General features: G+C 70.2%; 47 protein-coding genes and 1 tRNA gene (2 of these 48 running past the window's edge). 21 read left to right on the top strand and 27 right to left on the bottom strand.

What is annotated here, in order from left to right; all coding sequences use genetic code 11:
• Window positions 1-73, top strand: partial view of a hypothetical protein gene (locus ACZ49J_RS24150; RefSeq protein ID WP_467452593.1) — the final stretch only. Its footprint begins 482 nt before the window's first position; 73 of the gene's 555 nt are visible here — the last part of the coding sequence; its start codon lies off the left edge, out of view; its stop codon occupies window positions 71-73.
• A gap of 48 nt (window positions 74-121) precedes the next feature.
• On the opposite strand, the gene ACZ49J_RS24145 is transcribed toward ACZ49J_RS24150, so the two are convergent.
• The 3 genes from ACZ49J_RS24145 to ACZ49J_RS24135 all read right to left on the bottom strand — a co-directional run bounded on the left by ACZ49J_RS24145 (window position 122) and on the right by ACZ49J_RS24135 (window position 4,234).
• Entirely contained in the window at window positions 122-1,987 is a 1,866-nt protein-coding gene (locus ACZ49J_RS24145; protein WP_467452594.1) for an endo alpha-1,4 polygalactosaminidase, read from the bottom strand.
• A 197-nt stretch (window positions 1,988-2,184) separates the two neighbouring features.
• Complete coding sequence (locus ACZ49J_RS24140) at window positions 2,185-2,487, bottom strand: hypothetical protein (RefSeq protein ID WP_467452595.1); 303 nt, start codon at window positions 2,485-2,487, stop codon at window positions 2,185-2,187.
• A 31-nt stretch (window positions 2,488-2,518) separates the two neighbouring features.
• On the bottom strand, window positions 2,519-4,234 hold the full coding sequence (locus tag ACZ49J_RS24135) for a sodium:solute symporter family protein (RefSeq protein ID WP_467452596.1): 1,716 nt from the start codon (window positions 4,232-4,234) through the stop codon (window positions 2,519-2,521).
• A 147-nt stretch (window positions 4,235-4,381) separates the two neighbouring features.
• Between ACZ49J_RS24135 and galT the strand changes: the two genes are divergently transcribed.
• From galT to galK, 3 genes are read left to right on the top strand one after another with little or no spacing between them, the layout of a single operon-like run.
• Complete coding sequence (gene galT / locus ACZ49J_RS24130; RefSeq protein WP_467452597.1) at window positions 4,382-5,443, top strand: galactose-1-phosphate uridylyltransferase; 1,062 nt, start codon at window positions 4,382-4,384, stop codon at window positions 5,441-5,443.
• Window positions 5,440-6,402, top strand: coding sequence for a UDP-glucose 4-epimerase GalE (gene galE / locus ACZ49J_RS24125; RefSeq protein WP_467452598.1), 963 nt, complete (start codon window positions 5,440-5,442; stop codon window positions 6,400-6,402). The genes galT and galE overlap by 4 nt, the downstream gene beginning before the upstream one ends.
• A gap of 54 nt (window positions 6,403-6,456) precedes the next feature.
• Window positions 6,457-7,635 carry a galactokinase gene (galK, locus tag ACZ49J_RS24120; RefSeq protein WP_467452599.1) on the top strand — a complete coding sequence of 393 codons (1,179 nt, stop codon included), beginning with the start codon at window positions 6,457-6,459 and terminating at the stop codon, window positions 7,633-7,635.
• 42 nt (window positions 7,636-7,677) lie between these two features.
• Here galK and ACZ49J_RS24115 read toward each other — a convergent pair whose 3' ends face one another.
• Window positions 7,678-8,133, bottom strand: coding sequence for a GNAT family N-acetyltransferase (locus tag ACZ49J_RS24115; protein WP_467452765.1), 456 nt, complete (start codon window positions 8,131-8,133; stop codon window positions 7,678-7,680).
• Between the two features lie 252 nt (window positions 8,134-8,385).
• Here ACZ49J_RS24115 and ACZ49J_RS24110 point away from each other — a divergent pair, with 252 nt between their 5' ends.
• Complete coding sequence (locus tag ACZ49J_RS24110) at window positions 8,386-9,156, top strand: LuxR C-terminal-related transcriptional regulator (protein ID WP_467452600.1); 771 nt, start codon at window positions 8,386-8,388, stop codon at window positions 9,154-9,156.
• Here ACZ49J_RS24110 and tamR read toward each other — a convergent pair.
• Window positions 9,115-9,612 (bottom strand): MarR family transcriptional regulator TamR, encoded by a 498-nt coding sequence (tamR, locus tag ACZ49J_RS24105; protein WP_030844890.1) that lies wholly within the window; start codon window positions 9,610-9,612, stop codon window positions 9,115-9,117. The two genes, ACZ49J_RS24110 and tamR, sit on opposite strands and share 42 nt — an antisense overlap.
• Window positions 9,613-9,767: 155 nt before the next feature.
• Between tamR and ACZ49J_RS24100 the strand changes: the two genes are divergently transcribed.
• Complete coding sequence (locus ACZ49J_RS24100; protein WP_467452601.1) at window positions 9,768-10,580, top strand: trans-aconitate 2-methyltransferase; 813 nt, start codon at window positions 9,768-9,770, stop codon at window positions 10,578-10,580.
• Window positions 10,581-10,676: 96 nt separating this feature from the next.
• Here ACZ49J_RS24100 and ACZ49J_RS24095 read toward each other — a convergent pair whose 3' ends face one another.
• A complete protein-coding gene (locus tag ACZ49J_RS24095) occupies window positions 10,677-11,342 on the bottom strand; it encodes a TetR family transcriptional regulator (protein WP_467452602.1) in 666 nt (221 codons plus the stop codon).
• 7 nt (window positions 11,343-11,349) lie between these two features.
• The gene (locus ACZ49J_RS24090; RefSeq protein WP_467452604.1) at window positions 11,350-12,381 is read right to left on the bottom strand and encodes an acyl-CoA desaturase; all 1,032 of its coding nucleotides are present in this window, start codon (window positions 12,379-12,381) and stop codon (window positions 11,350-11,352) included.
• A gap of 315 nt (window positions 12,382-12,696) precedes the next feature.
• Here ACZ49J_RS24090 and ppc point away from each other — a divergent pair, with 315 nt between their 5' ends.
• Window positions 12,697-15,429 carry a phosphoenolpyruvate carboxylase gene (ppc, locus tag ACZ49J_RS24085; protein ID WP_467452605.1) on the top strand — a complete coding sequence of 911 codons (2,733 nt, stop codon included), beginning with the start codon at window positions 12,697-12,699 and terminating at the stop codon, window positions 15,427-15,429.
• Between the two features lie 61 nt (window positions 15,430-15,490).
• On the opposite strand, the gene ACZ49J_RS24080 is transcribed toward ppc, so the two are convergent.
• The 8 genes from ACZ49J_RS24080 to ACZ49J_RS24045 form a co-directional block, all read right to left on the bottom strand.
• Complete coding sequence (locus ACZ49J_RS24080) at window positions 15,491-16,198, bottom strand: LPXTG cell wall anchor domain-containing protein (protein WP_467452606.1); 708 nt, start codon at window positions 16,196-16,198, stop codon at window positions 15,491-15,493.
• A 199-nt stretch (window positions 16,199-16,397) separates the two neighbouring features.
• On the bottom strand, window positions 16,398-16,895 hold the full coding sequence (locus tag ACZ49J_RS24075; RefSeq protein WP_467452607.1) for a hypothetical protein: 498 nt from the start codon (window positions 16,893-16,895) through the stop codon (window positions 16,398-16,400).
• Window positions 16,896-17,001: 106 nt separating this feature from the next.
• Complete coding sequence (gene pth, locus ACZ49J_RS24070; protein WP_467452608.1) at window positions 17,002-17,604, bottom strand: aminoacyl-tRNA hydrolase; 603 nt, start codon at window positions 17,602-17,604, stop codon at window positions 17,002-17,004.
• A 96-nt stretch (window positions 17,605-17,700) separates the two neighbouring features.
• Window positions 17,701-18,294 (bottom strand): 50S ribosomal protein L25/general stress protein Ctc, encoded by a 594-nt coding sequence (locus ACZ49J_RS24065; protein ID WP_467452609.1) that lies wholly within the window; start codon window positions 18,292-18,294, stop codon window positions 17,701-17,703.
• 194 nt (window positions 18,295-18,488) lie between these two features.
• Window positions 18,489-19,463 carry a ribose-phosphate diphosphokinase gene (locus ACZ49J_RS24060; protein WP_467452610.1) on the bottom strand — a complete coding sequence of 325 codons (975 nt, stop codon included), beginning with the start codon at window positions 19,461-19,463 and terminating at the stop codon, window positions 18,489-18,491.
• A gap of 109 nt (window positions 19,464-19,572) precedes the next feature.
• Complete coding sequence (gene glmU / locus ACZ49J_RS24055; RefSeq protein ID WP_467452611.1) at window positions 19,573-21,021, bottom strand: bifunctional UDP-N-acetylglucosamine diphosphorylase/glucosamine-1-phosphate N-acetyltransferase GlmU; 1,449 nt, start codon at window positions 21,019-21,021, stop codon at window positions 19,573-19,575.
• Window positions 21,022-21,141: 120 nt separating this feature from the next.
• A tRNA-Gln gene (locus ACZ49J_RS24050) sits at window positions 21,142-21,216 on the bottom strand.
• Between the two features lie 14 nt (window positions 21,217-21,230).
• Complete coding sequence (locus ACZ49J_RS24045; RefSeq protein ID WP_467452613.1) at window positions 21,231-22,091, bottom strand: helix-turn-helix domain-containing protein; 861 nt, start codon at window positions 22,089-22,091, stop codon at window positions 21,231-21,233.
• 167 nt (window positions 22,092-22,258) lie between these two features.
• Here ACZ49J_RS24045 and ACZ49J_RS24040 point away from each other — a divergent pair, with 167 nt between their 5' ends.
• A complete protein-coding gene (locus ACZ49J_RS24040) occupies window positions 22,259-23,599 on the top strand; it encodes a sensor histidine kinase (protein ID WP_467452614.1) in 1,341 nt (446 codons plus the stop codon).
• A 158-nt stretch (window positions 23,600-23,757) separates the two neighbouring features.
• On the opposite strand, the gene ACZ49J_RS24035 is transcribed toward ACZ49J_RS24040, so the two are convergent.
• Complete coding sequence (locus tag ACZ49J_RS24035) at window positions 23,758-24,252, bottom strand: SUKH-3 domain-containing protein (RefSeq protein WP_467452615.1); 495 nt, start codon at window positions 24,250-24,252, stop codon at window positions 23,758-23,760.
• A gap of 68 nt (window positions 24,253-24,320) precedes the next feature.
• Window positions 24,321-24,821, bottom strand: coding sequence for a YwqJ-related putative deaminase (locus ACZ49J_RS24030; RefSeq protein WP_467452616.1), 501 nt, complete (start codon window positions 24,819-24,821; stop codon window positions 24,321-24,323).
• Between the two features lie 259 nt (window positions 24,822-25,080).
• Here ACZ49J_RS24030 and ACZ49J_RS24025 point away from each other — a divergent pair, with 259 nt between their 5' ends.
• Complete coding sequence (locus ACZ49J_RS24025) at window positions 25,081-26,106, top strand: SMI1/KNR4 family protein (RefSeq protein ID WP_467452617.1); 1,026 nt, start codon at window positions 25,081-25,083, stop codon at window positions 26,104-26,106.
• Window positions 26,107-26,112: 6 nt separating this feature from the next.
• The gene (locus ACZ49J_RS24020; RefSeq protein WP_467452618.1) at window positions 26,113-28,959 is read left to right on the top strand and encodes an SUKH-4 family immunity protein; all 2,847 of its coding nucleotides are present in this window, start codon (window positions 26,113-26,115) and stop codon (window positions 28,957-28,959) included.
• 39 nt (window positions 28,960-28,998) lie between these two features.
• Here the strand turns inward: ACZ49J_RS24020 and ACZ49J_RS24015 are convergent, their stop codons facing one another.
• On the bottom strand, window positions 28,999-30,210 hold the full coding sequence (locus tag ACZ49J_RS24015; protein WP_467452766.1) for an RNA-guided endonuclease InsQ/TnpB family protein: 1,212 nt from the start codon (window positions 30,208-30,210) through the stop codon (window positions 28,999-29,001).
• A gap of 441 nt (window positions 30,211-30,651) precedes the next feature.
• Between ACZ49J_RS24015 and ACZ49J_RS24010 the strand changes: the two genes are divergently transcribed.
• Complete coding sequence (locus ACZ49J_RS24010) at window positions 30,652-31,536, top strand: cellulose-binding protein (protein ID WP_467452619.1); 885 nt, start codon at window positions 30,652-30,654, stop codon at window positions 31,534-31,536.
• 60 nt (window positions 31,537-31,596) lie between these two features.
• On the opposite strand, the gene ACZ49J_RS24005 is transcribed toward ACZ49J_RS24010, so the two are convergent.
• The 3 genes from ACZ49J_RS24005 to ACZ49J_RS23995 form a co-directional block, all read right to left on the bottom strand.
• Window positions 31,597-32,187, bottom strand: coding sequence for a hypothetical protein (locus ACZ49J_RS24005; protein ID WP_467452620.1), 591 nt, complete (start codon window positions 32,185-32,187; stop codon window positions 31,597-31,599).
• 227 nt (window positions 32,188-32,414) lie between these two features.
• A complete protein-coding gene (locus tag ACZ49J_RS24000; RefSeq protein ID WP_467452768.1) occupies window positions 32,415-33,992 on the bottom strand; it encodes a sodium/solute symporter in 1,578 nt (525 codons plus the stop codon).
• Window positions 33,993-34,087: 95 nt separating this feature from the next.
• Window positions 34,088-34,672 (bottom strand): DUF485 domain-containing protein, encoded by a 585-nt coding sequence (locus ACZ49J_RS23995; protein WP_467452621.1) that lies wholly within the window; start codon window positions 34,670-34,672, stop codon window positions 34,088-34,090.
• Window positions 34,673-35,868: 1,196 nt separating this feature from the next.
• On the opposite strand from ACZ49J_RS23995, the gene ACZ49J_RS23990 reads away from it, so the two are divergent.
• On the top strand, window positions 35,869-36,258 hold the full coding sequence (locus tag ACZ49J_RS23990; protein ID WP_467452622.1) for a hypothetical protein: 390 nt from the start codon (window positions 35,869-35,871) through the stop codon (window positions 36,256-36,258).
• 64 nt (window positions 36,259-36,322) lie between these two features.
• The gene (locus tag ACZ49J_RS23985; protein ID WP_467452623.1) at window positions 36,323-36,622 is read left to right on the top strand and encodes a hypothetical protein; all 300 of its coding nucleotides are present in this window, start codon (window positions 36,323-36,325) and stop codon (window positions 36,620-36,622) included.
• Here ACZ49J_RS23985 and ACZ49J_RS23980 read toward each other — a convergent pair.
• A complete protein-coding gene (locus ACZ49J_RS23980; RefSeq protein WP_467452624.1) occupies window positions 36,619-36,843 on the bottom strand; it encodes a DUF397 domain-containing protein in 225 nt (74 codons plus the stop codon). The genes ACZ49J_RS23985 and ACZ49J_RS23980 overlap by 4 nt on opposite strands.
• Entirely contained in the window at window positions 36,815-37,654 is an 840-nt protein-coding gene (locus ACZ49J_RS23975; protein ID WP_467452625.1) for a helix-turn-helix domain-containing protein, read from the bottom strand. The genes ACZ49J_RS23980 and ACZ49J_RS23975 overlap by 29 nt, the downstream gene beginning before the upstream one ends.
• A 415-nt stretch (window positions 37,655-38,069) precedes the next feature.
• On the opposite strand from ACZ49J_RS23975, the gene ACZ49J_RS23970 reads away from it, so the two are divergent.
• Window positions 38,070-38,537, top strand: a complete 468-nt coding sequence (locus ACZ49J_RS23970) for an excalibur calcium-binding domain-containing protein (protein ID WP_467452626.1) — start codon at window positions 38,070-38,072, stop codon at window positions 38,535-38,537.
• Window positions 38,538-38,898: 361 nt separating this feature from the next.
• Complete coding sequence (locus tag ACZ49J_RS23965) at window positions 38,899-43,233, top strand: nSTAND1 domain-containing NTPase (RefSeq protein ID WP_467452627.1); 4,335 nt, start codon at window positions 38,899-38,901, stop codon at window positions 43,231-43,233.
• Window positions 43,234-43,323: 90 nt separating this feature from the next.
• On the opposite strand, the gene ACZ49J_RS23960 is transcribed toward ACZ49J_RS23965, so the two are convergent.
• The 3 genes from ACZ49J_RS23960 to ACZ49J_RS23950 form a co-directional block, all read right to left on the bottom strand.
• Window positions 43,324-43,506: a hypothetical protein gene (locus tag ACZ49J_RS23960; RefSeq protein ID WP_467452769.1), complete on the bottom strand. Its 183-nt coding sequence runs from the start codon at window positions 43,504-43,506 to the stop codon at window positions 43,324-43,326.
• Between the two features lie 85 nt (window positions 43,507-43,591).
• Window positions 43,592-44,080 (bottom strand): hypothetical protein, encoded by a 489-nt coding sequence (locus ACZ49J_RS23955; RefSeq protein ID WP_467452628.1) that lies wholly within the window; start codon window positions 44,078-44,080, stop codon window positions 43,592-43,594.
• Between the two features lie 26 nt (window positions 44,081-44,106).
• Entirely contained in the window at window positions 44,107-45,612 is a 1,506-nt protein-coding gene (locus tag ACZ49J_RS23950; protein ID WP_467452630.1) for an MFS transporter, read from the bottom strand.
• A gap of 466 nt (window positions 45,613-46,078) precedes the next feature.
• Here ACZ49J_RS23950 and ACZ49J_RS23945 point away from each other — a divergent pair, with 466 nt between their 5' ends.
• From ACZ49J_RS23945 to ACZ49J_RS23925, 5 genes are all read left to right on the top strand, one after another.
• A complete protein-coding gene (locus ACZ49J_RS23945) occupies window positions 46,079-46,867 on the top strand; it encodes an ABC transporter ATP-binding protein (RefSeq protein WP_467452631.1) in 789 nt (262 codons plus the stop codon).
• Window positions 46,864-49,446, top strand: a complete 2,583-nt coding sequence (locus ACZ49J_RS23940; RefSeq protein WP_467452632.1) for an ABC transporter permease — start codon at window positions 46,864-46,866, stop codon at window positions 49,444-49,446. The genes ACZ49J_RS23945 and ACZ49J_RS23940 overlap by 4 nt, the downstream gene beginning before the upstream one ends.
• Before the next feature lie 690 nt (window positions 49,447-50,136).
• Complete coding sequence (mfd, locus tag ACZ49J_RS23935) at window positions 50,137-53,691, top strand: transcription-repair coupling factor (RefSeq protein ID WP_467452633.1); 3,555 nt, start codon at window positions 50,137-50,139, stop codon at window positions 53,689-53,691.
• Window positions 53,692-53,901: 210 nt separating this feature from the next.
• Window positions 53,902-54,630, top strand: a complete 729-nt coding sequence (locus ACZ49J_RS23930; protein ID WP_467452634.1) for an HNH endonuclease family protein — start codon at window positions 53,902-53,904, stop codon at window positions 54,628-54,630.
• A gap of 304 nt (window positions 54,631-54,934) precedes the next feature.
• Entirely contained in the window at window positions 54,935-55,684 is a 750-nt protein-coding gene (locus ACZ49J_RS23925) for a GNAT family N-acetyltransferase (RefSeq protein ID WP_467452636.1), read from the top strand.
• Between the two features lie 36 nt (window positions 55,685-55,720).
• Here ACZ49J_RS23925 and ACZ49J_RS23920 read toward each other — a convergent pair whose 3' ends face one another.
• On the bottom strand, window positions 55,721-56,467 hold the full coding sequence (locus ACZ49J_RS23920) for a hypothetical protein (RefSeq protein ID WP_467452637.1): 747 nt from the start codon (window positions 56,465-56,467) through the stop codon (window positions 55,721-55,723).
• Window positions 56,468-56,722: 255 nt separating this feature from the next.
• Here ACZ49J_RS23920 and ACZ49J_RS23915 point away from each other — a divergent pair, with 255 nt between their 5' ends.
• Window positions 56,723-57,671, top strand: partial view of an N-6 DNA methylase gene (locus tag ACZ49J_RS23915; protein WP_467452638.1) — the beginning only. Its footprint extends 1,166 nt past the window's final position; 949 of the gene's 2,115 nt are visible here — the first part of the coding sequence; it begins with the start codon at window positions 56,723-56,725; the stop codon falls past the right edge of the window.

Here is a 57,671-nt window from a genome sequence, read left to right as displayed (position 1 = left end):
GATCTCCTCCGGGAGCCTGATGGATCTGGATGACCTGTTGGCCGCCTCACTCGCGGAGCTGGAACGGGTATAGCTGAGAACTGGATGAAGCCACGCGAACGCTTCGTACCTGAACCGCGCGTCAGCAGGTCTGGCGGACGTAGCCGCTCGAACCCTGGGGTACGACGTCCTGGTCGCGGCGGACGACGCTCAGTTCGCTGCCCCAGCCGGAGCACGCCTTTGCCAGCCCTCCGGCCGTGTACTCCACCACGAGCACGTTGTCGCCGAAGGCGTCGGCGAACGCGCCGCACTCGTCGTACTGCCCGCACTCCTCCGCCACGGCGAAGTCGAGGCCCACGGACGCCCGGTAGGGCGCGAGCTCCGCGGTGTTCTTCTGGGCGACGGCCAGGCCCTTCTTGTGGGCGTGCGTCACGAGCAGTTTCATCAGCGCCTTGGCCTGGTCGGCCGTGAGGTACTTGGGGAAGCGGGTGAAGGTGTCGTAGTTGTCGGGTTCGACGGCCTTGAACCCCTTCTCCGCGCACTCGTCGGTCCAGGCGTTCACCTCGGCGGCGATGCGCTGCCGCTTGGCGCCCGTGCGGATGTCCAGGACCGCCTCGTCCCAGTCCTTGTCGTAGACGACGTTCCCGTCGGCGTCGCGCAGCAGGAGGTCGGAGTCCCAGTCGCCCTCGGCGCCCTTCTGTGCCTGGAAGGCGTTGAAGTTGCAGATGCTGTACGCACCCGGCGCGGGCCCGTCCTCGTAGTCGCGGCTGACCACCCGCACACCGGACGGGAGAGGGTACGCGCCGCCGAGCTGGTAGTCCCACGGCACGTGCTTCGGCGGGAGCGTAACGGCGGACCCGGACCCGGACCCCGACCCGGACGCAGAAGCTGACGCTGACGCGGACGCCGGCGCGGTGGTGCCGGACGCCTTGGGCGACTCGGGAGCGCCGCTCTCGTCCGAGCCCATCCTCACCGCCGCGATGCTCAGCCCGGTCACGGCCAGCGCGGCGGCGAGGGCCACGAGGACACGCCGCCCCCGACGTCCTGGGCCGGTCCGGGCCCTGTCCGTTTCCCCCTCTCCCGCAGCGGTGGGCGGGCCCGCCGGAACAGGAGAAGGGGGAACGGGGAGCACCGGGGAGACCTGGCGGCTGGTGCCGTCCGTGTAGTCCGTGCCGGCCGCTCCCGGCGTGACCGGTCCGCCGTGATCCGGCAGGGCCCGCAACATACGCTGCAGTTCGCCGAGTTCGGGCCGGGTGGCCGGGTCCTTGGCCAGGCAGCGTTCGGCGATGCTCCGGAGGGGTTCGTCGACGCCGTCCAGGACCGGCGCCTCGTACATCACCTGATAGCCTGTCAAATAGGGGCTGGCGCCGTCGAAGGGACGGTTGCCCGTGGCCGCGTACACCAGCAGCGACCCCAGCGAGAACACGTCCGAGGCGGCGGTGACGTCGCGTGGCGCGGCGAACTGCTCGGGGGACATGAAGGGCGGGGTGCCGATCAACCGGCCGGTGACGGTGAGGGCCTGGTTGTCGACGGCGTGGGAGATGCCGAAGTCGATGACGCGCGGGCCGTCCTCGGCCATCAGCACATTGCTCGGCTTCAGATCGCGGTGCACCATCCCCACCCGGTGGATGTCCCGCAGCGCCTCGACGAGCCCCAGCGCCAGGGTGCGCAAGTCCCGGCCGCGCAGGGGACCTTCCTTGGACACGATGTCGGACAGCGTGCGGCCCGGCACGTACAGGGTCGCCATCCACGGCTGTTCGGCGTCCGGGTCGGCGTCCACGACGGGCGCGGTGAACGCCCCGCTCACCCGGCGGGCCGCCGCGACCTCCTGCCGGAAGCGCGTGCGGAACTCCTCGTCCTGCGCGTACTGGGCGTGGATGACCTTGACCGCGACCCGCCGTCCCGAGTCCGAGTGGCCCAGGTAGACGACCCCCATGCCGCCGCTCCCGAGCCGGTCGACCAGCGCGTAGCTGCCTATCGACTCCGGGTCCCCGGGGTTCAGCGACATCGCCGGTCACCTTTCCCATGCGCCGAGCTTCGAGATGCTGTTGAGGGCCATCAGAGTATTACTGATGTCGGCCTCGGCCGCGTGGAGAAGTTCAGGAGGTGGGACGGGGCCGGGTGACGGCCCGGAGACTGCCGGACGCGGGGCGCCGGTCGCCCTACGGCACATGGCACGTGCCCACGGCGACCGGCGCCCCGTACTCACTCCGCCGGAGGCTCCTCGGGCACCGGCGCCTGCTTCAGTGGCCGCAGCCACAGCCACCCCAGGAAGAACAGCCCCAGGGCCAGCATCCCCAGTCCTGTCCACAGGTTGATGTTGACGCCCTCGGCCTTGTCCAGGTCGGCGTCGGAGGCGGTGATGCCGGCGATGGTGACGATGACGCCGTAGACGACGAACAGGCCGCCGATGATGCGGCGTACGTCGAACAGGCGGGCGGCCGTGGTCGACCTGCCCTCCAGTTCGGTGACCTCGCGATGGACGCTGTGCTCGGAGTGCTCGGACATGGTTGATCAGCCCCTCGACGGTCAGAGACGGTCAGAACGAGAACGGGACGTAGCAGGCGGCCGCCAGGACCACCGCTCCCCAGCCCAGCAGCGCCGGCTTGCGGTACCACGCGTCGTCGCCCTCGGCGGGCGGCTCGGCCATTCCGGGCGACCGGGTGCCGTAGACGAGGCCCTGGAGGTCGGCCTCCGGCTTCGGGGCGGTGAACAACGACACCGCCACCATCACCACCGCGCCCGCCACGAACCCGGCTATCGCCGAGACGAAGTTGGCGCCCTGGTCGGAGGGGATGTCGACGACGCCCTGCTTGTAGAGGACGAAGTAGTTGACCATCGCGGCCGTCGTGCCCGCCAGCAGGCCCCAGAAGCCCGACTTCATCGACGCCCGCCGCCAGAACATGCCGATGATGAAGACCACGAACATCGGCACGTTGAAGAAGCTGAACAGCGTCTGCAGGTAGCTCATGATGTTCGAGAAGCTCGACGCCAGGAACGCCGTGCCGATCGACGCCAGCACGCCGATCGCCGTGATGAGCCGGCCGAAGCGCACGTAGTACTCGTCCTCCCGGCCCTTCACCACGTACTTCGCCCAGATGTCGCTCGTGAACACCGTGTTGAACGACGAGACGTTCGCCGCCATGCCCGCCATGAACGCCGCCAGCAGACCCGTCACCGCGATGCCGAGGACGCCGTTGGGGAGCAGTTGCTCCATGAGGTACGGGATCGCGTCGTTGTACTGGAGGTCCGAGCCGGACGTGCCGATCTTCGGTACCAGGACGGCGGCCGCCAGGCCCGGGATCATCACCAGGAACACGATGAAGATCTTGGGGAAGGCCGCGATCAGCGGGGTGCGCCGGGCCGCCGACAGGTTCTTGGCGGACAGTGCGCGCTGCACCTCCGCGAAGTTCGTCGTCCAGTAGCCGAAGGACAGCACGAAGCCCAGGCCAAGCACGATCGTCAGCCAGTTCGCGCCCAGCGGGTTCGCGTCGCCGATGCCGGTGCCGCCCCAGGCGGTGACGAAGTCGTCGCCGTGGGCCTTGGTGAGGGAGTCCGTGAGGCCGTCCCAGCCGCCGACCTTCTTCAGGGCCAGCACGGTGATCGGGATCAGTGCGGCCAGGATCACGAAGAACTGCAGGACCTCGTTGTAGATCGCCGACGACAGGCCGCCGAGCGTGATGTAGGCGAGCACGAAGAAGCCCGCGACGACGATGGCGACCCACTGCGGCCAGCCGAGCAGGGCCTCCACGACGATCGCCAGGGCGTACAGGTTCACCCCGGCGATCAGGACGGCGGCGAACGCGAACAGGGCCGAGCTGAGCAGGTGGGCCGGCCGGTCGAAGCGCAGCAGCAGGAACTCGGGGACCGAGCGCACCTTGCTGCCGTAGTAGAAGGGCATCATCACCAGGCCGAGGAAGACCATGGCGGGGATGGCGCCGACCCAGTACCAGTGGACGGTGTACGCGCCGTACTGCGCGCTGTTGGCGGCCATCCCGAGGATCTCGGTGGCGGCGAGGTTGGCGGATATGAAGGCCAGACCGGTGACCCAGGCGGGCAGGGAGCGGCCGGAGAGGAAGAAGTCCAGGCTGGTCTTCACCGACCGGCGGGCCGCGAAGCCGATGCCGAGGACGACGACGAAGTAGATCGCCAGGATCGTGTAGTCGAGCCAGTTGGTGGGGAGCCGCAGCTCCGCCGCCAGGGGCTGTGCCAGGTGCGTGGGGGGCTGCTCCGCGAGGTATGGGGGGAATCGCATTCAGAGCTCACTTCGCTCACTTGGACTGGGGTGACTGGTGATCTTTGTTGGATTGTGATGATGACGGTCGTGGGGATTTGTGGTTTGATGTGTTCGCTTCTGTTTGATGGCTGAATTGGTTCGATCGGGCACGGATGGGGAGTCCGCGTGAAGAAGACCTCGACCCGGCTGGCCGACGGTCGTGAGCTGATCTACTACGACCTGCGCGACGACTCGGTCCGCGACGCCGTGGACCGGCGGCCGCTGGAGCGGACGGTCACCACCTCCGAGGTGCGCCACGACGTGCTGCTCGGTGACAGCGTTGCCATCGCCTCGCACCGCCAGGGCCGCACCTACCATCCGCCCGCCGACGAATGCCCCCTGTGCCCGTCCGAGGGCGACCGCCTGAGCGAGATCCCCGACTCGTCGTACGACGTGGTCGTCTTCGAGAACCGCTTCCCCTCGCTCGCCGGGGACTCGGGCCGCTGTGAGGTCGTCTGCTTCACCTCCGACCACCACGCGTCCTTCAAGGACCTGACCCGGGAACAGGCACGCCTGGTCCTGGAGGCCTGGACCGACCGCACGGCCGAGTTGTCGCATCTCCCCTCCGTGGAGCAGGTGTTCTGCTTCGAGAACCGCGGTGCCGAGATCGGCGTGACCCTCGGGCATCCGCACGGGCAGATCTACGCCTACCCCTTCACCACCCCGCGCACCGCCTTGATGTTGCGTTCACTCGCCACTCACAAGGAGGCGACCGGAGGTGAGAACCTCTTCGACTCCGTACTGGAGAGCGAGTTGGCCGGCGAGCGGATCGTGCTGCGGACCGAGCACTGGGTCGCCTTCGTGCCGTACGCGGCGCACTGGCCGTATGAGGTGCACCTCTACCCGCGCCGCCGGGTCCCCGACCTGCTGGCGCTGGACGAGGACGCGCGCACAGAGTTCCCCCAGGTTTATCTGGAACTCTTGAAGCGCTTCGACCGGATATTCGGCGAGGGTGAGCCGCCGGCGCCGTACATCGCCGCCTGGCACCAGGCGCCGTTCGGCGCCCTGGAGGAGTTCGACGGGGTCGTGCGGGAGGACTTCGCACTCCACCTAGAGCTTTTCACCATCCGCCGCACTTCCGGCAAGCTGAAGTTCCTCGCGGGTTCCGAGTCCGGCATGAACGTGTTCATCAACGACGTGCCGCCGGAGCGCGCGGCCGAGCGACTGCGAGAGGTAGCGAGTTCATGAGCGGTAAGTACCTGGTCACCGGTGGCGCGGGCTATGTCGGCAGCGTGGTCGCCCAGCATCTGCTGGAGGCGGGCCACGAGGTCGTCGTCCTCGACAACCTCTCGACCGGCTTCCGCGAGGGAGTGCCCGCGGGCGCCTCCTTCATCGAGGGCGACATCCGCGACGCGGCCAAATGGGTGGACTCCTCCTTCGACGCCGTCCTCCACTTCGCCGCCAGCTCGCAGGTCGGCGAGTCGGTCGTCAAGCCCGAGAAGTACTGGGACAACAACGTCGGCGGCACGATGGCGCTGCTCGCCGCCATGCGCGCCGCGGACGTCCGCAAGCTCGTCTTCTCCTCCACGGCGGCCACGTACGGCGAACCCGAGACGACCCCCATCGTCGAGTCCGCGCCGACCGCCCCGACCAACCCCTACGGCGCCTCCAAGCTCGCCGTCGACCACATGATCACCGGCGAGGCGGCGGCCCACGGCCTGGGCGCGGTCAGCCTGCGCTACTTCAACGTGGCGGGGGCCTACGGGGAGTACGGCGAGCGCCACGACCCCGAGTCGCACCTCATCCCGCTGGTGCTCCAGGTGGCGCAGGGCAAGCGCGACGCCATCTCCGTCTTCGGCGACGACTACCCCACGCCCGACGGCACCTGCGTCCGGGACTACATCCACGTCGCGGACCTGGCGGAGGCCCACCTGCTGGCGCTGGACGCGGCCGAGCCCGGCGAGCACCTGATCTGCAACCTCGGCAACGGCAACGGCTTCTCCGTCCGCGAGGTCATCGAGACGGTGCGCCAGGTCACCGGGCACCCGATCCCCGAGGTCGTGGCCCCGCGCCGTGGCGGTGACCCGGCGGTGCTGGTCGCCTCCGCGCGGGCGGCCCGCGAGCGGCTGGGCTGGAACCCGTCGCGTGCGGACCTCGCGGGGATCGTGGCGGACGCGTGGGAGTTCGCGCAGCGGCGCGACAAGTAATTTTGAGGACTGGAGTTCGAAGTCCGGTCCCGTAGGAAAGGTCAGGGTCAGGGGATGAGCGTTGCGAGCGCCGAGGCGGTCGCTTCCGCTGTCGCGGAGCGGTTCGAGGAGCTGTACGGGGCCGAGCCGGAGGGAGTGTGGGCGGCGCCGGGCCGGGTCAATCTGATCGGCGAGCACACCGACTACAACGACGGCTTCGTCATGCCCTTCGCGCTGCCGCACACGACGGTCGCGGCCGTCGGGCGCCGCACCGACGGCGTTCTGCGTCTGCACTCGGCGGACATCGAGGGCGGGGCGGTGGAGCTGACCCTCGACGCCCTGGCCCCCCAGTCCGACCGCAACTGGACGGCGTACCCGGCGGGCGTGGTGTGGGCCCTGCGCGAGGCGGGCCACACGGCGATCACGGGCGCGGACGTCCACCTGACCTCGACGGTCCCGACGGGCGCCGGGCTGTCGTCGTCGGCGGCGCTGGAGGTGGTGGTCGCCCTCGCGCTGAACGACCTGTACGACCTGGGTCTGAAGGGCTGGCAGCTGGCCCGCCTGTGCCAGCGCGCCGAGAACGTCTACGTGGGCGCCCCCACCGGGATCATGGACCAGACCGCGTCGGCGTGCTGCGAGGCGGGCCACGCCCTGTTCCTGGACACCCGCGACCTGTCCCAGAAGCAGATCCCCTTCGACCTGGCCGCCGAGAGCATGCGTCTGCTGGTCGTCGACACCCAGGTCAAGCACGCCCACAGCGACGGCGAGTACGGCAAGCGCCGCGCCGGCTGCGAGAAGGGCGCGGCACTGCTGGGCGTGGACGCGCTCAGGGACGTGCCGTACGCGGAACTGGACGCCGCCCTGGCCCGCCTGGGTGACGAGGAGGAGGTCCGCCGCCTGGTCCGCCACATCGTGACGGAGAACGAGCGCGTGGAGCGGGTCGTGTCCCTGCTGGAGTCGGGCGACACCCGTGCGATCGGCTCCGTCCTGGTCGAGGGCCACGCCTCCCTGCGCGACGACTTCCGCATCTCCTGCCCGGAGCTGGACCTCGTCGTCGACACGGCGCTGGGCGCGGGCGCGCTGGGTGCCCGTATGACGGGCGGCGGCTTCGGCGGCTCGGCCATCGTCCTGATCGAGGCCGCGGACGAGGAGAAGGTCACCAAGGCGGTGGAGGAGGCCTTCGCCGCCGCCAAATTCACCGCCCCCCGCGTGTTCGCCGCGGTGCCCGCGGCGGGAGCGCGCCGGCTGGTGTGACCGGAGGGGGTGAGCGGTGACGGACACCCCCGCCGCTGCCGCTCACCTCAGCCGCTTCGTCAGCGTGTACTCCGTGATCCCCGGCGGATAGTCGGGGATCACGCACACCACTTCGTACCCCTGCTTCTGGTAGAAGGCGGGGGCCTGGAAGTCCCACGTCTCCAGGCGGGCGTTGCGGGAACCCCGGTCGGTGGCAGCGAGGCGCTCCGCCTCGGACAGAAGCCGCGACCCGAGGCCCGCTCCCCGGCACCGCTCGTCGACCCACAGATAGGTCACGTGCAGCCAGGTCGCCCAGGTGTGCCCGACGAGACCGCCCGCGAGAGCGCCCTGACCGTCCAGTGCCCACACATGGAGCGGAACCTGCCGTTCGTCCGGTGTCCCCCGCAGGGAACGGAGCACCGGCGAAGCCGCAGTGTTCGTCTCCCGTAGTCGGGAACGCAGCAATTGGCTACGCTCTTTGTCGACTTCTGTCTCAATCCGAAACATACGGCTCACCATAAACGCGCTGGCCAAACAGTTCTGCAAATCGCCTTCCACTCCCTGCGCCCGGCCTTACTCTGATGAGCAGCACCGGTGGGGGCCGGTGCTGATCAGGGGGCGAGACAGTCGGGTACGACGCCCGAAGTGGGGGTAGCAGTTGCAGCACGGCGGCGGCCGTGCGGTTGTGGCAGCCCCGTCCCAGGTGGACAACCGGGGATCACTTCGGGCGCCGTACCTGCGCCGGTCGTCCCCCGACCAGTGGGGGTTTTCGTGGTTCGCATCCGAGTCCTGGTCGTCGACGACCACCGCATCTTCGCCGAGTCGCTCGCCGCAGCCCTGGCCGCCGAGCCCGACGTCGACGTGTCCGCGGCAGGCAGCGGCCCCGCCGCGCTGCGCTGCCTGGAACGCGCGGCGGCGGAAGGCCGCAGGTTCGACGTGCTGCTGGTCGACGCGGACCTGGGGGGCAACGCCCCCGGCGCGCGACCGGCGGCCGTGCCGGTGCAGGAGGGCAACGAGGACGGGCTGGTCGACGGCATCTCGCTCGTCGCCGGCGTCCGCTCCGGGCAGCCGAGCGTCCGCACCGTCGTCCTCGCCGAGAAGGACGACCCGCGCCGCGCCGCGCTCGCCCTGCAGGCGGGCGCCTCCGGCTGGGTCGCCAAGGACTGCTCGCTGTCCCGGCTGCTCACCGTCATACGGGGCGTGCTGCGCGACGAGACGCATCTGCCGCCCGCCCTGCTCACCGGCGTACTGCGCGAGCTCACCGCCGCCCGCAAGCACCGCACGGAGAGCGAGCGGCTCGTCGAGTCCCTCACCCCGCGCGAGCGCGAAGTGCTGCGGTGCATGGTGGCGGGACTGGGGCGCAAGGCCGTCGCCGAGCGCCTGTTCCTGTCCCCGCACACCGTCCGCACCCATATGCAGAACGTCCTCGGCAAGCTCGGGGTGCACTCCACCCTGGCCGCCGTCGCGCTCGCCCGGCGCGCCGGAGTCGGGCCCGCCGACCTAGCCGGGGATGTTGTCGAACGGGGCGGTCAACTGGCGTAGCAGACCAGCCAGTTCACCCCGCTGGGCGCGCGACAGCTCCGCGAGGATCGCGCGCTCCTGGTCCAGGAGGCCCGCCAGGGCCTGGTCCGCCCTGTCCCGGCCCTCGTCGGTCAGACGCACCAGGACACCCCGGCGGTCGCTGGGGTCGGGCAGCCGCTCCACCAGGCCCTTCTTCGCCAGCCGGTCGATACGGTTCGTCATCGTGCCCGAGGTGACCAGGGTCTGGGTGAGCAGCTGGCCGGGGGAGAGCTGATACGGCGTCCCCGCGCGCCTGAGCGCGGTCAGCACATCGAACTCCCACGGCTCCAGCTGGTGCTCGGAGAACGCCAGACGGCGCGCCCGGTCCAGGTGCCGGGCCAGCCTGCTCACCCGGCTGAGCACTTCCAGCGGCTCCACGTCGAGGTCCGGGCGCTCCCGGCGCCACGCTGCGACCAGCCGATCGACCTCGTCCTCCATGGCGATCAGTGTAGTGGTTGTGTCGACGTGAAGTCTCTTGACGTCGAGCATATTAGTATCAAGTCTCTTGACTTCGAGATACCTGCACTGTCACGGTGAGAACGCGGCATGGAGTCACGCCCAGTGCCGAGCCGAACCCACGAGGAGGTACGCCCATGTCCCCGACCGTCCCCGTCTGGGATCCCCACCAGTACCTGCGCCACTCCGGCCACCGCGCCCGCGCCTTCGTCGACCTGCTGGCCCACGTGCCCGAGCTCCCCGCCGGGCACCCCCGCGTCGCCGACCTCGGCTGCGGCCCCGGCAACGTCACCCGCCTGCTCGCCGACCGCTGGCCCGGCGCGCACATCACGGGCCTCGACAACTCCCCGGAGATGCTCGCCGAGACCGCACCCCTGGCCGGCCCCACCCCGGGCGGCGGCCACCTCGACTTCGCGCCCGCGGACGTCACGACCTGGGCGCCCCCGGAGCCGTACGACCTGATCGTCAGCAACGCGACCCTGCAGTGGGTGCCCGGCCACGTCGCACGCTTCCCCGACTGGGTGGCGGGGCTCACCCCCGGTGGCGTCCTCGCCTTCCAGGTGCCGGGCAACTTCGACTCGCCCAGCCACCGGCTCATGCGGGAAGTCGCCCACTCCGCGCGCTGGAAGGACCGGCTCGGCGAGACGCTCCGCCACGACGACGCGGTGCTGAGCCCGGCCGCGTACCTGCACCGGCTCGCCGGCCTCGGCTGCGAGGTCGACGCCTGGGAGACGACGTACCTGCACCTGCTCCAGGGTGAGGACCCCGTGCTCGACTGGGTGAAGGGCACCGGCCTGCGGCCGATCCTCACCGAACTCGGCGACGACGCCGAACCCTTCGTCACCGAGTACCGCGCCGCCCTGCGCGAGGCGTACCCGGCGACGGCCCACGGCACGGTCTTCCCGTTCCGCCGGGTGTTCGTGGTGGCCAGGAAGCCGGAGCCGCGGTGATCGCCGCCCTCGACCACGTGCAGCTCGCCGGCCCGCCCGGCTCGGGGCAGCAGCTGCGCTCGTACTACGTCGGCGTGGTTCACCTCTTTGAGTGACCTAGCTCTTCCGGCGCCCTATCAGGTGCGGCTTCGCCTCCAGCCCGTCCAGCCCGTGCCACGCCAGGTTCACCAGATGCGCCGCCACCTCCGCCTTCTTCGGGCGGCGGACGTCCAGCCACCACTGGCCCGTCAGGGCGACCATGCCGACCAGGGCCTGCGCGTACAGCGGGGCCAGCTTCGGGTCGAAGCCGCGGCTCTTGAACTCGCGGCCCAGGATGTCCTCCACCTGGGTGGCGATGTCGGAGATCAGCGAGGCGAAGGAGCCCGTCGACTGGGGGATGGGGGAGTCACGGACCAGGATGCGGAACCCGTCCGTGTACTCCTCGATGTAGTCCAGGAGGGCGAAGGCCGCCTGCTCGCACAGTTCACGGGGGTGGCCCGCCGTCAGGGAGCTGGTCACCATGTCCAGCAGACGGCGCATCTCGCGGTCCACCACCACCGCGTACAAACCTTCCTTGCCGCCGAAGTGCTCGTACACCACCGGCTTGGAGACCCCGGCCTTGGCCGCGATCTCCTCCACCGACGTGGCCTCGAACCCCCGGGCGGCGAACAGCGTGCGACCGATCTCGAGGAGCTGCTGACGTCTCTCGGCGCCCGTCATCCGGGTCCGGCGAGGGCGCCGCTGCTTGTCGCTGCCTGGAGTACTGCTCGAGTCGGTCGCCACCCGTCAATCATGCCGCCTCGGCGGTCTCCTTCTTGCGCCGGGAGCCGCCCTGACCGGTGTTCCGGCGGGAATCGATACGCGAGCGTGACGGCCAGCGCACGTCGTACGCCCAGCCGAGTTGTTCGAACCAGCGGATCAGCCGCGCCGAGGAGTCCAGCTGGCCGCGCTCCACACCGTGCCGCGCCGAGGTCGGATCGGCGTGGTGCAGGTTGTGCCAGGACTCGCCGCACGACAGGACCGCCAGCCACCACACGTTGCCCGAACGGTCACGCGACTTGAAGGGACGCTTGCCCACCGCGTGGCAGATCGAGTTGATCGACCAGGTCACATGGTGCAGCAGGGCCACCCGGACGAGCGACCCCCAGAAGAACCCGGTGAACGCGCCCCACCAGGACATCGTCACCAGACCGCCGATCAGCGCGGGCAGAGCCAGCGAGAGCACCGTCCAGAAGACGAACTGACGCGAGATCGCGCGGATCGCCGGGTCCTTGATCAGGTCCGGCGCGTACTTGTCCTGCGGCGTCTGCTCCTCGTCGAACATCCAGCCGATGTGCGCCCACCACAGGCCCTTCATCAGCGCCGGCAGCGTCTCGCCGAACCGCCACGGCGAGTGCGGGTCGCCCTCGGCGTCGGAGAACTTGTGGTGCTTGCGGTGGTCGGCCACCCAGCGCACCAGCGGCCCCTCCACCGCCATGGAGCCCGCGATCGCCAGCGCGATCCGCAGCGGACGCCTGGCCTTGAACGAACCGTGCGTGAAGTAGCGGTGGAAACCGATCGTGATGCCGTGGCAGCCCAGGTAGTAGAAGAAGACCAGCAGGCCGAGGTCCAGCCAGCTCACGCCCCAGCCCCAGGCCAGCGGCACCGCCGCGATCAGCGCGAGGAACGGGACGATGATGAAGAGCAACAGCGCGATCTGCTCGATCGAACGCTTCTTCTCGCCGCCCAGCGTGGCCGAGGGCTGTGCGGTGTCGGTCGTCTTGGTGCCTGTGGAATCGTTCGCCTGCGGGGCGTCTTCGATCACATCGGAGCTTGTGGTCATGGGCGTCCCCTGTGGGGTTCGAGGGTGGAGGCAGATGCCTGCGGCAACGGTCTGTCGGGGACAACGCTGTTCCCTACGGTTCCGTAACCTACGGCATCGTAAGTATGGCAGCGCGGTGCCCGGCGGCAAGAGCCCGACGGTCTGCGCGTCCGCATGGACACCTATCCTTGGAATCGGTCGGACAGCGCGGTCCGCTCTGATTTCTGCCCGGGTGAACCGTCCCCGAAGCGGCCATGACCCGTCCGTGGTCACGCCGCCCGGCGAACACCCGGGTTCCCTCCCAGACGAGCTTCAACACTGCAAGGAGCCGCACCTGTGAGCAGTGCCGACGACCAGACCACCACGGTCAGCAGCGACCTGCGCGCCGACATCCGGCGCCTCGGCGACCTGCTGGGCGAAACCCTCGTCCGGCAGGAGGGCCCCGAACTCCTGGAACTGGTCGAACGGGTCCGCCGCCTGACCCGCGAGGACGGAGAGGCCGCCGCCGAACTGCTGCGCGGCACCGAACTCCAGACCGCGGCCAAGCTGGTCCGCGCCTTCTCCACCTACTTCCACCTCGCCAACGTCACCGAACAGGTCCACCGAGGCCGCGAACTGCGCGCCAAGCGCTCCGCCGAAGGAGGCCTCCTCGCCCGTACCGCCGACCGGCTGAAGGACGCCGACCCCCAGCACCTGCGCGAGACCGTCAAGAACCTCAACGTACGGCCCGTCTTCACCGCCCACCCCACCGAAGCCGCCCGCCGCTCCGTCCTGAACAAGCTGCGCAGAATCGCCGCCCTGCTGGAGACCCCGGTCATCGAGTCCGACCGGCGCCGCTACGACATCCGTCTGGCCGAGAACATCGACCTCGTCTGGCAGACCGACGAACTCCGCGTCGTCCGCCCCGAACCCGCTGACGAGGCCCGCAACGCCATCTACTACCTCGACGAACTCCACGCCGGCGCCGTCGGCGACGTCCTCGAGGACCTCACCGCCGAACTCGAACGCGTCGGCTTCACCCTCCCGGACGACACCCGACCGCTCACCTTCGGCACCTGGATCGGCGGCGACCGCGACGGCAACCCCAACGTCACCCCCCAGGTCACCTGGGACGTCCTGATCCTCCAGCACGAACACGGCATCAACGACGCCCTCGACCTCATCGACGAACTCCGCGGCTTCCTGTCGAACTCCATCCGCTACACCGGAGCCACCGAAGAACTGCTGACCTCGCTCCAGGCCGACCTCGACGCCCTGCCCGAGATCAGCCCCCGCTACAAGCGCCTCAACGCCGAGGAGCCCTACCGCCTCAAGGCCACCTGCATCCGGCAGAAGCTGGAGAACACCAAGCAGCGCCTCGCCAAGGGCACCCCGCACGAGGAAGGCCGCGACTACCTCGGCACCAGCGAGCTCCTGAAGGACCTCACCCTCATCCAGAGCTCCCTGCGCCAACACCGCGGCGGCCTCTTCGCCGACGGCCGCATGAACCGCACCATCCGCACCCTCGCCGCCTTCGGCCTCCAGCTCGCCACCATGGACGTCCGCGAACACGCCGACGCCCACCACCACGCCCTCGGCCAGCTCTTCGACCGCCTCGGCGAGGAATCCTGGCGCTACGAGGACATGCCGCGCGAGTACCGCCACAAGCTGCTCGCCAAGGAACTCAGGTCCCGGCGCCCCCTCGGCCCCACCCCCGCCCCCCTCGACGAGGCCGGCGCGAAGACCCTCGGCGTGTTCGAGACCGTCAAGAAGGCCCTCGCCGTCTTCGGACCCGAGGTCATCGAGTCGTACATCATCTCCATGTGCCAGGGCGCCGACGACGTGTTCGCCGCGGCCGTCCTGGCTCGTGAGGCGGGACTGATCGACCTGCACGCCGGCTGGGCCAAGATCGGCATCGTGCCGCTCCTGGAGACCACCGACGAACTCAAGGCCGCCGACACCATCCTGGAGGACATGCTCGCCGACCCCTCCTACCGGCGGCTCGTCGCCCTCCGCGGCGACGTCCAGGAAGTCATGCTCGGCTACTCCGACTCCTCCAAGTTCGGCGGCATCACCACCAGCCAGTGGGAAATCCACCGCGCCCAGCGCCGCCTGCGCGACGTCGCCCACCGCTACGGCGTACGACTGCGCCTCTTCCACGGCCGCGGGGGAACCGTGGGACGCGGCGGCGGCCCCTCCCACGACGCCATCCTCGCCCAGCCCTGGGGCACCCTGGAGGGCGAGATCAAGGTCACCGAACAGGGCGAGGTCATCTCCGACAAGTACCTCGTACCGTCACTGGCCCGGGAGAACCTCGAACTCACCGTCGCCGCCACCCTCCAGGCATCCGCCCTGCACACCGCCCCCCGCCAGTCCGTCGAAGCACTCGCCCGCTGGGACGCGGCCATGGACGTCGTGTCGAACGCCGCGGAAGCCGCCTACCGCAAGCTCGTCGAAGACCCCGACCTGCCCGCCTACTTCTTCGCCGCCACACCCGTCGACCAGCTCGCCGACCTCCACCTCGGCTCCCGGCCCTCCCGCCGCCCCGACTCCGGAGCCGGCCTCGACGGGCTGCGCGCCATCCCCTGGGTCTTCGGCTGGACCCAGTCACGGCAGATCGTCCCCGGCTGGTTCGGCGTCGGCTCCGGCCTGAAGGCCCTGCGCGAAGCCGGCCTCGACACCGTCCTGGAAGAGATGCACGAGCAGTGGCACTTCTTCCGCAACTTCATCTCCAACGTCGAGATGACCCTCGCCAAGACCGACCTCAGGATCGCCCGCCACTACGTCGACACCCTCGTCCCCGACCACCTCAAGCACGTCTTCACCACCATCGAGGCCGAACACGAACTGACCGTCCGCGAGGTCCTGCGCATCACCGGCGAGGAGAAGCTGCTGGACGCCAACCCCGTCCTCCAGCAGACCTTCGCCATCCGCGACGCCTACCTGGACCCCATCTCCTACCTCCAGGTCACCCTGCTCAAGCGCCAGCGCGACGCCGCCGCCGCGGGCGAAACCCCCGACCCGCTGCTCGCCAGGGCCCTGCTCCTGACCGTCAACGGCGTGGCGGCCGGCCTGCGCAACACCGGCTGACACCACCACCAACACAAGGGTGCCCCCGACGTCGTACGACCTCGGGGGCACCCCTCTTCACTCAGTCCTGAGCGGCCCGGCCCCTACGCCGACGAAGGAGCAGCCAGCCGCCCGCGGCGAGGAGCGCGGCCCCGGCAGCGGAGAGGGCGCCGACGGGGGCGCCGCTGCCGGTCTCGGCCAGGTCACCGCTGTCACCGCCCTGCGCGGACCCGGAGGACCCGGAGGAACCGGCCGGAGTCTCGCCCCCGCCCGCCGCGGGGGAGGCCGAGGCCGACGCGGACGGATCGGAGCCGGGCTCGTCCCCGCCCGTGCCGCCGCCCGTGCCGCCGCCCGTGCCGCTCCCCCCGTCGTCGTCCGCGCAGTCCGTCCAGAACACCTTGTGCTTGGCGGAGCCGTGCTCGCCGTCGAAGTTCCAGAACAACTTGTAGTGACCGTCGGGCAGCCTCAGATCCTCGCTGCGGCCGTGACCGTCCGCGTCCAGGCCGAGGGAACCCGACTTCACCGTCCGGCCCTTGACGTCGGCGGTCGGAGCCCACGCCTCGATGTGCCAGTCGACCCGCTGGCCGCCGTCGAAGCCGAAGGCGTCCAGGTAGAACGCGCAGACGTGCGGCTCGTTCCTGCGGAGCTCCTCGCCGGTGGTCGCGTCATGGATCTTCACGGTGCCGTTGTCGCCGGGGGGCGTGGCGTACGCGGCGGGGGCGCTGAGCAGCGCGACAGACGTGGCGACGCCGACGGCGAACGCGCCACCGACGCGAGAGAGGGTGCGCATGGGCAAGTCCATCTTCGTGACAGGGAACGGAAGATGTGGAGGGGGCGGCTCAGCTTCCTGTTCCGTTGACATCCGGTCAAGTGGCTGAACACCACATCCGCCCGATGCGTCACGGCTCGCCTCAATGGTCCCGCGTAACGATCAGAGAACGTACAAATTCTCCACAAAGAGGCGCGGCCGGGACGAGCCCCAAAAGAGCTCAGAGCGCCACGAACGCGGCCGTGATCAGGGCGAGCCCCGCGCCGCCCATCACCCACGCCAGCCGGTTCATCCGCAGCCCACCCGCCACGACCACCGACGCGAGAAGCAGAGCACCACCCAACGGCACCCACGCGTACAGAAGCCCCGACGCACCCGTACGGACCACATCACTGCTACCCGGCTTCACAGCCACCGCGTACGTCACGCCCCGCTTCACCGCCACCGTCCGCGCGATCTCGACACGATCACGCGCCCTCGACCCCTCGGACACCGGCGCATAAGGACCCGTACACACGTCCCCCGCACACCGCGTCACCGTCATCGTGCCCCGCTCACGCCCCTTGGTGAGCATCACGTGCTGCGCGGTACCCCACGACGCCCACACCCCCGCGATCAGAATCAGCGCCGCGACCGTCCCCATCGCCGCCAGCCGCCCGAACCGCAACGCGACAGCAGCGCCCTCACGGGACACACGGGAGGCAGCAGCGGCAGGCATGGCCGCGATCCTTGGCCATGCCCCAGCGGCCGGTCAACTCCACCGGGCGACAAGTCGGCAGTTGTCCCCCTACATCGACCCGCCTGAAGCCCCGGGAAACCGGCACTCAGGAGTTGTACGCGCTCTGCGCCCGCTCCAGACCCTCCGTCACCAGACACTCGACCGAATCAGCCGCCCGGTCCACGAAGTAGTCGAGCTCCTTACGCTCGGCGGACGAGAAATCCCTCAGAACGAAATCAGCGACCTGCATACGACCCGGAGGACGCCCGATCCCGAACCGCACCCGGTGATAGTCCGAGCCCATCGCCTTCGTCATCGACTTCAGACCGTTGTGACCGTTGTCCCCGCCACCCAGCTTCAACCGCAACGTGCCGTAATCGATGTCCAACTCGTCATGAATCGCCAGGATGTTGGCCACCGGCACCTTGTAGAACTCACGCAGCGCGTTCACCGGGCCCCCGGACAGGTTCATGTACGACATCGGCTTGGCCAGGACCACCCGCCGGTTCGCCGGACCCGGAGGACCGATCCGGCCCTCGACCACCTGCGCCTGCGCCTTCTGGGCCCGCTTGAACTTCCCGCCCATCCGATCGGCCAGCAGATCCGCCACCATGAACCCCACGTTGTGCCGGTTCATCGCGTACCCGGGCCCCGGATTGCCCAGCCCCACGACCAGCCAGGGGGCGCCCGCGTCCGTCGTCACGTCCATGTCTCCTTCATACGCGCATCCGCGCTCATACGCGCCGGCCGCCGGGCCCCGCACCTCACGGCGCGGACCCCGGCGGCCGAACAGGATCCGAAAGGATCAGGCCTCGGCGGCCTCTTCACCCTCAGCGGCCCCCTCCGACGGCTCCTCCGCCTGAGCGGCCAGAACCTGAAGGACAACCGCGTCCGGGTCGACAGCCAGGGTCACACCGGACGGCAGGGGGATGTCCTTCGCGAGGACGGAGGCACCCGACTCCAGGCCCTCGATGGAAACGGTGACGGACTCCGGGATGTGCGTCGCCTCGGCCTCCACCGGAAGCGCGTTCAGCACGTGCTCCAGCAGGTTCCCACCCGGCGCCAGCTCACCCTCGGTGTGGACGTAGATCTCGACGTTGACCTTCTCGCCACGCTTCACCAGCAGCAGATCGACGTGCTCCAGGAAACCCTTGATCGGGTCACGCTGCACGGACTTCGGGATCGCCAGCTCCTTGGTCTTCCCGTCGATGTCCAGCGAGATCAGAACGTTCGGCGTACGCAGCGCCATCAGCAGGTCGTGCCCCGGAAGCGTCAGGTGCAGCGGGTCCGAACCGTGCCCGTACAGAACACCCGGAACCTTGCTGTCACGACGGATACGACGGGCGGCACCCTTGCCGAACTCGGTGCGCGTCTCGGCGGCGAGCTTCACCTCGGACATGCGGATCACTCCTCGTAGAGGTAGATACGGACGTGGTCACCCGGCCACGAACGGCCTGCTACGAAGAGCGCGTCGATAACGGACCACCGCATCCCACCACGGGGAACGGCCTCCCTCGCCGAGCAACTGCAGCAGTCTACTCGGCTAAGGAGGCCGCACCAAAAGGATCTCCGGCGGACGAACCCGCAGGACCCCTACTGCTCGTCGAACAGGCTCGTCACCGAACCATCCTCGAACACCTCACGCACCGCACTCGCGATCGTCGGCGCGATCGACAACACCCTGATCTTGTCCAGCTCCAGCTCACCCGGCGTCGGCAACGTGTTCGTGAACACGAACTCACTCACCTTCGAGTTCTTCAACCGGTCCGCCGCCGGACCCGACAGCACACCGTGCGTCGCCGTCACGATGACATCCTCCGCACCGTGCGCGAACAACGCGTCCGCCGCCGCACAGATCGTGCCACCCGTGTCGATCATGTCGTCGACGAGCACACAGATACGGCCCTCCACATCACCGACCACCTCATGCACCGTGACCTGGTTCGCCACATCCTTGTCACGACGCTTGTGCACGATCGCCAGCGGGGCACCCAGACGGTCACACCACCGGTCGGCCACCCGCACACGCCCCGCGTCCGGAGACACGACCGTCAGCTTGTCCCGGTCCACCTTGCTGCCCACATAGTCCGCCAGCAACGGCAACGCGAACAGATGATCCACAGGACCGTCGAAGAAACCCTGGATCTGATCCGTGTGCAGATCCACCGCCAGAATCCGGTCCGCACCCGCCGTCTTCATCAGATCCGCGATCAGACGCGCCGAAATAGGTTCACGCCCCCGGTGCTTCTTGTCCTGCCGCGCGTAACCGTAGAACGGCACGATCACAGTGATCGAACGCGCCGACGCACGCTTCAGCGCATCAATCATGATCAACTGCTCCATGACCCACTTGTTGATCGGAGCCGTGTGGCTCTGGATCAGGAAGCAGTCCGCACCACGAGCAGACTCCTGGTAACGGACATAGATCTCACCGTTGGCGAAGTCGAACGCCTTCGTCGGGACAACCCCGACACCCAGCTCCTGGGCGATCTCCTCGGCAAGCTCGGGGTGGGCGCGGCCGGAGAAGAACATCAACTTCTTCTCGCCGGTCGTCTTGATCCCGGTCACAGCACAGTCTCCTCAGAGGTGTCTCAGCGGGGCATGAGAGGTCGTCTCAGCTGGGGGGTGCGGGTACGCACCTCTCACGGTACGCCGTCCCCGACGCACCCGTTTCCGGTCAGCTTTCGCTTTCGCCCCGGTGAGAGGCCGCCTCGGCAGCCTTCGCCGCCGCGCTCCCCGGACGCTTTCGCGCCACCCACCCCTCGATATTCCGCTGCTGGCCACGGGCGACAGCCAGCGAACCCGGCGGCACGTCCTTCGTGATCACCGACCCGGCGGCGGTGTACGCGCCGTCCCCGACCGTGACAGGCGCCACAAACATGTTGTCCGAACCCGTCTTGCAGTGTGAACCGACCGTCGTGTGGTGCTTGCTCTCACCGTCGTAGTTCACGAAGACGCTCGCCGCGCCGATGTTCGAGTACTCACCGATCGTCGCGTCCCCCACATAGGACAGATGCGGAACCTTCGTCCCCTCACCGATGGACGCGTTCTTCGTCTCGACGTACGTCCCGATCTTGGACTTGAGACCGAGACGGGTCCCGGGCCGGAGGTACGCGTACGGACCGACGGAGGCCTGCGGCCCGATCTCGGAGCTGTAGGCGACCGCGTTGTCCACGCGGGCGCCGGCCCCCACCCGGGTGTCGGTCAGACGGCAGTTGGGCCCGACCTCCGCGCCCTCCCCGAGATGCGTCGAGCCGTGCAGCTGCGTCCCCGGATGCACGACCGCGTCCTGCTCGAACGTCACCGTGACATCGACCCACGTCGTGGCCGGGTCGATCACGGTGACACCCGCCAGCATGGCATCGGTCAGCAGCCGGTCGTTCAGGATCCGCCGGGCCTCGGAGAGCTGCACACGGTTGTTGATACCGGCGATCTCCCGATGGTCACCGGCCACGGAGGCCCCCACCCGGTGCCCCGCCTCCCGCAGGATGCCGAGCACGTCGGTCAGGTACTCCTCGCCCTGGCTGTTGTCCGTCCGGACCTTCCCCAGCGCGTCGGCGAGGAGCTGCCCGTCGAAGGCGAACACCCCGGAGTTGATCTCCCGGATGGCCCGCTGCGACTCGGAGGCGTCCTTGTGCTCGACGATCGCGGTGACGGCACCGCTGGCCCCGTCGCGCACGATCCGCCCGTACCCGGTGGCGTCCGGGACCTCGGCGGTGAGCACGGTGACGGCGTTGCCGTCGGCGGTGTGGGTCGCGGCGAGGGCCCGCAGGGTGGCGCCGGTGAGGAGCGGGGTGTCGCCACAGACGACGACGACGGTCCCGTCGACACCGCCCCCCAGCTCTTCGAGGGCCATCCGCACGGCGTGCCCCGTCCCGTTCTGCTCGGCCTGGACGGCGGTGCGGACGTGCGGGTCGATCTCGGTGAGGTGCGCGGCGACCTTCTCGCGGGCGTGCCCCACGACGACGACCAGGTTCTCGGGCTCCAGCTCGCGCGCGGCGGCGAGTACGTGACCGACGAGAGAACGGCCACAGATGCTGTGCAGGACCTTGGGTGTGGCCGACTTCATACGGGTGCCCTCACCCGCTGCGAGTACGACGACGGCTGCCGGGCGGTTGGCGCTCACGGGTGTGCCCTTCGGCTTCGGATGTGGGGTTTGGTCATCCGCAGGATACCGGGGGGTTGCGAGGGGGAAATGTGAGCGGGGCCTGACGCTTCCTTCTTGGGTCAGGCCCCGAACCGCGCTTGGCTCCCCCGCCAGGACTCGAACCTGAAATACATCATCCAAAGTGACGTGTGTTGCCGATTACACCACGGGGGATTACGGAGGGCAGCCTACGCGGTTCGCCGCTTGGCCTCCACCACCATGCCAGACCACCAGCCTTCGACGCGACGGTACAAGTCAGCGCCTTGGAGGACTTTGATCACGAGGCAGCCTCTGTAGGAGTCGCCGACGTTCTTCCGCACTGTCTTGGGGTTGTGCTTCTTGATGGTCGTCTTGTTGAACGCGGTGCGGTCGGCGCCGACGAGGTCGGCCCAGAATCGTTCGGCGCCCGCCACATCCGCCGTTTCGTGGATCATGACGGTGAATCGGAGGCGCTCGCGCTCGACTCCAAGGAGGTCGAGCCAGGCCAAGTACACATGGATTACGTCGGGGTCGCTGTTGACGAAGGCGACGGTCTCGCGACGGTCGTACGGCTTGTCCTTGCTGCCTTCCGCCCAGTAGAGGGCAACGCCGGTCATGAACAGCTCCCGATCGCTCATCGTGCCGATCTGCTGGGCTGCTGTGGCCTTGGTCCGCTGGCGTTCCTCGTCACGGATGGCGAGCTCGTGCTCCCACCGCTTTCGGCCTGCGAGCTTCGCCTGCTCCGACGGATCCCGCCGCTCCGGCTTCGGCAGATCCCGTACCCACAACGAGATCGAACTCTTAGAGCACCCCAGCTCCACCTGGATCTGGTCGTACGTCCAGCCCTGGAGCCGTAGCTCCCGCGCCCTCGCGCGCAGGTCGTCCTTCGCGTTGGGCCGCTTCGTCCACTCGGGTGGGGGCTCGCCCTCCAGGAGGCGGTTGAGGATGTCGTTGTTGTCGACGTAGAGCCGGTCGCGGATCTGGCGGCGGCTGAGTCCTGCCCGCCGCAGCGCGACCGCCCGCTCCCGCAACCCCTCGAAGTCCGCGTACTTGTTCTGCGAATGTGCCATGGGCATACCGTCCGGCCGGAATGCGTGGTTCCGGGGTCGAACGGTGAGCGAATCAGTAGTTCGAGGGATTCCGGTCGGTTTCGCTTCCGTTCGATCGCGGAGCGTGGTGTAGGCCAGTACGGGAAACTCGCCGGAAAAGCGCTGGCGCCCGCCCGTAGGCTGGAGGCATGACCACGACGGGGGAAGGCCGCATCGAGGCGGGGACCAGGGACGGGCCTTGGTGGTGGGTGCGTTGGCGCGGAGCCGCGCTGGACGGCGGGCTGGCGCTGCTGTCGATGATCGAGTGCGCGGTGCGGGGGTATCCGTTCGCACAGGACGCGGGGCTGCCCGTGGTCGTCGGTGTGGTGTTCGGTTTGCTGGCCGGGTCGGTGCTGCTGGTGCGGCGGATGTGGCCTGTCGCGGTGGTGCTGGTGTCGATCGCGATCACGCCGGCGCAGATGGGCTATCTGATGGGCATCGTCGGTCTGTACACGCTGGCCGCGTCGGAGGCGCCCAGGCGGGTGATCGGGGCGTTGTCGGGGATGTCGTTCCTCGGCGTGTTCGTCGTCGCGTACGTGCAGACAGCGCAGGGGCGTGTGCAGGGGGAAGCGGCGGCGGTGTGGGGGGAGTGGTTCCCGCCGTTCGTGTCGTTGACGATGGCGCTCGGGCTGACGGCGCCGCCGGTGCTGCTCGGTCTGTATGTGGGGGCGCGGCGGCGGTTGATGGAGAGTCTGCGGGAGCGGGCGGACTCGCTGGAGCGGGAGCTGCAGTTGCTGGCCGAGCGGGCCGAGGAGCGGGCGGAGTGGGCCCGGGGTGAGGAGCGGACGCGGATCGCCCGGGAGATGCATGACGTGGTGGCGCATCGGGTGTCGTTGATGGTGGTGCACGCGGCGGCGTTGCAGGCGGTTGCGCGGAAGGATCCCGAGAAGGCTGTGAAGAACGCGGCGCTGGTGGGGGACATGGGGCGGCAGGCGCTGACGGAGTTGCGGGAGATGCTCGGGGTGCTGCGGTCGGGGGACGGGCTGGCGGCCGGGCGCGGCGGGAGTGAGCCGGTGCCGTTGGCGGCTGTGGGGGTCGCGGCGGCGGAGGCGGCTTCGCGGGTGTCGCGGGGGCAGGACGAGGGGGCCGAGGGGCCGTGTCTTGCGGATCTGGAGGAGTTGGTGGGGCAGTCGGCGGCCGCGGGGATGGTCGTGGATCTGTCGGTGGAGGGGGATGTTCAGGGGTACGCGCCGGAGATCGAGCAGACCGCGTACCGGGTGGTTCAGGAGGCGTTGACGAACGTCCACAAGCATGCGGCGGGTGCCAAGACGTATGTGCGGTTGGCGCATCGGGTGGCGGAGATCGCGATGCAGGTGGAGAACGAGCCGCCGCCGGAGCCGGGTTCGGCGGAGTCCGCGCGGCTGCCTTCTGGTGGGAACGGGTTGCTGGGGATGAAGGAGCGGGTGGCGGCGCTCGGGGGTGTGTTCGTGTCGGGGCCGACGGATGCGGGAGGTTTCAGGGTGTCGGCGGTCATTCCGGCGGGGGGTTGAGCGGCATCGCTTCCGGGGGCTGTCCGCGCCTGCCGGGTGCGCCCCGGGTTTTCAGGGGCGCGGGGCTGTGTTGCATGTGCGGCTCCGCCGCGTGGGCGCGACAGGCCACGACGTAGCCGCAGTCGGTCACCGGCGGTAACCCCACGGAGGGGACCGTCTCATCCCGCCGTGAGCCGTACCGGAGGTACCCCGGTCAGCAGGGTCGTGAAGGCCTGGTCGAGGGTGGGGCCGAGGTACCAGTCCCCGGTGTGGTCCAGCGCGTACACGCGTCCTTGGGTGTCGATGGCGAGGAGGGTGTGCGTGTCGGGTTCGAGGCCGAGGGGGCAGACCTCGGTGTCGAGGGCGCGGCCGAGGTCGCCGAGGGTGCGGGCCATGTGGAGCCCGTGGAGGGGGTCGAGGTGCAGGGCTGAGGGGGCGAGTTCGCGGCCGGGGCCCTGGGCGACGATGTGGAGGCCGCCGAATTCGGCCCATGCTTCGACGGCCGCGGGGAAGACCGCGTGGCGGTGGCCGGCGGGGGAGGTGTGGTCGCGGAGGGTGTCGGCCCAGATCTCGGCCTGCTTTATGTCCCATCTGCCGGGCAGCCAGCCCGCGGCGCGCAGCGCGGCGTCGACGGGCACGGGGAAGCGGGTGGTGGAGGTGCGGTCGGCTTGCATCGGCCCTTCGTTCGTCGAGGGTTGGTGCTCGGCGGTCGCCGTGTGGGTGGTGACGCCGTCGTACTGGGTCAGGGTTCCTGGGTGGGGTCGACGATGCGTACGCCGAAGTGGGCGCTGAGGGCCTGGCAGGCGCGGCAGGGTGCGGCGAAGCTGCCGTGCAGGGGGTCGCCGGCCTCGCGGATGCGGCGGGCGGTGAGTTTGGCCTGTTTGAGGGCTTTGCGGGCTTCGCCGTTGGTCATGGGTTTGCGGGACGCGCGTTTGCTGCGGGCGGCGTCGGCGGCGGCGATGTGCCGGGAGATGAGGATGGCCTCGGCGCAGCGGCCGGTGAAGCGGTCGCGCTGGGCGGTGGCGAGGGAGTCCAGGAAGTCCTGGACGAGGGGGTGGAGTGGGGGCGGCTGGTCGCCTCTCGCGGCGGTGCCGGTGAGGGTTTCGCCGCGTACGGAGAGGGCGGCGGCGATGGTGGGGAGTATGCCGTCGCGGCGGTGGTGGAGGGTGGGCGCGTGCACCGTGTCGGTGTTGCTCCAGCCGATGCGCGGGTCACCCGAGGTGCCCGTGTGGGTCGCGTTCATGCTCTTCTTCCCCTCCTGTCGCATCCCCCGGCAGCGGACACAGACTGCCAAAGTCCGTGGCTGCTGTGGAAGCTGGGGCACCACGACACGCCCGGGCTTCGTCGCACCGTCACGGCGGGGTGACGGCAGGTCACGGAACTGGAGGCCCGGTGACCGGTGTCGGCGTACCGCTTAGGCTGTCGACGACCGCGATCCGTACGGTCATCGCGTCATCGACAGGCAAATCAGGCCATACAGAACGCCGCAGGGGGCATCCGCCATGACGACAGGTCGGCTCGGGCAGCAAGCCGCGCCGCCGAACGCGGCCTACGCCGGGCAGGTCGTGCAGTTTCCGGACCCGGTCCGGGCCGCGCGTCATCCGAGGGGTGTGCGTGTGGACGCCCATGGGTATCCGGATTTCTCGCCTTACGCGCGTGCCGTCGCTGAGATCGCGGACCCCCCGGAAGGGTTCGGTGTGGATGAGCTCAGGTTGACGGATTACGTGTCCGCGAACGCCGCGCTCGCTGCTTCCGGGCACGAGTTGTGGGACACGATTCCGGCGGTGGCGACTCCGCATGGCTGGACCTGGCATCACGTACGGGGCAGTCGGCGGCTGGAGTTGGTCCCGGTGGACGTCAAGGCGTTGCTGCGGCATCACGGTGGTGTGGCGACGGCGGCGGTGGATCAGGGCAAGCGGGGTACGCGGCCGTTGCAGGAGACGCGGCCTGTGCATTTCGGGTTGCCGAAGTCGGTGCTGGCGGTCACCGAGCAGCAGGTGCTGGGGGTCGAGGAGGATCTCGGGTATCGGCTGCCGGGGGCGTACCGGTCGTTCCTGAAGGCGGCGGGCGGGTGTGCGCCGGTGGGGGCGGCGCTGGACGCGGAGTTGGGGCTGCTGGTCGACCAGCCGTTCTTCACGGTGCGTGACGAGGCGGCGGTCAATGATCTCGTGTACGTCAACAAGTGCCTGCGGGACCATCTGACCAAGGATTATCTGGGTGTGGGGTTCGTGCAGGGCGGGTTGCTCGCCGTGAAGGTGAGGGGTGACCGGGTCGGGTCGGTGTGGTTCTGCGCGTACGACGACGCCCGTGACGTGGATCCGTCGTGGTCGCCCGCCGAGCGTGTGGAGCGGTTGTTGCTGCCGTGCGGGGACGACTTCGACGCGTTCCTGTCGCGTCTGGCGGGCAATCCGCCGGAGTTGGAGACCGTGGCGAATCTGATGGTGGACGGTGGGTTCGCGCGTGCCGTGCCCGCGTCCGCGGCGTCCTCGGTGTCTTCGGCGTCTTCGGTGTCCTCGGTGGGGGAGTGAGCTTCGATGGTGACCTTCGCGCAGGCGCAGGAGCGCGCCGAGGAGTGGATCAACGGCGATGTGCCCGGTTACCAGCACCGTGAGGTGCGGGTGCGGGAGTTCGAGCTGGGGTTCGTGGTGTGGGCCGAGGACCGGGTCGACGGGCCGCGGTCGGACGGGGGTGTGCAGCGGCTCGTCATCGCTCGGGACAGCGGTGAGGCGACGTTGTGGCCGGGGCTGCCGGTGGGTGAGGTGATCCGGCGGTACGAGGAGGAGTACGGCCGGACGGACGCCGCGCCGGAGTCCTCGTCCGTGCCTCCTCCGGCGCGGGTGGACCTGAACCAGACGTCGTTCCTGCTGACTCCGCCGGAGTGGTTGCAGGAGGCGGCCGACAAGCTGGGGATCTCGGACCGGCGGTCGGGGTCGGGACCGCAGTCGGGGCCGGAGGCGTCCGGCGGGGCTTCCGCCAATGGGGCGGCCGGTGCTGGCGCTGGTGCAGATGCCGGTTCCGGTTCCGGGTCCGGGTCCGGGTCCGATGGGGCCGGGGTGCGTCCGGCTGCGGCTGCCGCTGTCGCCGGCTCGGACACGGGGTCCGTGGCGGACGCGGTGCCGGGGCGGAGCGGTGCCCTGCCCGAGACCCTTGCCGGGTCCTCCGATCCGGCCGACGCCACGCCGTGGCCGGCGGCCGGCGCCGTGGACGAGGTGCGGGACGCGCTGCCGCAGGACGCGCTGCCGCAGGACGCGCTGCCGCAGGACGCGCCGCCGCAGGACCGCGTGCCGGGTGTGGCGCCGGGGGCGACTCCGTGGGCCGGGACCGACACCAACGCCGGTGGCGAGGAGGACCGTTCGGTACCGCTGCCGCAGACGGTGTTCGCGCCGCCACTGGCGGACGCCGAGGACGGGCCCGGCGCGGCGCCGGACGCCGAGACGGAGCTGATGTCCGGGGGCAGCCAACTGCCGCCGACCGCCGTCTCTCCGGCGCCGGACGGCTCCGCTCGTCCGCGGGACACGCCGCCTCCGCCGCCCGGCGCGCCGTCGTACGGCTATCCGCAGGCCCCGGGTACGCCTCCGCCCGGCGCGCCGTCGTACGGCTATCCGCAGGCTCCCGGTACGCCTCCGCCCGCCGCGCCCCACGCGGGTGACATCGCCGACGCCGCGACGAGCAAGGCGCAGCCGCCCCGGGGTGTGTCGTCGCCCCCGCCCCCGCCTCCGGGACCCCCGGCGCCTCCGGGCGCACCGGCGGGTGGGTACGTGCCGACGCAGCTGGTCTCGCAGCTCGGCCCGGACGGACCGGGGGGCACGGGCGGCGTGCCCGCGGCACCGGGTACGCCGGGTGCTCCGGGCGTACCGGCTGCTCCTGGTGCTCCCGGTGCTCCGCAGCCGCCGGGTGCACGGAGTGCGGCCGATGGCACGCCCCCGGGTGGTGTTCACCACGCGGCCACGGTGCTGTCGGGCCCCCCTGTGGGCGGCCCGGGCGCGCCCCAGCCTCCCGGTGCGCCCCAGCCTCCGGGTCCTCCCGGTCCTCCCGGTGCTCCGGGCCGTCCGGGTGCCCAGGGCCAGCCCGCGGCTCCCGGCGCGCCCGGCGCTCCGGGTGTGCCGGCACCACCGGGTGCCCCGGGCGCCCCGAGTGCTCCCGGCACCCCTGGTGCCGTCCACCACGCCGAGACCGTGCTGGCCGGTCCACCGGTCGGTCCACCGGTCGGTCCACCGGTCGGTCCACCGGTCGGTCCACCGGTCGGTCCGCCTGTGGGCCCTCCCGGCGCGCCCGCGGCCCCTGGTGTTCCCCAGCCTCCGGCTCCCCCCGGTATGCCCCCGGGCGCGCCCCAGCCGGTCCCCGGGCAGCCCCCGGCGGCGGGGCCGCGGCCTCCGGCGTACGGCTACCCGCAGCAGCCTCCGGGGCCGCCGACCGTGGGCCCCGGCTATCAGGCCGTGCTGCGCTACCGCGCCCCGGACGGCTCCGAGCAGCAGGTGATCCGGCGGTCGGCGCCGGGCACGCCGCACCCGGAGTGGCAGATCTTCCATGAGCTGCGCGGCATGAACATCCCGCCGGACCAGGTGCTGGAGCTGCATACGGAGCTGGAGTCGTGCGAGCTGCCGGGCGCGTACTGTGCGCGGATGATCCGTGAGCAGTGGCCGAACGCGCGGATCACGTCCATCGCCCCGTACGGCACCGATCACGCCTCGCGTCAGCAGGGTATGGCGCAGCTCCTCGCGCACCAGGGGGAGTTGCACCAGGTGGCCGACGGTCCCGCGCGGCCCGCGCCGGTGCGGGCGCCGCTTCCGCCGGTGCAGCCCGCGCCGCCCGTCCCGCCGGAGGGGATCGCGCAGGAGCTGGCGGCCGCGTTCGGGCCGGGGATCTTCCGGTTCGACCAGCATGCGGTGTCCCGGCAGGGCGTGCCGCCGGTCGTGGCGCACTCGCTGGTGGTGGGCGGACTGCCGGCCGACATGGGCCCGTTCTTCTGGGCGCAGGCCCAACCGCAGCGGCCGGTGCCGACGCTGGCCGAGCTGGCGCAGGAGCGCGGTATCCAGCCGGCTTCGGACGCGGGCTCGTACCTCGTCATGGGCAGCGACTTCGGCAAGGCGCTGTGTGTGCAGTACGGCACGGCGAACATCGTGGCGGTGCCGGTGGAGGCGGGGCCGGGTGGTGCTCCGGTGCCGCCGCAGTTCGTGAACACGGGACTGCCCGAGTTCCAGCGCTGCCTGGCGCTGCTGGGCCGGATGTGGCGGCTGCGCTACGGACTGAACCAGGAGCAGGCGGGCCGTTGGACCGTCGACTTCCAGGCGCAGTTGGCGGCGCTCGACCCGGCGGCGCTCGGTTCGCCGGAGAGCTGGTGGTCGGTGCTGCTGGAGCAGATGTGGGACGGACTGCTTTGAGTCCTCCCCGCCCTGAAGCGCAGGGTGGGGATTCCTGGCTCAGGCTGCCTCATGGAGCAGCGCTCCAGGAGGTCTTGTGCCATCAGCGCCAGCCGGGTTGAGACCAGCCCGGACGAGCATGACGTGTGCGGAGTTCTTGTCCCGTGGGGACATGGCTCCGCACGCGGTGCAGTTGTAGGTGCGCTCACCCAGCGGCAAGCGATGCTTGGCTCTCGCATCGCAGTGCGCGCAGTCCATCGTGGTGTGCGCGGGGTGTGCGAGGCGGATGTCCCGCCCGTGCTTGCGGCCCATCTCGATCAGAGCGGCCTTGGTGGCGCCGATGGCGGCGTCAGCGGCCTTGCGGGCCATGGTGGTCTTGGCCAGGAACTTCGGGCGGAAGTCCTCGACAGCGATGGCGTCGTGGTCGCGGACGACCTTCTTGGCCCACTTGCGACCGGTGTCCTCACGTTGCCTGGCGACCTTCTTGTGCGCTTTCGCCCGCAGTCTCTTCGCCGCGCGGTAGCCCTTCGATGCCGGTTGTCCCTTCTTCGGCTTGCGGCGGGCCATCATCCGGTCGTACCGGGTCAGCTTCGTGCGGGCCTCCTTGCCGTGCGCGGCGTGCGGCAGGTCGTGCGCGTCGGACGTGGTGGTCGCGGTCTCCTTGACGCCCCAGTCGACGCCGAGTGCGCGGCCGGTCTCCGGCAAGGGCTCAGCCTGAGCGGGGACAACGAACGAGCAGTACCAATGCCCGAGGCTGTCCTGGTACACGCGTACCGAGGACGGCTCAGCTGGCAGTTCCCGCGACCACACCACAGTCAGGACGATGCCCCCGGCCAGGTGCAACCGGCCGTCCCGCAGGCGGAACCCGCGCCGCGTGTAGTTCAGAGTCGGCAGCGCCTCGCGTTTGGTCTTCCACTTCGGCATCCCGGCCCGGCGGGCCATGGGCAGGCGCTCTGCGATGTCCTTGTGCGCCTTGGCTCGGGAGCGGCCGAAGTCGCGGATGACCTGCTGCTGGACAACCGACGAGCCCTCACGCAGCCACGGCATACGGGCGCGGGCCTCGGTCAGCATCCGATCGAGCTGAGCCGGGCCGCACGTGGCTTCCTGACCGGTGGACTTGTTCTGCAGGTCTACGGCCCTGGACTTGGCGACGCATTCGTTCCACACCCAACGGCATCGGTCCCCTTCCGCCGACAGGGCGGTGCGGGCAGTGGACGACACGCGCAGTCGGTAGGTGTATCGGGCATGTTCGATCTCCGCAGCCGCCCTCATCTGCACCATCTCGCCCCCTCACGGCCCCCGGCCGGGACATTGCGCCAGCCCGGACCCCCTGAAGGACCATACGTACGACGGCCGCACAAACGCACCCAGATCCGCCAGTCACCATCCTGACCGGCGATCACAGGCACGCATGTTCGATCACCTCGGCGATACCCAACAGCGGGTGTGCGCCCTCCGCGCCCTGAACCGATGCGGCGACGCTCCGAGCCGCGACACCCGGCGATTCCTCCCCGGCGTGAACGCGGGCAGAGGGGCCTTCCTCGCGAGAAGCAGGTGGCCGGGCCCGGCCCTTTCGCGTGCGGACGACGACTGGGGACCGCGCGGACGACGACCGGGGGCGACGGCCGTTGCTCTCAGGTGGAGTGTCGCGTTATGAGCACTTACACCCGATGAATCAAGATATGCGCGAAATCATTCGAGAGGGGTTCCAGGATGAGCAGCGCATCGGTGTCGTCGGACGGCTTCGCGGTCGTACGGCGTGGCTACCGTCCCGACCAGGTCGACGCGTACACGGCGACCCTCTCGCAGGACCGTGACGCGGCGTGGGAGCGGGCGGCGCGGCTGACCGTGCTGGCCAAGGAGATGGAGGCCGAGACGGAGCGGCTGCGGGAGGAGGTGGCCCGGCTGGCTCCGCAGACGTACGAGGCGCTCGGTGAGCGGGCGCGCCAGTTGTTCGAGCTGGGCGCGGAGGAGGCCGAGGAGGTGCGGGCGGGCGGCCGCAGGGACGCCCAGCGGATCGCCGACGAGGCGGAGGAGGCGGGGCGCCGGGTGCGTGAGGCCGCGCAGGCGTACGCCGACGAGGTGCGCGGCGAGGCCGAGGAGCGGGCCCGGCAGCGGTTGCTCGCGGCCCGGGCGGAGGCGGACGACCTGCGGGTCGAGGCCCGGCTTGAGGTCAAGGAGCGCCGGGGCGAGGCGCTGGCCGCGCTGCGGGAGGTGCGCCGGCGGACCGAGGGGCTGCTCGCCGAGCAGGAGAAGGAGTACGCCGACCGGTGCGAGGAGATGGACCGCGAGCTGGCTGAGCGTGAGGCGGTGTTCGAGGCCAGGCACGCCGAACGGATGGCCCGTGCCGAGGCCGCGCTGTCGGAGGCCGCACGTGCCTGCGCCGAGGCCGAGGAGTCCGACGCCCGCGTCCAGGCCGACGCCGAGGCCCGCGCCGCCGAGGTGATCGCCGAGGCCCGGGTCCAGGAGGACCGCATCATCCGCGAGACGGAACGTGTGCTGCGGGAACACGGCGAGCAGTGGGACACGGTGCGGGCCCACATGGACCATGTGCGCAACAGCCTGGCGGCGCTCACGGGGCGGGCACCGACGGAGTAGGGGTGTGCGCCGGGCCGGTGACGCGGTGGCGTCACCGGCCCGGCGGCGTGATCGGCGGGGTCAGCCGAAGGTCAGTCCCGTCGTCTTGTTGGACATGTCACCCATGGTCGTCATGACGCGCTTCGGGCCGGTGGTGTCACCGCCGTTGCGGACCTGGTGCTCGTAGTGGTTGACGTCGCAGGTGTTGTAGCCCTGGAAGGACGAGATCCGGTCGTTCCACGAGGGCCAGGCGTCGCGGACGTCGTTCACGGTGAAGTCCCGCTGCCCGTCCTCCACGCAGGGCGCGCTCGCCGTGATGGTGAGGGTGCCGCCCGAGGGGCTGAGGTTGGCGATGTCGTACTCGATGGACAGGACGTAGTCGACGGCGGCCGCGCCGGCGCCCGCGGCCGTGGGCATGGGGCCGTCCATGCGCTGCTGGAACGACGCGGTCGTGCGGGCGGCGAGCGACGCGTCGGTCACCTTGCCGTTGGTGGCGTCGGCGATGGCGGCGCGGAAGGTGTCGTAACAGGTGCTCGTGTCCGTGGAGACGTTGTACACGCAGTGGCCGTTGGTCGTGTCGGCGGCGCTCGCCTGTGCCGGTACGGCGACGACGCCGCCGAAGAGCAGCCCCGCGGTGAGGACGGTTCCGGCTGATGCGCGCAGTGCGTTCATGTGCGAACCCCCATTCCGGGCCGACGCGTGGGCCGGCCCGTTCGACGTGATGCGCGTGCGGCGACTTCGCTGGTCAGAGGCGTGGCTGCATGCGCATGTCAGTGCCCTTACCGTCACACGATCTTGCATGCGCCACAAGAACACTTTCTCGTCACACAGGCATCGCAAGGTGGGGAGAACCGGCCATTCCGCCCGCACGACCGCGTCGTCGGCACCCTGGGGCGGCGTCAGTTCCTGCGTTCCGCACCGGCGAGGATCCTGCCCTCCACCGCCTCGTACTGCCTGCGCTGTTCCTCCGCCGTCTCCCGGCCGGAGGCGAGCGTGCCGAGCCAGCCGAAGGCGAAGCCGAGGGGGATGGAGACGATGCCGGTCGTGGTGAAGGGGAACCAGTTGAAGTCGGCGTCCGGGAAGGCCGCGACGGGCGAGCCCGAGACCAGGTTGGTGCCGGGCATCAGGACGAGCACGGACAGGGAGCCGCCGATGAGGGTGCACAGCAGGCCGGCGCGGGTGTAGCGGCGCCAGAAGAGGCTGTAGACGAGGGCGGGGGCGAGCGCGGAGGCGCCCAGGCAGAAGGAGAGCGTCACCAGGGGCTGCAGGCTGTGGTGCTGGACCATCGTGGCGAGGAGGATCGCGACGACGCCCACGACGGCCGCCGAGAATCGGGCCAGGGCCATCTCCCCGCGCGGGGTCAGGGGCCTGGCCCGGGTGGCGAACACGTCGTGGGCCAGGGAGTTGGCGCAGGCCAGGATCATCCCGGCGACCGACGCGAGCAGCGTGAGGAAGAGCGCTGTCGTGACCGTGGTGAACAGCAGCGTCTCCGCCGTGGAGATCTCCGCGCCGAACGCCGCCCGGGAGCCCAGCAGATAGGCCGTGTTGCCCTGCGGGTCCGCCCGCGCGATCACCTCGCGGCCGATGAGCGCGGTCGCGCCGAAGCCGACGACGGTGATGACCGGCACGAACAGGGCGACCGACGGCACGGCCCAGGACAGGGAGCGGCGCACCTCGCGTGCGCTGCCCGCGGAGTACATGCGCATCGTGATGTGGGGCAGGCACGCCCCGCCCAGGACCACGGTGAGCTGGGCGCTGATCATGTCCAGCTCGGGGTGGGGGCCGCCGGCGAACTGCAGGCCCGAGTGCAGCAGGCCGGAGCCGACGTCGCTGTTGTCCGCCGCCGCGCCGAGCAGCGCGCCGGGGTCCCAGCCGAAGCGGTCGAGGATCAGTACGGCGATGATCCCGCCCGAGCCCAGCAGCATCACGATCTTCAGGATCTGGATCAGGGCGGTGCCCTTCATGCCGCCGATCGCCGCGTAGGCGATCATCAGGGCGCCGAGGCCGACGATGACGCCGGTCTTCAGGTTCTCTCCGGAGAAGCCCAGGATGAAGGCCAGCAGGTCGCCGGTGCCCGCGAGTTGGACCAGCATCAGCGGCAGCAGCGCGGCGAGGGTCGTGGCGCACGCGGTGACGCGCACCGCGCGGCCGGGCATCCGGCGGGCCAGCGCGTCGCCCATGGTGAACCGTCCGGTGTTCCTGAGCGGCTCGGCCAGCAGGAACATCAGCAGCATCAGGGACAGGGCCGTGCTGAGGGCGAGGACCACACCGTCGTAGCCGAAGAGGGCGATCACGCCTCCGGTGCCCAGCACCGACGCCGCCGAGATGTAGTCGCCCGCGATCGCGAGCCCGTTGCGCATCGGCGAGAGCGAGCGGTAGCCGGTGTAGAACTCGTCGAGGTCGTCGCGGTCGGGGCCCGTCATCACGCACAGCAGCAGCGTGATGGTGGCGACGGCCGTGAACGCCACGAGCGACATCGTCTGCGCGGAACCGCCGAACTCGGCGAGCCCGTCGGCGGCCTGCGGGCTGTGGGTGTGGCTGTGGGGGTGAAGGTGGGGGTGGATCGGCCCGGTCATCGCGCTGTCTCCCGCTTGGCGTCGAGTTCGGCGTGGGTGCGGATGCGGTCGGCGAGCGGGTCGACGCGGCGGCGCGCGGTGCGCTCGTACCCCCAGATCGCCAGGCAGGTGACGGGCACCTGGAGCAGGCCCAGCAGCAGGCCGGTGGACAGGCCGCCGGAGACGGTGCCGGTCATGAAGGACGGTGCGAACGCGGACAGCACCAGGAAGAGCGTGAAGTAGCCGAGCGCGGTGAGCGTGGCCACGCGGCGCTGCCAGCGGTACGCGCCGCGCAGGACCCGCAGATCGCTGTGGCGGACGAGCGAGGGGCGGCGCGGGGAGGGCCGCGCGGCGGATGCGGGCTCCTGCGGCTCCCACGGGTGAGCGGCTTGCGGTGACCCGTAGTTGGGCGGGTACGGCGGCGGACCGTAGTCGGTCGGGTGCGGCGTTGGTGCGTAGTCGGTCGGGTACGGCGGTGGTGCGTCGTGCGGGTATGGCGGTGGAGGGTTGTGAGGGTTCCGATAACTGTGCCTGGGCGGGTGGTGCTCGGGCGGGCGGTCGGGCGGCGGTTCGTGCTCGGGCGACGAGAAGGCGTCTGACATCCCGTTTCTCCTTGCGCGGCCAGGGTCCGGGGGTGCGGACCGCAGGGAGCGGTGGGCGGCCTGCACGCTACTGCGACGGAAGCACGAGTGTGCGGTTTTCGCCAAACTGAGCGGTCGGTATGCGCTTGCTCCGGAGATCCGCACGACCGTCTGACGCTTCAGCAAGTCTGTGGGCTTGTTGTGGCGGAAGCGTGAGGAGGGCCTCATGTAACTCGCTTGGTCGGCTGGATACCGCTGGGTAACCTGTCCGCGGCCGAGCGGAGTTGAAGTATGGCAGCGCGCGCTCCTTCAGCTCCGAGGAGAGAAGGACGGTCCATACACAATGATCCGCACCGTTATCAACAAGGCTGACATGCCTGCCTCCGCGTATGTGCCTCACAGGTCGGAGCTCGCCGACGGCGGGTTTTCTCTCGGAGACGATGTGCTGTCGAAGTTGGGGAGGCCGCGGATCATGACAGGTGTGAGCACAGGAGCCGGGTGCCCGTGAAATATGTAGTCGCGTCACCCTCGAAGGCGGCAGTCGACGGGTGCCGGGCGGCATTGGCAGGAATCGCCGATGTGGAGTTCAGGGTTGGCTCTGTGCCGGACACCTGGCCCGGCTGTGATGCCGCAGTGGTGTGGTGGCCTCTGGCTCATGAGCAATACGGTGGAGCTCCAGAGCCAGGGGTGGCTCAGGTCCTCTTCAATACCCAGGGAGATAACGCGCCAGAGGTCATCTTGGCGACACCCTCCGGGCCGGGCGGGACGTCGGGGGTAGGCCCGGCCGAGCCGGAAATCGAGGAGTACACATTCAGCTCTTTGGATGCGTGCGTTCAGGAATACGTGCGGCATTTCCCTGAGCGTCGCGCTGGAGCGGTGATCCTTATTCACCTGGAGGCGTCGGGTATCAATAGGCGCGACATGAAGGCTCCGCTCCGGGGCTTGGAGAGGTTCCTTCGTGCAGGCAGGTGAAGTCGGCTGAACAGATGCATGTGCCCCGCCGCACCGGGCGGGGCCCATGTGTGGGGTGACGCGGGAGGGAAGCAGGCGCTCGGCCTCATGGGCGCTCATGCCTGCGTTTCTGGGCGGCGTTCTGCGTCTCGCTGGGGTCTGTTCGGCCGAACCTTCGACGGAATTGCATCTCGACGGAGACTGAACGGCCTTCCGCCCGCCGTGTTCCCCGATCGGACAATCTTTTTTCTTCAAGGTGGAGTGCAATGAGTGAAGTCGACGAGACCGTCATGCCCAGGCAGGCGCGCGCTGCTCAAGTGCTGTTGTTCGCGCTGGCCTTCACGGGGCTGGTTGTCGTACTCGCGCTGGAGAGCGGGCTGACGTCCTACGGTTTCGGCGAGTTGCTGGCGCCCTGGTTCCTCGTCTGGGTGTGCGCGCTGCTCGCCCTGAGGTACGGCGGCAGCGCACGCGGTGGGGTGCGGATCACCACGATCGTGGTGATGGTGTTCGTCCTCGTCGGGTCCTTCAACCAGGCCTTCAGCGCCACGGCGCCGGCCGAGTTCACCGACGCCGCGCTGCGCATCGTGTTCGGAGTGCCGGTGGTCGTCCTGCTGTTCCTGCCGAAGGCTACGGAGTGGTTCGAGCGGGAGGGCTGACGAAGGCGTGTCGGGCACTGGGGGCATCGGTATGCGGAGATTGGCCGAACTGATCAGGGAGTTGGTGAGCGAAGACAAGCGGATGCGGGAGTCCGGTAGTGACCGGGTCGAGGACTGGATCCGCAGCTACTCCCCGACGGAGGCCCGCATCATCGCCGAGACGCTCGCGATGATGGCGTCCTTCGAGGAGTCCCGGGCATGCGTGGAGGCACAACTGCACGCACTGTCCGAGCTGGACACGGCGGACCTGATCGGCGCCGCGGACCTGACTCCGCTGCGAGACATCCCCGCCTCGGCGGTACATGCCGAGCACGGGGACTACTTGGAGGACCTGGCGACTTACGTTCGGCGAGAGACCGGCTAGCGCGTGGCTGCGCCCACCGCGTTGATGAACGCCTGCCAGGCCGGCGCCGTGAAGACGAGGGCCGGGCCGGTGGGGTTCTTGCTGTCGCGGACGGGGATGTGGGTGGGGAGGGCTGCGGGGGTGACTTCGAGGCAGTCGCCGCTGCTGCCCCCGCTGTAGCTCGACTTGCGCCAGGAGGTCAGCACCGAGGCGTCAACAATCCTGTGCTCGTTGCGCTTCACACTCGTACTCCTCCGCAACAGACCTGAACAGGGCCAGGGACTCCCGGTGCGACAAAGCGTCGCCCAGAGCATGATCGTAGGCGACCTGGCAGTCGCGAACCACGGACGGAAGTTCCCAAATCCGGCCAGACTTGAGGCCTTCCGTGTAGGCGATGGGCGGGAGGTCCTCGAACCACATGAGCGAGACGAATCCCTCCAGCAAGGCGTGGTAGCCGGCCGAGAAGGGCAGGACATGCGCGCGGATGCGGTGGCTCTCTCCGAGGGCCAGGATGTGACGAAGCTGTTCGCACATCACGCCCGGTCCACCGACGGTGCGCCGTAGCACCGCCTCGTCGAACAGCACCCACACCTTCGGGGAGTGGAAGTTGTCGAGAATTCGGGCGCGCTCAAGGCGGGTGGCGAGAAGATCTTCGCGTTCTTCCTTGCTCTTCGGTGCAGCGCCCGAGCCGAGCACCTCACGTGCGTACGCCGGGTTCTGCAGGATGCCGGGAACCAACTTGGGGGCGTACTCACGGATCTCGGTGGCCTTGCCCTCGAACTCCAGCGCCTCCGCGAAGTGTTCCGCCACCTTCCGCCCGTCCAGCGTCGGCAGGAACCGCTCGAAGAACCCACCCGCCCCCAACACCTGATCCAACCGCCGCGCGTCCTCCACATCCGGCCGTCGCCGCCCCGCCTCGATGTGTGCGATGTGCGTGCGGGACATCACGACACGCTGGCTCAGCTCCTCCTGCGTGAGCCCCGCCGCCTCCCGCCTCCGCTTCAGTTCCTCGCCGTACTGCTCCCGGGACCGCGGATTGTCCTCGATCGCCACGTCCTGACTCCCCTCCGTGCGAACCCCGTTGTCACGTTCAGCTACCTTCCGAGCGTATCCACGATGACGTCACTCTGTGAGCGCAACAGCACACAACGTGAGGGCGATGTCATGGAGGAGCAGGAAGAGGGGCTCGCCGGGGCGTACATCACGCTGCGGGTCTCGCGGGACGGTGGGCGGACCTGGGGGCAGAGAGTGACGTACCAGCCCTCGCGCAAGGACGGCCCGATCGAGTCGGCCGGACGCTTCCCGCCGTGCGCGTGTTTCAGGTGTGCTGGCGAGAGGCGACAGTCATCGCCATAAATACTTGCATATTCGCAACAATCACAAAATAATCACTTACTCTCCAACCTCTGTGCATATCGCAGCGTTGGGAACTACGGTCGCTCCACCCGTAACACCCAGGGGGGACGACATGACCAACCCGTACACCGCACCCATGCCGCAGCCGCCCCGAGCGGCACCCAAGTGGGCTCGTAAGCGGTATGTGCTGCCCGCGATCGGCTTCGCGTTCTTTCTCGGGATAGGCGTCGGTGCCGGTGGCGAGGAGACCACCACCGACGCCAAGCCGACCGCGGCCAAGCCCCATCCGACCGTCACCGTCACGGCTACGGCCACCGAGACGGCGGAGGCGAAGGTGAAGGCCGCGCCGACGGTGACAGCGACCAAGACGGTGAAGGTCAAGGTCACCAGGACCGTCACCGCTGAACCCGCCGACGACGGCGGCTCCAGTGGAGGCGGCGGTACGGGGGGTGGCGGCGACGTCTCCTACTCGAACTGCTCCGAAGCCCGCGCTGCCGGTGCCGCGCCCGTCCACAGCGGGGACCCCGGCTACGGCAGACACCTCGACCGCGACGGAGACGGCGTCGGCTGCGACAGCTGACAGAGTGGGCGCCCCCTGCATTGAGCCGGCGTTCATGCCCCGGTGGTGTCCGACGTGGGGCAGGCTTGCGCGACGAAGACGGCGCGGGTTCCGGGGAGTTCGCATAATGTGACATGGACACCTGGAGAGGGGGCCGGTCGATGGCGTACTCCGCAGGGATACGGCTTGCGGACGGCGACGGTGGGTGCGTTGAAGCCTCCCGTGGAGAGTCCGGCAGGGGGGATCACGTCGGCTGGGCGGCATCCCTGGCGCAGGCTCCGTCGGAGAGGTGCATGGCGTCCCGGGACGCCGGTTTCGCACCGGGCGCCAGAGGACGCCCGGGAGCGGGGCCGGCCGGAGGCATGGCGTAGCAGGAACAGCCGTGGCAGCGGTCCATGAGGAAGAGATCCTGGCGCGTTCACTCGTCCGCGTCCGTTCCGCATCCGGTGACGTGATCGGTGCCGGGTTCCTGATCGACGCGGACGTCGTGTGCACCTGCGCTCACGTCGTAGCACGGGCGACGGGTCTGTCCACGACTCCCGCAGAGGCTCCGCCGGACGCGGTGCGTGTGGAGTTCCCGCTGCTGCGGGACGCCTCCGGGGCGGTGCCCGGTGGTGACTGCGAGGTGGCGGCCTGGCGGCAGATCAACGACGACGACACCGGAGACGTGGCCCTGTTGCGACTGCGGCGGCCGGTTCCCGGCACCCGCCCCGTGCCACTTGTGGACGGGACCCAGGTGTGGGACCACTCGTTCCGGGTCATGGGCTTTCCCCGCGGTTCCGAACACGGGGTGTGGGCCTCGGGCACGTTGCGTGCCCGCCAGGGCGCGGGCTGGCTGCAAATGGAGACCTCCGCCCCGGGGCAGCGGATCTCCCCGGGATTCAGCGGCTCTCCGGTGTGGGACGACGCGCAGGGCGGCGTTGCCGGGATGACGGTGGCGGCGCAGCGGGGCGCCGACTCGACCACCGCATACCTGATTCCGTCCGCGTCCCTCGTCGACGAGAGCGTTCTGCGTCCCCGCTGCCCGTTTCGTGGACTCGCCCCCTTCACAGAGGCGGACGCGGGCCTGTTCCACGGACGGGAGGAGGAGACGGAACGGCTGGTGGCAGCCGTCGGCCGTCAGCCGCTGACCCTGGTGGTCGGCCCTTCAGGCTGCGGCAAGTCCTCACTGGTCCGCGCGGGACTGCTGCCCCGGCTCAGAGCCGACCACCTGACGGTCTCCGAACTGCGCGCGGTTCCCGGAGTGGACCCGGCCGCGGCCGTGGCCCGCACCGTGGTTCCCGTACTGGAGCCGGACCTCGGTGAGGTCGACCGCCTCCGTGCGGCCGCTGAACTGGCCGACTTACTGTCCGCCCAGCAGCGGGGAAACGCATCGGTCGCCGACTCGCTCGACGGACTCGGAGCCGAGTTGGGAGCCCGTATCCTCGCCCACGCGGGCGAGGGCGGCCACGTCCTCTTCGTGGACCAGTTGGAGGAGTACGCCGCTGCCGAGCCGTCCGCCGCCCGTGCATTGCTTCGGTTGCTCATGTCACTCGGCTCAGGGCAGGACCCCGCGGCGGAACGGGTGTTGCGCGTGGTCGCCACCGCCCGCCCGGAGTCGCTCGACACCCTCGTGACGCCGGCGACCGCCGAGGTGCTGAGCGGCGGCGGCACTCAGTTCCTGGCCCCGCTTTCCGCCCAGGGACTTCACCGGGCGATCACCGCCCCGGTCGAGGCGGCGGCCGGTCTCTGGTTCGAGGCGGGACTGCCCGAACGGATCGTCACCGACGCCGGAGACGAGCCCGGGCGGATGCCGCTCGTGGAGTTCGTCCTGACCCGGCTGTGGGAGCGGCGGGACCGTTCGATGCTCACGCACGCCGCCTACGACACGCTGGGCGGCGTCGCCGGGGCCCTGGTCGGCTACGCCGAGGACTCCTTGCGTCCCCACCTCGCCGCCGAGGAGGAAACACTCGTCCGGCGGCTGTTCGCGCAGATGGCACGCCCCGACGACAGCGGGGGCTTCTCTCGGCAACCAGCCCGGATGGCTGACCTCGACCCGGCTCTGCGGTCACTCGCCCGGCGGCTGAGCTCGACGAAGCTGCTGGTCCTCGGCCACGCTCCCGACGGAGAGGAGATCGTCGACCTGGCCCACCAGGCCCTGACCGCTCTGTGGCCCCGGCTGAACCAGTGGCTGGTCGACTCCCGTGACTTCAGGCTGTGGCAGGAGCAACTGCGCCAGGACATCCGGCGCTGGCACGAACAGGGCGAAGAACCGGGCGCGCTGCTGCGCGGCAGCGTCCTGGCCAGGGCATCGGAGTGGCTGGAGCGGCGGCCGGAGGACATCACCGACGCCGAGCGCGCGTACATCACGCAGAGCAGCCGCCACCATCGGCGCAATACCCGCCGTTGGCGCATGCTGGCAGCCTGCCTTGCCGTGCTGTCACTGCTGGCGACAGGCCTCAGCTTCAGCGTCTGGCAGAGAGGCAAGGACGTCCAGAAACAGCTGCGGACCCAGGCGTCCCGGCTGCTCGCGGACATCTCGGACCGTTACGCGGCCAATGAACCGGCCCTGTCCATCCAGTTCGCGCTGGCCGCGTGGCGGGCCGATCCGACACCCGAGGCGTATGCGGTACTACTGCGCCAGTACGCCCGCGGACAGCAGCTCTCGGGCAGCCATCTCGGGCTGTGGCCGGGCCGGTTCCAGGACATGGAGATCACGGCGGACGGCGGGACCATCGTGGTGCGTTCGGTCGAGGAGGAGGGGGATCCGGCGTTCACCGTGATCACCGGTCTGCACGATCAACACCCCCGGCACCGGCGGCTGCGGGGAGTCCCGGACGCCACAGATCTCAGCAGCGCCCTGAGCCCGGACGGCCGTAGCTACGCCCTGGGCGGCGTGCGCGGAGTGTGGGTCTGGGACCTCACCGGCGAGGGAGAACCTCGGCTCCTGAAGTCCGAGGACGGCAAGGGCCGCAAGGTGAACGGCACCGTCCTGGACTACAGCAGCGACGGGCGGCGCTTGCTGCGGATGCTCAAGTTCTACGACGGGTCCGGTGCGGCCGGTGGCCACGACCGACACGCGGTGGTCTCCGCCTGGGACCTCCCCTCCGGTCGGTCCTTGCCGACCGCCCGGGACCTGGTGCCGGGCGACCCGGATGACGCCGCGTTCACGGCCGACGCCGACCATGTCGTCTTCACGGCGGGCTACTCGGCGGCGGGGGCCGAAAGGACCGTGATACGCGCTCTGGAAACGGGCCGCGAGGTCCATAAGTTCGCCAGGACGGGCGGGCACACGGTGATCGCGGGGGCCGGTGAACTGCTCGTCGAGGAGACGAGAGGGGCATCCGCCGCGGAAACGACCACACGTGCCCGTCCGGCGAGCCCGGCACGCGGCCGTGCGGTGCCTCTGCCCTCGGGGGCCGACGTCCACACGAGCGACGCGGCGGGCGAGTTCGCCGTGCTGGCGCAGCAGGCCCGACCGGACGCCTACTGCGAACTCACCCTGATCCGACTCCGTACCGGAGAGGCCTACCGGACCCGGACACCCATGCCCGGGCTTTCCAGGTACACCGAGTGCAATTCCAAGCTTGCCGCGGTGTCCGCCCCGGACGGCAACGTCACCGTGGTCGTCCCCACGACGAACGCCCTGCTGACCGCCGTGGCCACCCCCGTGAAGGAGGTGTCGACACTCAACGCGGCGAACACTTCGGCACGGGGAGCGCTCTCGCCCGACGGCACGTACGTCGCACAGGTCCAGGACACGTTCCTGGAGGTCGTCAGAACCATCAGCGGCAGCAGAGGCGAGCGGGTGCCCTTGGAGGGGACCGCCTCCGACCGATCCAAGCCGACGTGGACGGCTGACTCCCAGTGGATCCTGTTGGAGCAGCCCGGCGGGGGGTTGGCGGCGTTCGCGGCGCGCGACCCCCACAGACGCGTGGACCTTTCCTGGGAGGAAACGGACCGTCCGGCCAGAGAGAAGGGCGTGGAGGCTGTCGAGCCGCTCCGCGGCAGCGAGGTCGCTGTCCTGACGACCGACGGCCGACTGCTGACCATGGACGCCGCCACGGGGAAACGGGTGGGAGCCCCCATCGAGATGGAGCGCAAGACCGACCAGCAGATCTCCGATCTCTTCAGCCCCTTCGGCCAGTTGCGCGCACGCCCGGCACATCCGTACGAGGTCGCGGTCGTGACGAGCGCCGGGACGACGCCCGGGACGGTCGAACTGTGGAACGTCCGCACCGGTACCCGCCTGCACACCCTGACCGTCGGCGCACTGAACAGCCGCTCGGCACTGGACGGATCCTCGGCCAATACCCCTCTGCTCTTCAGCACGGACGGAAAACACCTGGTGTCGGCCCATCTGGACGGCTTCCTCCGCCGGTGGGATGTGGACCGGGGCGTCCGGGTCGGCCGTGAGCTGGCGGCCACCGGCGCCGGAGTCGACAGGCTCGTCGGCTTCGGAACGAAAGAGACACTGATCACCTTCGGCAGGGACGCCGAGCTGCAGTTCTGGGATCTGGAGAGCGGGCTGCTGCTCGCCGACCACCCCACGTCGGCAGCCATCGACTTCGCCCTGCGCGACGAACGACTGATCATCGCCGGCGACGGCTGGTTCCAGGATCTGGACCTGCGCCCGCAGGCCATGGTCGACACCCTGTGCAAGGCGGTCGGCCGGGACTACACCGCCGCGGAACGCAAACTCCTTCCGGAGGGCGCGCCACGAACCCCACCGTGTTGACGACGAGTCACCGAGTGCGCCGTACGCTTTACCGTTCCTGTGCGGGGAGTTGCGAGTCAGTACACCGACCGCGGGGGCCGTCGGCCTGCGCTAGCCGTCCGAGCCGCCGCTCCGGTTCGAGCGAATCGAGACGCGGCGCACCCCCTCGCCCGCCGCCAGTGTCACGGCGGCCACCGCACGCACCCAGCGCGGGCCGCCCCGCGACGCCCACACCACGCACACGCACCCCGCGAGCGCGAGCACGACGACGACGGACAAGATGACGATCACAATCGTCCCCCTTCTGCTGTTACGGTCCGCGTCATCCTCTCAGCTCGACGCTCGTAGCCCGGTGTCGAGCCCGGAGCCCTGCTGACTGTCAGTCCCACGCGTTGAAGAGGACTCCGCCCAACGTGGTGATGCCGTAGGAGCGGACTTCGCGCCACTCGCCCCGGGTGAGCACCGAGGTGTCGATGTCCGAGAGCGGCAGAGTGAGTCGCGCGCGGTCAAGGACGACAAACCCTTGGTCGGCGAAGGTATGGGCCCACGGTGGCGGTGCGAGGAACTCCTCGGTGTACCACTCCCGGCGTTCCTGAGCGAACGCGATCCAGGGGTGGTGGGCGTGACACAGGATGACGCACTCACCCGTGTCCTCGACGACCGTCGCGGTGTGGAACGTACGCGGGTACGTCTGTTCCTCCATCTCACCCACGCGGCCTTTGGCCGCCCGGGCGGCTGCGTACAGCGCCGCGCGGAACGTCCGCAGGTCGGTTTCCGGTAGTGGCCCGTCCTTCGGCTGGAAGAAGCCCGTGGCGCCTCGCGGGAGTGTGAACGCCGCGTCCTTGCCCGTGTCGTCGTCTACGGCCATGTGGCTCATTCTGTCGGTGAGAAAGCTCAGTCCTTGAGGACCGGGAACCGCCGCGGCGCCAGCAGCAGGAGGGCCACGAACGCCAGTGCCGCCGCCCCCGCCGCGCCCAGGTACACCGCGTGGACCGCGTCCGCCACGGCTCGGCGTACGTGGTCCGGGGCGGCGCCCGAGTCCAGGGCGTGGGTGACCGCGTCGAGGTCGCCGGCGCCGCCCAGCCGTGCGGCCAGCACCCCGTTGGCGACGGCGCCGAAGATCGCCGCGCCCACCGTCTGGCCCGTCTGGCGGCAGAAGAGGACCGAGGCGGTGGCGGTGCCGCGCTCCGCCCAGCCGACCGTCGACTGGACGCCGACGATGAGCGGGAGTTGGAAGATGCCGAGGGCGGCGCCCAGCAGGAGCATCAGGAGCGTCGGCTGCCACGCCTCGCCCGGGTACGGCAGCAGCGGGAACGCGGCCAGGATCAGCGTCGCCGCACCGATCCCCAGCATCGCCGTGTCGCGGAAGCCGATCCTGCGGTACACGTGCTGGCTCAGCGCCGCCGACACCGGCCAGCTCAGCGTCCACACGGACAGGACGAAGCCCGCCGCGATCGGGGCCAGGCCCAGGACCGACTGCGCGTAGGTCGGGAGAAAGACCGTGGGGGCCACCATCACGAACCCCAGCGCGCCCAGGGCCAGATTGACCGCCGCGATCGTACGGCGGCGCCATACCCAGCCCGGGATGATCGGTTCGGCCGCCCGGCGTTCGATGGCCACCAACGCCACGACCAGGGCAAGTCCCGTGCCCAGCAGGGTGAGGGAAGGCCACGACAGCCATGGCCAGGCCACCCCGCCCTGGACCACGGCCGTCAGCAGGGCGCCCCCGCAGGCGAACACCGTCAGCGCGCCCGCCCAGTCGGTACGGGGGCGTGGACCGCCGGTCCGTCGCTGCGGCTCGTGGAGGTGGCGGGCCAGGAGCCACAGCGCCACCGCGCCGAGCGGCAGGTTGATGAGGAAGATCCAGCGCCAGTCGGCGTAGGCCGCGAGGATCCCGCCGAGGGCCGGGCCCGCTACCGCCGAGGTCGCCCACACCGTGGAGAGCCTGGCCTGGATGCGCGGGCGTTCCTTCAGCGGGTAGAGGTCGGCGGCGAGCGTCTGCACCGTGCCCTGGAGGGCGCCGCCGCCCAGGCCCTGCACGATGCGGAAGGCGATGAGGGCGGCCATGTTCCAGGCGAGGGCGCAGAGCAGGGAGCCGAGGAGGAAGAGGGCCGCTCCCGCGATCAGCACCGGTTTGCGGCCGAAGGTGTCGGAGAGCTTGCCGTACACGGGGAGCGTGACCGTCACGGCCAGCAGGTAGCCCGAGAACAGCCACGAGAAGACCGAGAAGCCGCCGAGGTCGCCGACGATCTGGGGGACGGCGGTCGACACGATCGTGGAGTCCAGCGCGACCAGGCCCATGGCCAGCATGAGCGCGGCGACGACGGCTCCGCGTCTGTCGGTTCCGGGGTGCTGAGCCGAGTCGCGTGTCGCGGGTCTGGTCTCGCTGGTCTCGCCCACCGGAATCCTTTCCCCTTGCACCTATCTGCCGGGCACAGCTTGCCACTTGACCCTCACGCAGCGGGAGGGTGCACGCTGGGTGGGCCGGTGGGCGGACCGGACCCCGAGATTCGCTCCACCTGTCGGTGGAGATCCCCTAGGGGGACCTCCGCACTAGGGCTGGGGGCCGGTTCGTACCGCCGGAGGAGGAGAGGGGGCAGGGTCCTTCCTTAGCCTGGCTTTACGCCGCTGGGGGGCGGTCGGGGCGTACGGGGGTCGTACGGACCGCAGGTTCGGGGGTGGGGTTTTCCTCAGCACAGGACGGGGCTCGGCACCAGCGCGCCGGACCTTCCTCGGGGGCCAGAATCGTCGGCGTACCGCAGTACTTCGCAGTACTTCGCTCGTCGCTCTTCGCTTCCAGCACTTCCTCAGGACTCGCTTCCTCAGTAGGTCCTTCTCATCTGCTGACCGACATAGGAGACATACCGTGACATCGGCTGTGACCATCACCAGGCACGGGGGCACTGGAGGGACTACGGCCGTTGCCGCGCGGGCGCGGCAGGTCGTGAAGGCGTACGGGTCCGGAGAGACCCGTGTCGTCGCCCTCGATCACGTCGACGTGGACATCGCCCGCGGTCAGTTCACCGCGATCATGGGCCCCTCGGGGTCCGGCAAGTCGACGCTGATGCACTGCCTCGCCGGACTGGACACCGTGACCAGCGGTCAGATCTACCTGGACGAGACCGAGATCACCGGACTCAAGGACAAGAAGCTCACGCAGCTGCGCCGGGACCGGATCGGGTTCATCTTCCAGGCGTTCAACCTGCTGCCCACGCTGAACGCCCTCGAGAACATCACCCTGCCCATGGACATCGCAGGCCGCAAGCCGGACAAGGCGTGGCTGGGCCGGGTCGTGGACACCGTCGGGCTCTCGGACCGGCTCAAGCACCGGCCGACCCAGCTCTCCGGCGGTCAGCAGCAGCGCGTCGCCGTGGCCCGCGCCCTGGCGGCCCGGCCCGAGATCATCTTCGGTGACGAGCCGACCGGGAACCTGGACTCGCGGGCCGGCGCCGAGGTGCTGGGCTTCCTGCGTCGTTCGGTGGACGAGCTCGGGCAGACCATCGTCATGGTCACCCACGACCCGGTGGCTGCCTCGTACGCGGACCGCGTGCTGTACCTCGCCGACGGCCGCATCGTCGACGAGATGTACAAGCCGACCGCCGAGGCCGTGCTCGACCGCATGAAGGACTTCGACGCCCGGGGGCGCACGTCATGACCGTCATGAGAACCTCCCTGCGCAACTTCTTCGCGCACAAGGGACGGATGGCGCTGTCGGCCATCGCGGTCCTGCTGTCGGTGGCCTTCGTCACGGGGACCCTGGTCTTCACCGACACCATGTCCACCACCTTCGACAAGCTCTTCGCGGCCACGGCCTCCGACGTCACGGTCAGCGCCAAGGGCGCCTCGGACACCGGTGAGACGCAGTCCGACAACGGCAAGCCGCCGGTGATGCCCGCGTCCGTGCTGGGCGAGGTGCGCGGGACGGACGGGGTGAAGTCGGCCGAGGGGACGGTGTTCTCCACCTCGGTGACCGTCGTCGACGCCGACAAGGACAGCCTCTCGCCGTCGAGCGGCGCCCCGACCATCGTCGGCAACTGGAACGCCAACGACGCCCGCACCATGAAGATCTCCTCCGGTCAGGCGCCGCGCGGGCCGGACCAGATCATGGTCGACGCGGACACCGCCGACAAGCACGACCTGAAGCTCGGCGACGAGATCGGCGTCATCACGGCCGTCGGCACGCACCGGGCGAAGATCTCCGGCATCGCCGAGTTCCAGGTCACCAACCCCGGTGCCGCGATCTTCTACCTCGACACGAAGACCGCCCAGGAGTCCCTGGTCGGCGAGACCGGCGTCTACACCAACATCAACGTCACCGCGGCCTCCGGCTTCAGCGACGCGCAGCTGAAGAAGAGCGTCGCCTCGGCGCTGGGCGGCGGCTACCAGGTGCAGACGGCCAAGGAGGTCGCCGACGCCAACGCCGAGGAGGTCGGCGACTTCATGGGCGTGATGAAGTACGCCATGCTCGGCTTCGCCGGGATCGCCTTCCTCGTCGGCATCTTCCTGATCATCAACACCTTCTCGATGCTGGTCGCCCAGCGGACCCGTGAGATCGGCCTGATGCGGGCCATCGGCTCCTCGCGCAAGCAGGTCAACCGGTCCGTGCTGGTCGAGGCGCTGCTGCTCGGCGTCTTCGGCTCGGTCCTCGGTGTGGGCGCGGGCGTGGGCCTGGCCATCGGCTTGATGAAGCTCATGGGCGCCACGGGCATGAACCTGTCCACGGACGACCTCACCGTCGCCTGGACCACCCCGGTGGTCGGCCTGCTGCTCGGCGTCGTGGTCACCGTGCTCGCCGCGTACCTGCCCGCACGACGGGCCGGCAAGGTCTCCCCGATGGCCGCGCTGCGGGACGCGGGAGCTCCGGCCGACGCCAGGTCCGGTGTCGTACGGGCCGTGCTGGGCCTGGTCCTGACGGGCGCCGGCGGCTACGGCCTCTACCTCGCCTCCCAGGCGGACAAGGCGAGCGAGGGCTCGATGTGGCTGGGCGGCGGTGTGGTGCTGTCGCTGATCGGTTTCGTCGTCATCGGTCCGGTGCTCGCGAGCGGTGTGGTGCGGGTGCTCGGCGCCCTGGTGCTGCGGATCTTCGGCCCGGTCGGGCGGATGGCCGAGCGCAACGCGCTGCGCAACCCGCGGCGTACGGGGGCGACGGGCGCGGCGCTGATGATCGGCCTGGCGCTGGTGGCGTGCCTGTCTGTCGTGGGCTCCTCCATGGTGGCCTCGGCGACGGACCAGCTGGACAAGACGGTCGGCACGGACTTCATCATCCAGTCGGACAGCGGCCAGCTGATCACCTCGCAGGCCGTGAAGGCGGCGGAGTCGGCCGAGGACCTCACCGGCGTCACCCAGTACAAGTGGACCGAGGCCGACTTCACCACGCCCGACGGCAAGACCCTCAAGGACACCGCGATCACGGCCGCCGACCCGTCGTACGCGACGGACCTGCGCACCGAGACGGTCGCCGGAGATCTCAAGGACGCCTACAAGCCGGACTCGATGTCCGTCCACGAGGAATTCGCCAAGGACCACGGCGTCAGGGTCGGCTCCACGATCACGGTCGCGTTCAAGGACGGCAGGGCACCGGCCGAGCTGACGGTCCGCGCGATCACCAGCAGTGACGTCGTCATCGACGCGGGCGCGATGTACACGTCCATCGACACGATGGCCAAGTACGTCCCCGCCGACAAGATGCCGCTGGACTCACTGCTCTTCGCCTCGGCGAAGGAGGGCAAGGAGGCGGCCGCGTACACGTCGCTCAAGGCCGCGCTCGACGACTACCCGCAGTACAAGGTCCGCGACCAGACCGACTACAAGGAAGCGCTGAAGGACCAGATCGGCCAGCTCCTGAACATGATCTACGGTCTGCTCGCGCTGGCGATCATCGTCGCGATCCTGGGTGTGGTGAACACCCTGGCTCTCTCGGTGGTCGAGCGGACGAGGGAGATCGGCCTGATGCGCGCGATCGGCCTCTCCCGCCGTCAGCTGCGCCGCATGATCCGCCTGGAGTCGGTGGTGATCGCCCTCTTCGGTGCCCTGCTGGGCCTGGGCCTGGGCATGGGCTGGGGCGCGACCGCCCAGCAGCTCCTCGCCCTGGAGGGCATGAAGGTCCTGGACATCCCGTGGCCGACGATCACGGCGGTCTTCCTGGGCTCGGCGTTCGTGGGACTGTTCGCGGCGCTGGTCCCGGCGTTCCGGGCGGGGCGGATGAACGTGCTGAACGCGATCGCGACGGAGTAGCCGCCGCCGGCCTTTGGTGGCCTTTGGCGAACGGGGGTACGGCGGGAGCCCGGTGCCGGGGAGTGACGCCACTCCCGGGCACCGGGCTCGTGCCCTTTCCCTCCGGGGGCCGGCGGGGGGTGGAGGGTGCCTGAGGTTTGTGGGTGGCTTTCCCACCGTCGTGGCTTGTCGCGCAGTTCCCCGCGCCCCTCAGGGGCGCGTCTTCCGCGCGTCGTCGGGTGTCTGGCCCGCCGTCGTGGCTTGGGCGCGCCGCGAGGTCTCCGTCCTCGGTCCGGCGGTGCTCCGGGTGTGTGAGGTCCTCGGTGGCGGACGCCGGCCGCTGCGGGCGGACACCTCCCGGCACACCCCCTCGGGCACGTACGCGGCTGCGGGTGCGTGGTGGATGACGGTGCGTTGTGACGCCGGGTGCGGGCCCGTGCTCTTAGGGGCGCGGGGAACTGCGCGACGAGCCACAACGCACCTGCAGCCGCCCACGGAAAACTCCCGGCAGACGAGGCCGCGGACGGTGGCCTGGGGCGGAGCCCCAGGGACGGGGCCCCGACTCCGGGAAGGTCACCAAGAAGGGGTCACCCACAGGACCGGCCCAAGCGAGCGCAGCGCCGTCGTACTCTGGACACCCCCGGCCCGTGAGACGTGTCGGGCCCTTCGCGTTGCCCACCGAAGCGTTCAAAAGCGGGATGGAAGCCCTTCATGAGCCTGCACGGTCTGCTCGACGTCGTCGTCAAGGACACGGCCCTCGCGGAAGCGATCACGGCGGCCACCGACGGCAACCGCACCCACGTCGACCTGGTGGGCCCGCCCGCCGCCCGGCCGTTCGCGGTGGCCGCCCTGGCCCGGGACGCCGGCAGACCCGTACTCGCCGTGACGGCGACCGGCCGTGAGGCGGAGGACCTGGCGGCCGCGCTGAGGTCGCTGCTGCCACCGGACGGCGTCGTGGAGTACCCCTCCTGGGAGACCCTCCCGCACGAGCGGCTGAGCCCGCGCAGCGACACCGTGGGACGGCGCCTCGCCGTGCTGCGGCGGCTCGCGCACCCGAGCCCCGACGACCCCGAGACCGGACCGGTCTCCGTGGTCGTCGCGCCCGTACGCTCCGTGCTCCAGCCGCAGGTCAAGGGGCTGGGGGAGCTTGAGCCCGTGGCCCTGCGCACCGGGCAGACCGCCGACCTCAACGAGGTCGTGGACGCGCTCGCGGCAGCCGCGTACTCCAGGGTGGAGCTCGTCGAGAAGCGCGGCGAGTTCGCCGTGCGCGGTGGCATCCTCGACGTGTTCCCGCCCACCGAGGAGCACCCCCTCCGGGTGGAGTTCTGGGGCGACGACGTCGAGGAGATCCGGTACTTCAAGGTCGCCGACCAGAGGTCCCTGGAGGTCGCCGAGCACGGCCTGTGGGCGCCGCCCTGCCGTGAGCTGCTGCTGACGGACGACGTACGGCGGCGGGCCGCGGCGCTCGCGGAGCAGCACCCCGAGCTGGGCGAGCTGCTGGGCAAGCTCGCCGAGGGCATCGCCGTGGAGGGCATGGAGTCCCTCGCGCCCGTGCTCGTCGACGACATGGAGCTGCTCCTTGACGTGCTGCCCAAGGGTGCCATGGCCGTGGTGTGCGATCCGGAGCGCGTACGGACGCGGGCCGCCGACCTGGTGGCCACCAGCCAGGAGTTCCTGCAGGCGTCCTGGGCCGCGACCGCGGGCGGCGGCGAGGCTCCCATCGACGTCGGCGCGGCCTCCCTGTGGTCCATCGCCGACGTGCGCGACCGGGCCCGCGAGCTGGACATGATGTGGTGGTCGGTGTCCCCGTTCGCCGCCGACGAGGAGCTCACGGAAACATATGCCGCTGACGCGGCGGGGGACACGCTGAAGCTCGGCATGCACGCCCCCGAGTCGTACCGGGGCGACACCGCGAAGGCCCTCGCCGACACCAAGGGCTGGCTCGCCGACGGCTGGCGCGCGGTCTTCGTGACCGAGGCGCACGGCCCGGCCGCCCGTACGGTCGAGGTACTGGGCGGCGAGGGCATCGCGGCCCGCCTCGACGCGGACCTCGCCGATATCAGCCCGTCCGTGGTGCACGTGGCCTGCGGTTCGATCGACTACGGCTTCGTCGACCCGCGGCTGAAGCTGGCCGTGCTCACGGAGACCGACCTCTCCGGCCAGAAGGCGGCAGGCAAGGACGGCGCCCGGATGCCGGCGCGCCGCCGCAAGACCATCGACCCGCTGACCCTGGAGTCCGGCGACTACATCGTGCACGAGCAGCACGGCGTCGGCCGGTACATCGAGATGGTCCAGCGGACGGTGCAGGGCGCGACCCGCGAGTACCTGGTCGTCGAGTACGCGCCCGCCAAGCGCGGCCAGCCCGGCGACCGCCTCTACATCCCCACCGACCAGCTGGAGCAGATCACCAAGTACGTCGGCGGGGAGGCGCCCACGCTGCACCGGCTGGGCGGCGCCGACTGGACGAAGACCAAGGCGCGCGCGAAGAAGGCGGTCAAGGAGATCGCGGCCGACCTGATCAAGCTGTACAGCGCGCGCATGGCGGCCCCCGGGCACGCCTTCGGGGCGGACACGCCCTGGCAGCGCGAGCTGGAGGACGCCTTCCCGTACGCCGAGACCCCCGACCAGCTGACGACGATCGCCGAGGTCAAGGAGGACATGGAGAAGTCGGTCCCCATGGACCGGCTCATCTGCGGCGACGTCGGCTACGGCAAGACCGAGATCGCCGTGCGCGCCGCCTTCAAGGCGGTGCAGGACGGCAAGCAGGTCGCGGTGCTCGTACCGACGACCCTGCTGGTGCAGCAGCACTTCGGGACGTTCAGCGAGCGGTACTCGCAGTTCCCCGTGAACGTACGGGCGCTGTCCCGTTTCCAGACGGACACGGAGGCGAAGGCCACCCTGGAGGGCCTGCGGGACGGTTCGGTCGACATCGTCATCGGCACGCACCGGCTGTTCTCGTCCGAGACGAAGTTCAAGGACCTGGGGCTCGTCATCGTGGACGAGGAGCAGCGGTTCGGCGTCGAGCACAAGGAGCAGCTGAAGAAGCTGCGGGCGAACGTGGACGTGCTGACCATGTCCGCGACGCCGATCCCGAGGACGCTGGAGATGGCGGTGACGGGCATCCGCGAGATGTCGACGATCACCACCCCGCCGGAGGAGCGCCACCCGGTCCTGACCTTCGTCGGCCCGTACGAGGAGAAGCAGATCGGCGCGGCCGTCCGCAGGGAACTGCTGCGCGAGGGCCAGGTCTTCTACATCCACAACCGGGTCGAGTCGATCGACCGGGCGGCGGCCAGGCTGCGGGAGATCGTCCCGGAGGCGCGGATCGCGACCGCGCACGGCCAGATGTCGGAGCAGGTGCTGGAGCAGGTGGTCGTCGACTTCTGGGAGAAGAAGTTCGACGTGCTGGTCTCCACGACCATCGTCGAGTCGGGCATCGACATCTCGAACGCCAACACGCTGATCGTGGAGCGCGGCGACAACTTCGGTCTCTCGCAGCTGCACCAGCTTCGCGGGCGCGTCGGCCGGGGTCGTGAGCGCGGGTACGCGTACTTCCTCTACCCGCCGGAGAAGCCGCTGACGGAGACGGCCCACGAGCGGCTCGCCACCATCGCCCAGCACACCGAGATGGGCGCCGGCATGTACGTGGCGATGAAGGACCTGGAGATCCGCGGAGCGGGCAACCTGCTCGGCGGCGAACAGTCCGGGCACATCGCGGGCGTCGGTTTCGACCTGTACGTACGGATGGTGGGCGAGGCCGTCGCGGACTACCGCGCCTCGCTGGAGGGCGGTGTGGAGGAGGAGCCGCCGCTGGAGGTCAAGATCGAGCTGCCGGTCGACGCCCACGTCCCGCACGACTACGCGCCGGGCGAGCGGCTGCGCCTCCAGGCGTACCGGGCGATCGCGTCGGTGAACACCGAGGACGACATCAGGTCCGTACGCGAGGAACTCGTCGACCGCTACGGCAAGTTGCCCGAGCCGGTGGAGAACCTGCTGCTCGTGGCGGGCCTGCGGATGCTCGCGCGGGCGTGCGGTGTGGGCGAGATCGTGCTCCAGGGCAACAACATCCGTTTCGCACCGGTGGAGTTGAGGGAGTCCCAGGAGCTGCGGGTCAAGCGCCTGTACCCGGGTGTCGTCATCAAGCCCGCGGTCCACCAGGTCCTGGTTCCGCGCCCGAAGACCGCCAAGGTGGGCGGCAAGCCGCTGGTCGGGCGGGAGTTGCTGGGGTGGACGGGGGAGTTCCTGACGTCGATCCTGGGGTCGTAGACCCGGCTGCCGGTCTGCCCGGCCTGGTCGGCTTGCCCGGCCTGGTCGGCCTGCCTGGCGTGTTCGGCCTGTCCGGCCTGTTCGTGACGTACCGCATGTGCGGGTCCGGTGTGCATCCGCGGCCCGTACGGGTACCTGGACGGCCGCACGTCCACCGCCGCTACGGTGATGGTCAGGTCAAGGTCGGAGCAGGGCGAAGGAGGGCCTCGCGTGATACGTCCGAGGGGTGGGAGCAGCGCGGTCGTCGCACTGGCGATGGTCACCGCTGTCGCCGTCAGCGGCTGCAAGAACGAGTTGGCGGGGTCCCCGGCTCCGGAGACCACGCCGGCCGGCACCGGTGACGTGCTCACCGCCGTCGACTCGCTCACCGTCAAGGGCCGGGCGCCCAAGACGGGGTACGAGCGGGACAACTTCGGCAGCGCGTGGGCCGACACGGACTCGAACGACTGCGACACCCGCGACGACATCCTCAAACGCGACCTGAAAAACGTGAAGTTCAAGGACGGCGACTGCGCGGTGGCCTCCGGTGAGCTGAACCCCGACCCCTACACCGGCGGGGAGGTCACCTTCACGCGCGGCCACAGCCGGATCGACGTGGACCATCTCGTCGCGCTCTCGGACGCCTGGCAGAAGGGCGCCCAGCAGTGGGACGCGAGCAAGCGCATAGCCCTGGCAAACGACCCCCTCAACCTCCTCGCGGTGGACGCCGGGACCAACCGCAGCAAGGGTGACGGCGACGCGGCGACCTGGCTCCCGCCCAACAAGTCCTACCGCTGCACGTACGTGGCCGCGCAGGTCGCCGTGAAGAAGAAGTACGGCCTGTGGGTCACCGAGGCGGAGAAGAACGCCATGAAGCGCGTCCTGTCCGGCTGCCCCGACCAGAAACTCCCGTCCGGCGGCAACCCGACGAAGGCACCGGCACGGTTCCACGCGGACTGAGATGCAGCCCTGCATCCAACCCGCCCGCAAATCCAGCGCCTCCGGCCCTGGCTTCCAGCCCCTCCGGCGTTTGAGGAGCGGAGGTCCGGGGGCCGGCCCCCGAAACGGGGTCCGGGGCGGAGCCCCGAAAGGATGGGGGGCCAGGGGGCGCAGCCCCCGTGGCCGGGGTCGAAGGGGCGGAGCCCCTGGGGATGGGATGGGTAGGGGCGGCGGGGGCGAGACCCCTCGGACACACGACCGCGGCCCGCCCGGCGCGAAGGAAAACCCCTCGACCGAACCCACCCCGGCCCCTACCGTCACCCCCATGGAGCTGAAGGTCTGGGGACTCGACGAGCGGCCCGAGATGCGGGAGAGGGTGCTCGGGATGGCCGACACCTGGCCCGAGTTCATCCGCCAGGACCCGGTGGGCAACGCGCACTACGGACGGATCGCCCGGGAACTGCCGGAGCACGTGCTGTTCGCGGAGGACGAGCACGGCGAGGTGGTCGCCCACGCCCACAGCGTGCCCGTCGCGCTCGCCGACGAGGACGGCACCGCGGGGGAACTCCCCGCGCGGGGCTGGGACGAGATGCTCGTACGGGCCTTCACCGACCTGCGGTACGGCACCCCGCCCGACACGGTCAGCGCGATCTCCATCGTGGTCGCACCGCACGCACAGGGCACGGGCCTGTCGGCCCGGATGCTCTCCGCGATGCGGGACAACGCGCGGGCGCGCGGCTTCCGTGAGGTCGTCGCCCCGGTCCGGCCCAGCGCCAAGCACCTGGAGCCGCGTACGCCGATCGAGGAGTACGCGTACCGGGTGCGCGACGACGGGCTGCCGTACGACCCGTGGCTGCGCGTCCACGTCCGGGCGGGCGCCACGATCGAGGCCGTGGCGCCCGCGTCGATGACCGTGTCGGCCTCGCTCGACGAGTGGCGGGCGTGGACGGGGCTGCCCTTCGACACCGAGGGACTCGTGGAGGTGCCGGGCGCGCTCGTGCCGGTCCACTGTGAACCGGAGCGCGGCTACGCGGTGTACGTCGAGCCCAACGTGTGGGTGCGCCACACGTTGTGAGCGCCCGGATCCGCCGGCCGTCCGGCCCGCCGGCGGTCAGCCGCCCAGCGCGTCCAGGTCCAGCACCTTGCCCTTGGGGGCCTCGGCCGGCACCGGCTTGTTGTAGTCGCTGAAGGTGACGTCGCCCGGGTCCTTCGCCGACTTGCTGACGACGCGGAGCAGGTACGGCTTGCCCTCGGTGGCGACGTACGCCGTGTAACGGTCCTTGCCGTCCTTTTCGCTGAGCACGATCGCCTCCGTGCCCTCGACGGTGGTGGTCTTGCCGCGCTCGGCGGTCGAGCGCTCGTCCCCGAACTCGGCGAGCACGGTGTCGAGGTCGCAGAAGCTCGCGAGGTCCTTGGCGTCAGCGCCGGTCGCGTCCGCCTTGACCCACTTGTCGGCCATCATGTCCACGGCGGCCTGGGTCTCCTCCTTGGAGGAGCCCTCGGACTGCGCTCGCAGGAACGCCTCGTCGAACTTCATGTAGACGGTGTCGCCGGTCTTGACCAGCTCGATGCCACCGCCGTCCATGGACATCGTCCCGGCGCAGTCGCCCTTCCTGTTGAGCGCGATGTCCATCGTGATCGTGCTGCCGCTCTCGTCGTCGGGCACCTCGCCCTTGAGCCGGAGCGAGGTGGCGCTCTTCGTGGCGTCCACGGCCCGTTCGGCGATCTCGCCGCCGGTCAGCCCGGCGAACGGCCCCTTCGGCTTGCTGTCCGCCTTGTCCGTGCCGGGCAGGCAGCCGGTGAGTGTGACGGTGGCCGCGGCGGCGATGCAGACAGCGGCGAGTGCGGTGCGACGCATGGATGGTCCCCCCAGAGACGCGTGATCACCCTGCTCGAAGCTGTCGAAACTGTCGAAGTCGCTCGAAGCAGAGGGCTTGTTCGATGAGTCAATGAGACCATGGGTTGTGAACCCAGTCAACACGACTTATGTCATGTAGTCCGTACACGGTCGTGAAGCGGATTCATGTGGCTCCCGTCGGTATGCTCGGCGTCACACGGGGCCAGGGCACACGGGCGATGGCGCTCACAGACCGGGCAGAGGGGAGCCGAGCGCGTGCAGGACAACGGGACAGAGGTGACCGCGGCGGGGATCGCGCGGCTCGCCGGAGTCGGTCGCGCCGCCGTCAGCAACTGGCGCCGCCGCCACGCCGACTTCCCGAGACCGGTCGGCGGCACCGAGGCCAGTCCGTCGTTCGCCCTCGCCGAGGTCGAGGCATGGCTCCGCAAGCAGGGCAAGCTCGCCGAGGTGCCCCTCAGGGAACGGGTGTGGCAGCAGCTCGCCGGCCACCCCGCTGGACCGGTCACCGCCCTGGTGCACACGGGCTGTGTCCTCCTGCTCGTCCACGACCGCCACCCCGTCTGGCTGGAGGTGAGCGCGGGCTCCGACCAGCGTCTCGCCAAGCTGCTGCCCAACTCCCTCGACCAGGTGCTCACCCCCCGCTTCGGCATGGTCCGCCGGCCCGCCGTCGAGACTCCGACGGCCGCCGCGCTGCTGCCCTCGGTGCCGTTGCTGCGCGGCGCCGCCGAGCTCGCGGCCGAGACGGGTGCCCGGCAGACGTTCGAGTTCCTGCTGGCCCGCCACCTCGACGCCAACCCGCGCCAGTACACGCCGACTCCTGCCGGGCTCGCCCGTCTGATGGCCGACCTCGCCGGGCAGGCGACCACGGTGCTGGACCCCGCCTGCGGCACCGGAGCGCTGCTGCACGCCGTGGAACCCCGCCCGGACCAGGAGCTGTTCGGCCAGGACAGCTCCCCCGGGCAGGCGGCTCTCACCGCGCTCCGGCTCGCCCTGCACACCCGGTCCACCGTCCGCACGGCCGCCGCCGACAGCCTGCGCGCGGACACCTGCGGCACGCTCAGGGCGGACGCGGTCCTGTGCCACCCGCCGTTCAACGAGCGCAACTGGGGCCATGACGAACTCGCCTACGACCCGCGCTGGGAGTACGGTTTCCCGGCCCGCACCGAGTCCGAACTGGCCTGGGTGCAGCACGCGCTGGCCCGTA

This window comes from Streptomyces sp. NPDC030840, from assembly GCF_055572015.1.
Note: the sequence above shows the minus strand (reverse complement) of the source record. Positions and strands in the feature narration are given on the sequence as shown.

What these genes read in the sequence shown, in the direction of transcription:
- ACZ49J_RS24145 (WP_467452594.1), bottom strand. Translation starts at nt 1,987, where the DNA reads ATGTCGCTGAACCCCGGGGACCCGGAGTCGATAGGCAGCTACGCGCTG.
- ACZ49J_RS24140 (WP_467452595.1), bottom strand. Translation starts at nt 2,487, where the DNA reads ATGTCCGAGCACTCCGAGCACAGCGTCCATCGCGAGGTCACCGAACTG.
- ACZ49J_RS24135 (WP_467452596.1), bottom strand. Translation starts at nt 4,234, where the DNA reads ATGCGATTCCCCCCATACCTCGCGGAGCAGCCCCCCACGCACCTGGCA.
- galE (WP_467452598.1), top strand. Translation starts at nt 5,440, where the DNA reads ATGAGCGGTAAGTACCTGGTCACCGGTGGCGCGGGCTATGTCGGCAGC.
- galK (WP_467452599.1), top strand. Translation starts at nt 6,457, where the DNA reads ATGAGCGTTGCGAGCGCCGAGGCGGTCGCTTCCGCTGTCGCGGAGCGG.
- ACZ49J_RS24115 (WP_467452765.1), bottom strand. Translation starts at nt 8,133, where the DNA reads ATGGTGAGCCGTATGTTTCGGATTGAGACAGAAGTCGACAAAGAGCGT.
- tamR (WP_030844890.1), bottom strand. Translation starts at nt 9,612, where the DNA reads ATGGAGGACGAGGTCGATCGGCTGGTCGCAGCGTGGCGCCGGGAGCGC.
- ACZ49J_RS24100 (WP_467452601.1), top strand. Translation starts at nt 9,768, where the DNA reads ATGTCCCCGACCGTCCCCGTCTGGGATCCCCACCAGTACCTGCGCCAC.
- ACZ49J_RS24090 (WP_467452604.1), bottom strand. Translation starts at nt 12,381, where the DNA reads ATGACCACAAGCTCCGATGTGATCGAAGACGCCCCGCAGGCGAACGAT.
- ACZ49J_RS24080 (WP_467452606.1), bottom strand. Translation starts at nt 16,198, where the DNA reads ATGCGCACCCTCTCTCGCGTCGGTGGCGCGTTCGCCGTCGGCGTCGCC.
- ACZ49J_RS24075 (WP_467452607.1), bottom strand. Translation starts at nt 16,895, where the DNA reads ATGCCTGCCGCTGCTGCCTCCCGTGTGTCCCGTGAGGGCGCTGCTGTC.
- pth (WP_467452608.1), bottom strand. Translation starts at nt 17,604, where the DNA reads ATGGACGTGACGACGGACGCGGGCGCCCCCTGGCTGGTCGTGGGGCTG.
- ACZ49J_RS24065 (WP_467452609.1), bottom strand. Translation starts at nt 18,294, where the DNA reads ATGTCCGAGGTGAAGCTCGCCGCCGAGACGCGCACCGAGTTCGGCAAG.
- ACZ49J_RS24045 (WP_467452613.1), bottom strand. Translation starts at nt 22,091, where the DNA reads ATGGCACATTCGCAGAACAAGTACGCGGACTTCGAGGGGTTGCGGGAG.
- ACZ49J_RS24040 (WP_467452614.1), top strand. Translation starts at nt 22,259, where the DNA reads ATGACCACGACGGGGGAAGGCCGCATCGAGGCGGGGACCAGGGACGGG.
- ACZ49J_RS24035 (WP_467452615.1), bottom strand. Translation starts at nt 24,252, where the DNA reads ATGCAAGCCGACCGCACCTCCACCACCCGCTTCCCCGTGCCCGTCGAC.
- ACZ49J_RS24030 (WP_467452616.1), bottom strand. Translation starts at nt 24,821, where the DNA reads ATGAACGCGACCCACACGGGCACCTCGGGTGACCCGCGCATCGGCTGG.
- ACZ49J_RS24025 (WP_467452617.1), top strand. Translation starts at nt 25,081, where the DNA reads ATGACGACAGGTCGGCTCGGGCAGCAAGCCGCGCCGCCGAACGCGGCC.
- ACZ49J_RS24020 (WP_467452618.1), top strand. Translation starts at nt 26,113, where the DNA reads ATGGTGACCTTCGCGCAGGCGCAGGAGCGCGCCGAGGAGTGGATCAAC.
- ACZ49J_RS24015 (WP_467452766.1), bottom strand. Translation starts at nt 30,210, where the DNA reads ATGAGGGCGGCTGCGGAGATCGAACATGCCCGATACACCTACCGACTG.
- ACZ49J_RS24010 (WP_467452619.1), top strand. Translation starts at nt 30,652, where the DNA reads ATGAGCAGCGCATCGGTGTCGTCGGACGGCTTCGCGGTCGTACGGCGT.
- ACZ49J_RS24005 (WP_467452620.1), bottom strand. Translation starts at nt 32,187, where the DNA reads ATGAACGCACTGCGCGCATCAGCCGGAACCGTCCTCACCGCGGGGCTG.
- ACZ49J_RS24000 (WP_467452768.1), bottom strand. Translation starts at nt 33,992, where the DNA reads ATGTCGCTCGTGGCGTTCACGGCCGTCGCCACCATCACGCTGCTGCTG.
- ACZ49J_RS23995 (WP_467452621.1), bottom strand. Translation starts at nt 34,672, where the DNA reads ATGTCAGACGCCTTCTCGTCGCCCGAGCACGAACCGCCGCCCGACCGC.
- ACZ49J_RS23990 (WP_467452622.1), top strand. Translation starts at nt 35,869, where the DNA reads ATGAGTGAAGTCGACGAGACCGTCATGCCCAGGCAGGCGCGCGCTGCT.
- ACZ49J_RS23970 (WP_467452626.1), top strand. Translation starts at nt 38,070, where the DNA reads ATGACCAACCCGTACACCGCACCCATGCCGCAGCCGCCCCGAGCGGCA.
- ACZ49J_RS23955 (WP_467452628.1), bottom strand. Translation starts at nt 44,080, where the DNA reads ATGGCCGTAGACGACGACACGGGCAAGGACGCGGCGTTCACACTCCCG.
- ACZ49J_RS23940 (WP_467452632.1), top strand. Translation starts at nt 46,864, where the DNA reads ATGACCGTCATGAGAACCTCCCTGCGCAACTTCTTCGCGCACAAGGGA.
- mfd (WP_467452633.1), top strand. Translation starts at nt 50,137, where the DNA reads ATGAGCCTGCACGGTCTGCTCGACGTCGTCGTCAAGGACACGGCCCTC.
- ACZ49J_RS23925 (WP_467452636.1), top strand. Translation starts at nt 54,935, where the DNA reads ATGGAGCTGAAGGTCTGGGGACTCGACGAGCGGCCCGAGATGCGGGAG.
- ACZ49J_RS23920 (WP_467452637.1), bottom strand. Translation starts at nt 56,467, where the DNA reads ATGCGTCGCACCGCACTCGCCGCTGTCTGCATCGCCGCCGCGGCCACC.